General features: G+C 39.9%; 37 protein-coding genes (1 of these 37 running past the window's edge). 16 read left to right on the forward strand and 21 right to left on the reverse strand.

All coding sequences use genetic code 11. From position 1 onward, the window contains the following. The 15 genes from D0T85_RS15295 to D0T85_RS15365 all read right to left on the reverse strand — a co-directional run. Nucleotides 1–2,006, reverse strand: a 2,006-nt coding sequence (locus D0T85_RS15295; RefSeq protein ID WP_370459978.1) for a DUF6562 domain-containing protein, incomplete at its 3' end; no start/stop codon positions are given. A gap of 26 nt (nt 2,007–2,032) precedes the next feature. Beyond that, complete coding sequence (locus D0T85_RS15300; RefSeq protein ID WP_163214397.1) at nt 2,033–3,100, reverse strand: DUF6562 domain-containing protein; 1,068 nt, start codon at nt 3,098–3,100, stop codon at nt 2,033–2,035. Between the two features lie 153 nt (nt 3,101–3,253). Next, nucleotides 3,254–4,246 carry a DUF6562 domain-containing protein gene (locus D0T85_RS15305; RefSeq protein ID WP_163214398.1) on the reverse strand — a complete coding sequence of 331 codons (993 nt, stop codon included), beginning with the start codon at nt 4,244–4,246 and terminating at the stop codon, nt 3,254–3,256. A gap of 104 nt (nt 4,247–4,350) precedes the next feature. Continuing rightward, nucleotides 4,351–7,551 (reverse strand): hypothetical protein, encoded by a 3,201-nt coding sequence (locus D0T85_RS15310; RefSeq protein WP_163214399.1) that lies wholly within the window; start codon nt 7,549–7,551, stop codon nt 4,351–4,353. A gap of 18 nt (nt 7,552–7,569) precedes the next feature. Further along, entirely contained in the window at nt 7,570–9,381 is a 1,812-nt protein-coding gene (locus tag D0T85_RS15315; RefSeq protein WP_163214400.1) for a hypothetical protein, read from the reverse strand. A 13-nt stretch (nt 9,382–9,394) separates the two neighbouring features. After that, complete coding sequence (locus D0T85_RS15320) at nt 9,395–10,936, reverse strand: hypothetical protein (protein ID WP_163214401.1); 1,542 nt, start codon at nt 10,934–10,936, stop codon at nt 9,395–9,397. A gap of 96 nt (nt 10,937–11,032) precedes the next feature. Continuing rightward, nucleotides 11,033–11,971 (reverse strand): FimB/Mfa2 family fimbrial subunit, encoded by a 939-nt coding sequence (locus D0T85_RS15325; RefSeq protein WP_163214402.1) that lies wholly within the window; start codon nt 11,969–11,971, stop codon nt 11,033–11,035. Nucleotides 11,972–12,103: 132 nt separating this feature from the next. Beyond that, nucleotides 12,104–13,873 (reverse strand): Mfa1 family fimbria major subunit, encoded by a 1,770-nt coding sequence (locus D0T85_RS15330; RefSeq protein WP_203558499.1) that lies wholly within the window; start codon nt 13,871–13,873, stop codon nt 12,104–12,106. A 194-nt stretch (nt 13,874–14,067) separates the two neighbouring features. Then, on the reverse strand, nt 14,068–15,756 hold the full coding sequence (locus D0T85_RS15335; RefSeq protein WP_163214404.1) for a hypothetical protein: 1,689 nt from the start codon (nt 15,754–15,756) through the stop codon (nt 14,068–14,070). A 16-nt stretch (nt 15,757–15,772) separates the two neighbouring features. Beyond that, on the reverse strand, nt 15,773–17,269 hold the full coding sequence (locus D0T85_RS15340; protein ID WP_163214405.1) for a DUF3868 domain-containing protein: 1,497 nt from the start codon (nt 17,267–17,269) through the stop codon (nt 15,773–15,775). Nucleotides 17,270–17,324: 55 nt separating this feature from the next. Continuing rightward, nucleotides 17,325–17,936, reverse strand: a complete 612-nt coding sequence (locus tag D0T85_RS15345; RefSeq protein ID WP_163214406.1) for a DUF3575 domain-containing protein — start codon at nt 17,934–17,936, stop codon at nt 17,325–17,327. Nucleotides 17,937–19,129: 1,193 nt separating this feature from the next. Then, nucleotides 19,130–20,377 (reverse strand): ABC transporter permease, encoded by a 1,248-nt coding sequence (locus D0T85_RS15350; protein WP_163214407.1) that lies wholly within the window; start codon nt 20,375–20,377, stop codon nt 19,130–19,132. Between the two features lie 18 nt (nt 20,378–20,395). Beyond that, nucleotides 20,396–21,685, reverse strand: coding sequence for an ABC transporter permease (locus D0T85_RS15355; protein ID WP_163214408.1), 1,290 nt, complete (start codon nt 21,683–21,685; stop codon nt 20,396–20,398). 28 nt (nt 21,686–21,713) lie between these two features. Further along, nucleotides 21,714–22,379: an ABC transporter ATP-binding protein gene (locus D0T85_RS15360; protein ID WP_163214409.1), complete on the reverse strand. Its 666-nt coding sequence runs from the start codon at nt 22,377–22,379 to the stop codon at nt 21,714–21,716. A 195-nt stretch (nt 22,380–22,574) separates the two neighbouring features. After that, nucleotides 22,575–23,822, reverse strand: coding sequence for an efflux RND transporter periplasmic adaptor subunit (locus tag D0T85_RS15365; RefSeq protein ID WP_163214410.1), 1,248 nt, complete (start codon nt 23,820–23,822; stop codon nt 22,575–22,577). Between the two features lie 211 nt (nt 23,823–24,033). Between D0T85_RS15365 and D0T85_RS15370 the strand changes: the two genes are divergently transcribed. Then, nucleotides 24,034–24,693: a hypothetical protein gene (locus tag D0T85_RS15370; protein WP_163214411.1), complete on the forward strand. Its 660-nt coding sequence runs from the start codon at nt 24,034–24,036 to the stop codon at nt 24,691–24,693. On the opposite strand, the gene D0T85_RS15375 is transcribed toward D0T85_RS15370, so the two are convergent. Both D0T85_RS15375 and D0T85_RS15380 read right to left on the reverse strand, forming a co-directional pair. Beyond that, the gene (locus D0T85_RS15375) at nt 24,694–25,620 is read right to left on the reverse strand and encodes a DMT family transporter (protein WP_163214412.1); all 927 of its coding nucleotides are present in this window, start codon (nt 25,618–25,620) and stop codon (nt 24,694–24,696) included. A 252-nt stretch (nt 25,621–25,872) separates the two neighbouring features. Further along, a complete protein-coding gene (locus tag D0T85_RS15380; protein ID WP_163214413.1) occupies nt 25,873–28,212 on the reverse strand; it encodes a beta-galactosidase in 2,340 nt (779 codons plus the stop codon). A 190-nt stretch (nt 28,213–28,402) separates the two neighbouring features. Between D0T85_RS15380 and D0T85_RS15385 the strand changes: the two genes are divergently transcribed. The 12 genes from D0T85_RS15385 to D0T85_RS15440 all read left to right on the forward strand — a co-directional run bounded on the left by D0T85_RS15385 (nt 28,403) and on the right by D0T85_RS15440 (nt 50,128). Next, the gene (locus D0T85_RS15385) at nt 28,403–32,440 is read left to right on the forward strand and encodes a hybrid sensor histidine kinase/response regulator transcription factor (RefSeq protein ID WP_163214414.1); all 4,038 of its coding nucleotides are present in this window, start codon (nt 28,403–28,405) and stop codon (nt 32,438–32,440) included. A 693-nt stretch (nt 32,441–33,133) separates the two neighbouring features. Beyond that, entirely contained in the window at nt 33,134–38,674 is a 5,541-nt protein-coding gene (locus D0T85_RS15390) for a carboxypeptidase-like regulatory domain-containing protein (protein WP_163214415.1), read from the forward strand. A gap of 98 nt (nt 38,675–38,772) precedes the next feature. After that, on the forward strand, nt 38,773–39,654 hold the full coding sequence (gene fic, locus D0T85_RS15395; RefSeq protein WP_163214416.1) for a protein adenylyltransferase Fic: 882 nt from the start codon (nt 38,773–38,775) through the stop codon (nt 39,652–39,654). A 17-nt stretch (nt 39,655–39,671) separates the two neighbouring features. Then, a complete protein-coding gene (locus D0T85_RS15400) occupies nt 39,672–40,943 on the forward strand; it encodes a hypothetical protein (protein WP_163214417.1) in 1,272 nt (423 codons plus the stop codon). Between the two features lie 16 nt (nt 40,944–40,959). After that, nucleotides 40,960–42,102 carry a tetratricopeptide repeat protein gene (locus D0T85_RS15405; RefSeq protein ID WP_163214418.1) on the forward strand — a complete coding sequence of 381 codons (1,143 nt, stop codon included), beginning with the start codon at nt 40,960–40,962 and terminating at the stop codon, nt 42,100–42,102. A 17-nt stretch (nt 42,103–42,119) separates the two neighbouring features. Next, complete coding sequence (gene dxs, locus D0T85_RS15410; RefSeq protein ID WP_163214434.1) at nt 42,120–44,018, forward strand: 1-deoxy-D-xylulose-5-phosphate synthase; 1,899 nt, start codon at nt 42,120–42,122, stop codon at nt 44,016–44,018. A gap of 92 nt (nt 44,019–44,110) precedes the next feature. Next, nucleotides 44,111–45,451, forward strand: a complete 1,341-nt coding sequence (gene trkA / locus D0T85_RS15415) for a Trk system potassium transporter TrkA (RefSeq protein WP_163214419.1) — start codon at nt 44,111–44,113, stop codon at nt 45,449–45,451. A gap of 7 nt (nt 45,452–45,458) precedes the next feature. Continuing rightward, the gene (locus D0T85_RS15420) at nt 45,459–46,910 is read left to right on the forward strand and encodes a TrkH family potassium uptake protein (protein WP_203558500.1); all 1,452 of its coding nucleotides are present in this window, start codon (nt 45,459–45,461) and stop codon (nt 46,908–46,910) included. Between the two features lie 144 nt (nt 46,911–47,054). Beyond that, nucleotides 47,055–47,540: a DUF3990 domain-containing protein gene (locus D0T85_RS15425; protein WP_163214420.1), complete on the forward strand. Its 486-nt coding sequence runs from the start codon at nt 47,055–47,057 to the stop codon at nt 47,538–47,540. Between the two features lie 2 nt (nt 47,541–47,542). Beyond that, nucleotides 47,543–47,791 (forward strand): hypothetical protein, encoded by a 249-nt coding sequence (locus D0T85_RS15430; RefSeq protein ID WP_163214421.1) that lies wholly within the window; start codon nt 47,543–47,545, stop codon nt 47,789–47,791. After that, entirely contained in the window at nt 47,788–47,982 is a 195-nt protein-coding gene (locus tag D0T85_RS15435) for a DUF3791 domain-containing protein (RefSeq protein WP_163214422.1), read from the forward strand. The genes D0T85_RS15430 and D0T85_RS15435 overlap by 4 nt, the downstream gene beginning before the upstream one ends. Before the next feature lie 133 nt (nt 47,983–48,115). Continuing rightward, the gene (locus tag D0T85_RS15440) at nt 48,116–50,128 is read left to right on the forward strand and encodes a GAF domain-containing protein (protein WP_163214423.1); all 2,013 of its coding nucleotides are present in this window, start codon (nt 48,116–48,118) and stop codon (nt 50,126–50,128) included. Here the strand turns inward: D0T85_RS15440 and D0T85_RS15445 are convergent. Then, nucleotides 50,088–51,530 carry a CCA tRNA nucleotidyltransferase gene (locus D0T85_RS15445; protein WP_163214436.1) on the reverse strand — a complete coding sequence of 481 codons (1,443 nt, stop codon included), beginning with the start codon at nt 51,528–51,530 and terminating at the stop codon, nt 50,088–50,090. The two genes, D0T85_RS15440 and D0T85_RS15445, sit on opposite strands and share 41 nt — an antisense overlap. A gap of 332 nt (nt 51,531–51,862) precedes the next feature. Between D0T85_RS15445 and D0T85_RS15450 the strand changes: the two genes are divergently transcribed. Further along, the gene (locus D0T85_RS15450; protein ID WP_163214424.1) at nt 51,863–52,081 is read left to right on the forward strand and encodes a winged helix-turn-helix domain-containing protein; all 219 of its coding nucleotides are present in this window, start codon (nt 51,863–51,865) and stop codon (nt 52,079–52,081) included. A gap of 63 nt (nt 52,082–52,144) precedes the next feature. Here D0T85_RS15450 and D0T85_RS15455 read toward each other — a convergent pair whose 3' ends face one another. After that, nucleotides 52,145–52,558, reverse strand: coding sequence for a DUF6249 domain-containing protein (locus D0T85_RS15455; protein WP_370459981.1), 414 nt, complete (start codon nt 52,556–52,558; stop codon nt 52,145–52,147). A 187-nt stretch (nt 52,559–52,745) separates the two neighbouring features. Between D0T85_RS15455 and D0T85_RS15460 the strand changes: the two genes are divergently transcribed. Then, nucleotides 52,746–53,306: an RNA polymerase sigma factor gene (locus tag D0T85_RS15460; protein WP_163214438.1), complete on the forward strand. Its 561-nt coding sequence runs from the start codon at nt 52,746–52,748 to the stop codon at nt 53,304–53,306. Next, nucleotides 53,290–53,664 carry a hypothetical protein gene (locus D0T85_RS15465; RefSeq protein ID WP_163214425.1) on the forward strand — a complete coding sequence of 125 codons (375 nt, stop codon included), beginning with the start codon at nt 53,290–53,292 and terminating at the stop codon, nt 53,662–53,664. Before D0T85_RS15460 ends, D0T85_RS15465 begins: the two co-directional genes overlap by 17 nt. Here D0T85_RS15465 and D0T85_RS15470 read toward each other — a convergent pair. Together D0T85_RS15470 and D0T85_RS15475 are read right to left on the reverse strand one after the other, a co-directional pair. Beyond that, nucleotides 53,661–54,884, reverse strand: a complete 1,224-nt coding sequence (locus D0T85_RS15470; RefSeq protein WP_163214426.1) for an S-adenosylmethionine:tRNA ribosyltransferase-isomerase — start codon at nt 54,882–54,884, stop codon at nt 53,661–53,663. The two genes, D0T85_RS15465 and D0T85_RS15470, sit on opposite strands and share 4 nt — an antisense overlap. A 377-nt stretch (nt 54,885–55,261) precedes the next feature. Then, nucleotides 55,262–57,671 carry the 3' portion of a BACON domain-containing protein gene (locus D0T85_RS15475; RefSeq protein ID WP_163214427.1) on the reverse strand. The gene runs 512 nt beyond the window's last position, so 2,410 of the gene's 2,922 nt are visible here — the last part of the coding sequence; the start codon falls outside the window, past its right edge; it ends in the stop codon at nt 55,262–55,264.

The raw sequence follows: 57,671 nt of genomic DNA on the forward strand, positions 1-57,671 counted from the left end.
AATTTACAAAATATAGCAGAATTATCGTAACCAATATACGGTGCTAAGTCATCTAATACTTCATTACCATTGTACTTGTTGGTATAAGAATAGTTGTAAGTAATATATGGGGTTTCTTCCTTGGCACCACTAGTGTTTATAATTATAAACTCCAGTTTTAGTGTTCCATCCTGAACCATTCTTGTAAACAATTTAGGAAGAGAGGTACCAGTGCCAAAATTTTCCGGAAACACTTCTATACCCGCATTAAATTGATTTGTTTTCACATCCCATAGCGTTGTTTTTAAAGTTACTTCGGGAAAAAAATCAAATTCATCCTGAACTTTTATTGGAACCTTTGGATCACTTTTTCTTGCAGAGTAAAGTACTTCTTCACCGCCTGTCCAATCAAGATTGGAACGTATCTCAAATGTATATGTTTTATTAGTAAGTGGTACTATTGCCAAATTTTCCGGAGTATAAATCAAAGGACGCCAATGGTAAAGCGTAAGTTCTCTGGGAGCTACACTAGCGTATGCTGGTAAGCTATATGTAATTTTCGATTTCCGTTGCTGGAACTGTTGCGTTGTACTATAGGATGTAATATGAGTGCTGAATTTGCCTGGAAATGCTGTATAGGTTGCATATCCTCCAGTACCACCGGCAATAAGAGTCGGTTCGGTTAAGGTGGAAGAACTTTGTTGCCCTGCATATGTACTAAATTTAAATCCGTTGTTAGCAAAAACAGCTACCGGGCTACCAGCAGACATTACCGCATCTTTAGGTTCCCATACAACAGTATATGTTTTCTCTGCATTGGTGGGTGAGAAACCATCGCGACGGCTAAGGAACTCAAGCAGGTTTATTTCCTGGTCTTGGCTATAATCGTAGTCATCGCCTTTGTAGGCGCCTTCGTAAATACGCACAAAGAACTCATTGTTTTCTATTACTTGTCCGTTTTCAAACTCATCGTCTACAATAATATCTACATTGCCTTGTGCTGTAAAGAAGTCACCCACCAACGTGGTTAGTTTATTTGCTCTAACCGGTACGTTGCTAAGTACGTTTTCGCTTAACAGAGTTTCTGATGTTTTAATGCTTGGATCACTGTAAGTTTTAAGCGTAAATGCTACAGTAGATTCGTCGGTAGCAAACAGATAGTCGAAAGCTGCAATTGTAACTTCATTGTAGGTTTTTCCGGAAATGGTGATATTGTTTTCTACCCATACAGCCGATGGTTTAATTGTTCCTTGAATAAGAGACAATTTAGTATCGGCAGCAACAGTTCCGGCAAGTGCATCGAAACCACCATAGAAATAGCTATCGCCACTTACGGTTCCGGTAGTTGTTCCTTTGGTATAAACCAAATCGGTCGATTGAATTTTCACATCCAAAAAGCCGTCAACCTTGTCGGTAGATACAATACGGAATTTACCAAAAGGACGTTTCAATGTAAAGCTTTGTGGTGTGTTCGATTCTTTCAGATTGATGTTGTGTACACCGTAGAAAGCATCGCGACTGTCAGTTGAGATAGCCGGATATGTTTTGTTTCCGGTTCCCTCGCCTATCATTTCAATGGCACGTAGCCCAATGATGCCGGTAATTTCACTCTCGTCCATGGTGGCACTGATGCCAGTGTTGGTTTTATAGTGCAAATCGGCAGTGGTACCTTCGTTTACAAAGTCGGCCCAGAAAACAAAGTTATAATCCAATGCTTGTAAGCGGGCGTTGAAAGTTACGCTGGCAGTAGCAAAATTATCGGCCACTACCTCTGTAGCCCGATAGGCCAAACGAGGAGTAGATTCCTTGGTCCAAACCTCCATTATAAAACGTAAATCGTAGTTGGCTGCATTTACATTTACAATACCGCCATCTTGCGAAGCACGTGTTTCCAGTACTTTCGGAAGGGTGGTCGAGATTGAAAAATCAACCAAACCTTCGTTTATCTGGGTGTTATCGTCTTGCTGGCATGCTGTTGCCAATAGTGCACAAAAGGCAAACAGTACCCAATTGGTATATTTTTTCATATTTATCACTTTACTGGTTAAATGCATTAATACTCTACTTCTGTTCCTTGCTCAAAGCTATCAGAAATATTGATCGTAATTTGCGTATTTTCTGAGTTCAGGTTTCCAACCACTGTAGTTAGCTTATTAAGCTGAACAGGAATTTCGGACACGTTAGAGAATCCTATTTGTGTAGCATCGGTTTTTTCGCTTGCGTGGTTATATGTTTTCACCGAGAATGCTACTGTAGATGATGCTTTGGAAGCAAACAAATAGTCGAATGCAATAACAGTGGCTTGCGAATAAGTTGTTCCACCAATCACAATGCTTTCATTTGTAGGAGTAGTTGCCATTACAGTATTAGCAGCAACCGGCAGGGTTTTTTCTGTAATTACATCGCCATCCAATACATTGAATCCGCTATAGAATGCAAGTGTACCTGCAGTTCCTTTTTTATAGGTAAAGTCGGCCGATTTGATGGTACTGCTCAAGTGACCATCGGCATCACCTACAGAAACCAAACGGAATTTACCGAAAGGACGTTTCAACTGAAGACCTGTAATTGAGCTTGTTTGTTTAAGGTTTACAGGTTGTACGGCATAGAATGCGTCGCGGGTATCATCGCAGATAGTAGGATAGCTTGTTCCCTTCAATTCAACTGCACGTAAACCAATGTTTCCAACAAATTCGCCTTTAGTACCTTCGGTTACCGATTCTAAACCAGCATTGGTTGTATAATGCAAGTCGGCAGTGGTACCTTCGTCTACAAAGTCGGCCCAGAAAGCAAAATTATACTCGGCAGCTTGTAAGCGTACGTTAAATGCAACCGGTGTAGTTGTAAAATTATCGGCTACAATTTTTGTGTCGCGATAAGCCAACTTAGGGTTGGCATCTTTGGTCCACACTTCCATGGTGTAGCGCAGGTCGTACAGACTTGCGTTCACATTGTTTGCTCCACCTGTACTTGATAGTGCACGTGTTTGTAACTCCTGAGGAATGGTTGTTTTTACTGTGAAATCTACCATACCTTGCTCATTGGCATAGTTCTCATCGTTTTGGCAAGATGCCACGCATAATGCTGCTGCTAGTAGCAGCCAATTAGTTTGTTTTTTCATTTTGTTATTTGTTTTAAAAGGGGAAGCGCATCTTCCCCGTATTAAAGATGTATCAATCGTGGGGTTGTTGCCTGGGGCTGAACTAACCTGCCACTTCGTGGCGAATGAGAACCTTTATCTACTCTATTATCTTTATCTACTTTATAACCTTTATCAAATCGGTACCACTATTTCATCATCAAATCCATCTCCTATCCCTATGCCTCCCGATGAATTTTTATTCAGGAAATCATCGGAGATAATGGTTGGTATTTCCGGTTTCATATTTACCTCCAGGTTGCTGACACTTGCAACAGGCGTTCCTTCAGGAGTGAAAATGGCAAGGCTTATTTGATAGAATGTATTATCCGAAGCAAAAATAAGGTCGGAAGCCAGAAGCGCTTCGTCATCGCTTACAGCAGTTACCGGATGGGTATAATTTACACCTGTAGTCATGTTGTTGGGTGCTTGGAGATACGTATTGTAGCCCATAGGCAGATACAGATCGTACGACACACGAGCGGTAAGTTCTTGTAAAGAGCGGGCTGCCGGTTGTTTTTGTAGATACTCGTTCAGGCCGGTGCTTTGTATACGGTAGGTTACAAAGGGAGGTTTCATGGTAACCGACAGATTTTGCGTTTCTGTTTCTCCACTGATATTGAGTTGGGCTTTACCAGCCAATGCCCACCGGGCAATGTTAAAACCAGTATATGTATTTGAAGTTACGATGCGGATATTTTGCAGATCGGAAGCATTGTAGTATTTATCGGTTTTGGTGCCCCGGGGTACAAAGTCAATCCAGCTCAATACGGTATACCGACCGGGGGATAGTGCGATTTCGTCTACTGCATATGCCCCCTCGTGTGTATAAGAATTTTGGATAGTTACCACCCGTTTAGATTTGCCTGTTAACACCGACGAACTACTTTCGGGGTATACCTCTACAATACAACGCATATCGTATGTGGCATATAGTTGTTCGAACTCGGTTAGCGATATATGTTTTCCCAGTGTTTCGTTTAAACGCAAAGATATATTTACTTTATTTGCTTTCTGTTCACCTGTTCCTGTTCCAGTACCTGGCTCATCTCCGCCTTCGGAACCTGATGAGCATGAGCAAAAAACAAAACATGTAAAGACCAACAGTTGGAATGTGATTTTATTCATAAATCAGTATTAATCAAAGGTTTAAAATTGAAAGGAGTTATCGCTTCACTAGGAGTTAAAGAAGTTTAACTCTTAGAAAAGCGATAACTCCCGAAGGAACAACATTATTTACTTGTAGTTGGCAAACCATTATCATCATACTTAAATGTCAATGCCGGGTATGAACCTTGAAGTCCATAATTAAAAACCCTCCGACAACGTGCATATGCTACCTGTTCTGGACGTACAGCTCCAGTTCCGTTTTGGTAAGGTAATGAAAAGGCTAAAACCGCATACTTATCAGTGGCTTTGGAAGAACCGTGATAGAAAGAGAAACTATAAGATATCCCCCCCCTAGCAACTTCGGTTGTTGGATCTTCGGACGACTGCGTCCAAAGGATTAAGGCATCCACATTTTTATTGGTATATTCTGGGTAATAATAGCCTGCCGGCAAAGTCCAACTATAAATGTCTTCATTACTATACCATACCTTTTTCCAATCAGCGAATTGCTCAGGTTTTGTTGCTTGATCCGGAAGATTACCATACGCTGCTCCCCAATCTACTCCAGGCATTATCCTGTTCATAAGATCGGAACTAGTAAAGTCGATACCGCTACCCGCATACATCAATGTCCATGGTTCGTATTTACAAAATGTAGTATACTTCTCCCTCTGATAGAAGTCAGCAGAATACAGTACACCTTTAGTACCATTTACAGATGCAGATGGTATTCTGTCGTCTGCTTTGATATTTTCGCTCATAAAGCAATAATAATCAGGGGTTACAGTTTTAGTTTCCAGTTTCAGATCATAAGTTTCGAAATTATACTTCTTTCCACCATGTGTTTTAACTTTTGTACGTACTCCACCACCATCAGTAGGTCCGTGTTGGGGCATTACTTCTGTTTCGCTACCACACATAAAGGGTCGCATCACATAAAAATCGTGTATATTGTATATTCCTTCCGTTTTATAGAAATTTTTATCGGCATCTTCTAATTCAAATTTACAAAATATAGCAGAATTATCGTAACCAATATACGGTGCTAAGTCATCTAATACTTCATTACCATTGTACTTGTTGGTATAAGAATAGTTGTAACTAATATATGGGGTTTCTTCCTTGGCACCACTAGTGCTTATAATTATAAACTCCAGTTTAAGTGTTCCATTCTGAACCATTCTTGTAAACAATTTAGGAAGAGAGGTACCAGTGCCAAAATTTTCCGGAAACACTTCTATACCAGCATTAAATTGATTTGTTTTCACATCCCATAGCGTTGTTTTTAAAGTTACTTCGGGAAAAATATCAAATTCATTCTGAACTTTTATTAGAACCTTTGGATCACTTTTTCTTTCAGAGTAAAATACTTCTGCACCGCCTGTCCAATCAAGATTGGAACGTATCTCAAATGTATATGTTTTATTAGTAAGTGGTACTATTGCCAAATTTTCCGGAGTATAAATCAAAGGACGCCAATGGTAAAGCGTAAGTTCTCTGGGAGCTACACTAGCGTATGCTGGTAAGCTATATGTAATTTTCGATTTCCGTTGCCGGAACTGTTGCACTATACTATAGGTTGTAATATGAGTGCTGAATTTGTCTGGAAATGCTGTATAGGTTGAATATCCTCTAGTATTAGTACTACCAGAACTGGCAATAAGAGTCGGTCCGGTTAAGGTGGAAGCACTTTGTTGCCCTGCATATGTACTAAATTTAAATCCGTTGTTAGTAAAAACAGCTACTGGGCTACCAGCAGACATTACCGCATCTTTGGGTTCCCATATAACAGTATATGTTTTCTCTGCATTGGTGGGTGAGAAACCATCACGACGGCTAAGGAACTCAAGCAGGTTTATTTCCTGTTCTTGGCTATAATCGTAGTCATCGCCTTTGTAGGCGCCTTCGTAAATACGCAAATAAGGAGTGAATGCTTTTTGTTCTATGTATATAACAATGGTTAACCTACCTACGGTAAGATGTATTTCGGCTTTACGTATATTATTTGTTGTATTCTCCTCTAACTTAATTTTTAGTGTGGTTGTATTTGAACCAGTAGGAAAGTTTCCTTTTGTTGTTGATGGTGAAATCCGTGTAAGCCAACCAGTACCGCCTACCACCTTGTCGATGGTCCATTCCTTACCACTACCAGTTTCCGGTTCAAAAGAAGAGGTTACTAAAATGTCGTAAGTACCCTCTTTCCAATCGGCTGCTATATCGGTAGCTCCCAGGTAGTATTGCCCGTTATAAACAAAGTTATTAAGTTTACTCAAATCGTACACATGGGCACGAAATCCCAAAAGGTTAGAGGGTACGGTGTAGGCTTTTTTAGCTTCGTTAATATCAACGTAACCTTTGCCTTTTACTTCGGTTATGGTTATTCCATAAAGATGGTTACGTAATATAGGTATATACTCTTTAGCCCCAAGCTTTGTAAAGTCGATAGGGTAATAATAAGGAATGGGATCGTTATTGAAAAAAGCTTTTACTACAACAAATGGGGTGTTTGTACGTTTGGGTTCGCTGTCAAATTTGGAAACAACAGAGTCTGCTTCAAAGAGATATACAGGTTGGTTTTCGCTAAAGGTAATCTTAGGATTATAAGTTTGTGAAGCAGGCAGATTAGGATTTTTAGCCGGCAAAATAGCTTTTTGATCAGCATTGTACTTCGGCTCTATTCTTCCCGACTTAGGCGAATTGTACAGGTATATTTCTTCAATAGTAAATGGATATTTATTTTTTGTTGTAAAATCCTTATCCAAACCTACTGTTAGTTTCGCATTCATGCGGGTCATACTTGCCACTATCTTATTGTCGTTAGCAGTAGGCTCTTCAACAATATCAATGGTACCTGCCGATTCCCAATACATAGGTATGGGCTTAGGGATTGTTGTTGATAAATCATCCTTATGTATTAGTTTTGTATTCGTAGCTGTAAAAATCTCCGTTTTCTTTTTGTTTAGCTCAAAAGAGCTCTTATCGAGAGCATTGGCCAGCAACACAAAATGATAAGAACCTGTTGCTATTTTTTTGGTGAATGTTATTTTACCAGCACCATCAGGGATCATGCCTGAGGTAACTACATTATGATATTCACTCAATACCCAGTCGCTACCCGATTTTTTAAACATCAGGATGTCTATATCGTTAAGCTTTGTATCGGTTGCGCGGGTTAATTCGGGTACCTGCATTTCGGGTACATTGACAGAGAATGTTATCGTTGGTGCTTCTCCGCTTCCATATTTGGGAGCGTAGGTGTCGGTACAACTCATAAAGAGTGCTACCAACAGTATGTATGGGTATAATAAGTATCGTTGTTTCATAACACGGTTATGGTTTGGTTATTTGGCTTTTCTAAACTTAAGGGTGTAGGTAAAATTGGTTTTTGTACCATCTACTATTTTAAACACTAGTTTACCCTCACCAGTACCAGTAAACGTTACAGTGACATCCTGCCCTGCAGCAGCAGTAGCTGAACTTGTAGGACTAACAGCCGTAGCAACTCCTGATGGAGTTATAGAATAGCCAAATGGGGTATCCATTTTAAATGTCAATTGATTGTTAGTCAATCCACCATCTACTTTCAATTCATTATTTGCATTGTAATTTGATGGTTTGTTTATGTAATTGCTATAGATACGGAAGTTGTGTTGGGGATCTATAGGAACGATTATCTTGTCTGGGTCTGGGTAAGGCTCAACACCAATAGTAAATTTGCCATCTGGCTTGGGTAGTTGTTCAACATGTATTGGAAGTGTTAAACGACCAGTAGTAAGATATATTATAGCTGTTCGCTTTTGGGTAGCCTTTTCGTTATTATGGGGTTTTAAAGAAATGCCCAATGTAGTTTTATAGGGTGCCGAAGCTCCTGAATAGATACCAGATATAGGAGATGTTAATGTAAACCAGCCACCATAAGGGATATCATTAGGAGGTGTATCATTTTGCTTAGGACTAGATTCGGTGGTATAAGCTCCACCACCTTCAACCGCAGTTTGATATTCTATTTTATCAATAGTCCACTCTTTCCTATAATCTGGATCAGTAGGGTCAGTGACATCTTCTGGATTAAAAGAAGAACTTACCAGAATATCGTAACTACCAGTATCCCATCCTGCTAAAATGTTAGTTGCACCCAAATAATATTGACCGTTATAAACAAAATTATTTACCCGACCAAGGTCGTACGTCAAAGTTCTGTAACCAATCATATTAAAGTTGTTCTCATCATTAGCAGGAACTGAATATGCTATTTTTGCTTCTTCTGGATTACGATATCCCGCACCCAGAACTTTCGTTATTGTTACCTCGTAAGAATGATTGCGCAAAATGGACATATAATCATTTGTTCCTCTTTTTGTAAAATCAATTGGGTAATAATAATCCACACCTGCATAAGCACATTTTACTATTAGATAAGGACCGTTAGTACGGTCAGGTTCACTTGGTGGTGTACTACCTATGGCATTGGCTTCGAATATATAAACAGGGGTACCTGCAGTTATTGCTACTTCTGTTTTAGTACTTGTGCTAGGTATATTGGTGTTACCAGAAACAGGTATCAAATTTCCCTTAGTTTGAGCATTATAAAGTTTAACTTCCTTTACATTATCAACTTTAACATTCAATTTGGCACTCATTCGGGTTAGCTTAACTGTAAAGACATTCTCCGTTGATGTTGGATTTTTTTTAATCACCTCACTAGTTCCCGATTCCCAATACATGGGTATGTTGCTGGTAAGTATTCCAGTATCACTGGATACTATTGTATTAGTTGCAAAAATAGTGGATTTTGTACTATTAAGAGTAAAATTACCAATTAAGTCTGTCGGTGTGTTAGCCACAATTACCAACTGGCATGCAGTGCTTTCTTTCAGTTTCACTGTTACAGTTACTGTTTTATTATTTGATAAATCTAACGTTTGAGTAACGGGAACATATTGTTTTAGCGTGCCTGATTCAAACACCAGAATATCTAATCTGGTTACCTGGTCGTCGATGGCACGAATCTTCTCGGGTATTTCCATTTCGGGTACCTCAATAATTAATGTAGTTCCTTCATCAACAGGATTAACGTGTTCTATTTCGTTATCACACCCAGTTAATAACAACATGGTCATCAAAATGACATATAAGAACTTTATTTTATTCATATCGGTTAATATTTTATTTTGTTTTTTGGAAATGGAATGTATACTTTAATCTGTCCAGAGAACCATCGTTGACCACAAACTCAAGCGATCCCGTATTTATTGTATTGTTAAATCCTATAGTCACATCTCTTCCTGTACCTGCGGTTACACTAGCTGGACTAACAGAAGTAACAATTCCACTCGTGGTTATACTACAATTAAATTCGGTATCTATTTTAAATTTCAGTTCAGATAAACCATCTACATTTAAGTAAGTATTCGTATTGTCGTAATTTGTAGGATCATTAATATAGTCACTGTAAACTGTGAATTTATGCTGAGGATCTATAGGGACGGTTATTTGGGGTTCATCCACATACTCAACACTTATTGTGAAAGTCACATCATATCCTTTCTTTTCTAACTCCTTAATAAACACCAAATAATGACTGTTGCGAGTAATGTATCCAGTAGGTGGATTCCCAGTCAATACTCCGTCATTAAAGTTATTCTTCAAGAATAAAGAATCGTATGCTAATGCTTCATTAGGAAAGTTACCACCAATCTTTATCTTGGTTGCTTCAGCACCATCCAACGACTCGAATACATAGATTTCCTTTTCTATTTTACGGCTGTAGTTAAAAGTTTGGTTTCCATTGTATTGCAATGTACCGTTTCCTACTTTCCATTTGTATTTATCAAAGAAATAGCCTGTTCCGGTTGGTATCCATGGCTTTTTAATATATCCTCCACGTGGGTTGTTTACAGGCAGAGTAAGATAGTCTGTACACATATTTTCGGTAAGGTACGCTACATACCCTCCTTTATACATATAACTCATCTGAATGTTTTCTTCAAACTTAAAAGTAGGATCTATTTTTGTGGCGTCGTTAAGTACATAGATATCTATTTTAGAAACCATACGGACCAAATGCAAACGATATTTACTACTACTGCTACCCTTCTCTAAATGCCCAAACTTATTATCTGCCTGGTTAGCCAACAAAGTTCCAATTTCGTATTTCTGATTATATTGTATCTTAGACAGGTCGAGTGGATCAGACTCGGCATACATAGGAATGGGTTGATCCACTGTTTGAATTATCCCTCCCGACCACCAGTCGGTAGAAGGAGTTTTTGAATACTTATATTTTTGTAGTGTGGCTGCCATTGTTTCGCCATAAACGGGAGTAGCCTTAATTCCACAAATACCCAAATTGGCAAAAACTACTAGCTTCTGGTTTTTCGCACGACGTTTAATTAAAACAGTAATGTCGGCAACTTCTTCACCAATATGGGGGTTTATGTCATCAATATAGGCAACATAATCAAAATAATATGTATTAGGATCAGCACCTAAACCTTTAGTAAAGGCCAGAACTAAGAAGTCGTTAATATATCCCCCTTCGGTCCAATTGAGACCAGCCCAACGAACAGGAATGTCAACTTCTATATCGTCATCGTCGTCAACTCCGTCGTTACTATGATCATCGTCACAACTACTCACAGCCAAAGCCATGGATAGCAGTGCAGTCCAAAGTAACAAAGAAGATATTTTAAGTAGTTTCTTTAACATAATTCTTGAATTTTGAATCTTGAATCTTGAATTTTGAATTTATGCGCTGTGGCATTTAAATAATTCAAAATTCATAATTCATAATTCATAATTATTTTAGGTTCCTAATGTATAATCGTCATAGTATACTATCCAGCCATTAACAGATACTTGAATCTGCATCAAGCCACACTCGTCGGTACCAAATGCCAACTCAATGTTGAATATATATTCGCGGGTATAATCTATTTTGTAACCGCGCTTTATTTCCAGTTCTTGTAAAAGCATAGCCAAACTATTTGAATAGATGTAGCGACTGGTTGCTTCTTCGTAAATATAGAAACGAGGTTGGCGAGTACTGGTCATACGCATGGTAGTTAGCGATGTACGAAGTTCCAAACGATCGTCGGCTATTGCAAGAGAGCTATATTGTACTTCCGGCGAGGAAGCAAAATCATTATCAAAGTAATAGTTTTTATTATTATCGTGTAGTTGAAAACGATAATGTTGTGCCCGAAAGGGATATCCTTTCATGGTAAAGTTAAAACGGTAATTATCGGGTATTAAAGGTATAACAACCACTTGGTTGCCACCTTCTTTTACTTCAAAGTCGCGGTTAATTCCATAAAACAGAAGAGTGGGTTCATCGTCGTAAATATCTTCATCGCGCGCAAATTGAAGCAACATTTCGTCCATGTGGGTGATGCCAGGTACACAAGCATCGGGATTGTTGGTATAACAATCTTTCAGGTTCATCCAGGCTACAAAAGTGTAGCGACCGGGTGCTAGTTTAGGTTCAAGATAATAATCAGGATTGATTGTACAATTAGGATCGTTAAGCCTGGTTACAAAGAACCCATCCTCATCGAAGATAAACACATCGGCTGTTTCCGAATCTTCGGGAGGGGCAATAGGGCTTGCGTCGGGAGCCAGACCGTTAACAAAACGGATGATCAGGTTTTCAACCGGATCGGGACAGTCTTCTCTATCTTCTTTTAAACAAGAGGAGAAAAGAAACAAGCTTCCCAGAAGTATAAGGCTTATATATGTACGCATTGAATTAGGGTTTTGGGGTCTGTCGTTATTCATCATACCGGAAATAATACAAGAGATTAGAAAACCTGCCGGATGAATTTCCGGAAACACCCGGCAGGTTAATTAGGGTTCTATTAAACCGTTATCAAGGGATTAATATTCAAGTTTGTAATCATCGTAATAAACAGTCCATGGAAGAACTTTGATTTCAAACTGACAATAGCCATCTTCCAAATCTATCGGCCATGGATCTTCTGGTTCTGGTACTTCAGGTGTATTGTGACCTGGACGACCAATGAATGCAGTGATAGTTGCTTTGTAGTATGTATTACGAGCTACATTATATACATTCTTCTTACCAAAGTATAGACGATAGTAACATTCACCTTTGTCATAAGTAAGAACATAAGCATTGAAATACTGATTTGCTTGACACTGTACAAGATCTGTTGCATCAGCAACGGCTTTAGTATCACCAGGTGCATCAGCTTCTGTTAAATAACTAATAGTTCTTAAATTATCTCTGTTAGCTTTAACTGCAACATGATCATAGGCTGCCTTAGATGTTTTATAATAGAAACAGTTACCATCTTTATCCTGAACCATAAAGAAAGTACCAGGAGTAGTATTTTTGTATTCTGCACTCTCTGTAGCAGGAGCTTCCTGAAAGTATCTTGGAATAAACACAGTTTTGATTGAAGCATATGTATTTGTTCCACGCATAGCAAATTCAGAGGTATTTTCCATTACATATTGAATAGTATCTCTACGTTTTGGCGCATCTGTTAGACCTGTACCAAACCCTGGATGTTTATCTTTGTATTCTTCAATGTTATGTATCTTTCTCCAATCAGCATATGTATTTGGAAAATCAAAGAAATGATAGAAATGAGTTTCATCATATGTCCACTGACCGAAAAGGGGATGTCCAGGAGCATCTTTTCTGGTTGTTGTTGCTGCATAGTAATAAGGTTCTGCAGTACTACCTGCTACCCATTCATGAGCTGGAGTATCATACACCCAACCATCTTTGGACCAGTTAGGGTCCATGTTTGAATACAAAGATGCAGGCGAGCTATTGGCCATAGCATACAATTGAGTATTTGCATTACCTACATGCCAAGTCATACCTTCTGCTTTAACTTTACCTATAGCATCAGTATCCGCTTTACTTTTAGCAACAGTTGCCCAACCGCCAGTTTTTGATTTAATGTCTTCTCTTACCTGAACTTTAGCTACCATACGTTCTACATAACAAACCGCATAGTTTTTTCCGTTAGGACCTACATCTTTTGCATCTACCTTAGCTTCAAATGTTTTATAAGTAGGAGACTTGGTGAACATAGAGAAGAAATAATCTTCTGATAGAAGTTCAACTCTTGATTTATGTGCAATGTTTTTAATACCATTTAAACCATGATTAGCAACATCACCAGCTATTTGAGGTATTAAGTTTACACCTACATAAATTTCTTTTTCACCTGACAATACAGGAAGTTTCTTAGTCTGGTAGCACAACTCGTTGTGTTCAGTCAAAAGAGGCTTTGTGGGGTCATTAGGATCCATTCTCTGCCAAGCATCAACTCCATCTACATTCAAATGGTAATAATTACCTTTTGTACTAGGATCGGTTGGGTCTGGTGGAGGTGTTATAGAACCTGTTTGCTTATCAAATACAAAGATAGAGATTGTTTTGATAGTCGATTCTTCAACAGTACCTGGAGTCTCTTTTTCATCATCTGGAGTCTCACCTGTGGCCTTACCACGAGTTGCATCATTATTTCCAAACAAGAAGTCCATCGCGAAGTAGGTCAGTTCTCCTTCTGAGGTAGTTGGTACCTCCACATTGGGATCATCACTACAACTCGCCATTCCTACTGCTAATGCAGCACTAAGAATTGCATACTTAAATTTAATTTTCATCGTTGTTTTCAAAAATTGGTTAATAAATAGTTTCAATTTAGTTGAAAGTTGAAAGTTGAAAATTGAAAGTTACCATGCGGGTTGCTATTCAATCTAAACTCCAATTTCGTTTTTTAGTTATTATTAATTAGTTATATTAATTCATTATCCACATTGGCACATTATCCACATTGGCACATTATCATATTGGCACATTAGTTCTCAATAAACCTAAACTCCTTCATCAGTGCCGCTATTTCCGGATCTTTTGGTGCACGGAAACGCTTATCCGGGTCGAGTGTAAAGGCCTGACTTAAGTGTTCGGCAGCCTGTTGCTTCTGTTTCAATCGGCGGGCAAGGATGGCAGCCAGATATTCTGTGTCGCCTGTTTTTGGCAACTGAACCACCAAGCCATAAGCTTGTTCATTGTATCCCAGGCAGGTTAATGCCAGTACTGTATTATAATCAGTAAACTCATTCAGGATACGCAGGGCAGCAGCATATTCGCGATCTCTCAAGAATTTCAGGGCTTGTGCGTAATTGCTACGTTGATCGGCAGTAAATGCTGCGTTGTTTACTAAGCTACGGTCGGCCAGTTCATCCAACGAAGAAATTACAAAAGTCAATGTGTCTGTTTCATTGAAGTGATAAACACTGCGGTCGGTAGCCAGTATTTGCCCTTTCAACGTTAAACGGAAGTTCTTTTGCCCGGCATTAACTGTGCGTACTGTAGAGTAGCGGTAGTTAAAGTTGTAGGCCGGAACAATTGTTGCACTATGTTGAGCATCTTCGCGGTAAGGATAAGGTACCATTTTCCGGAACACTGCATCCTTACGGGCCTGACGTTGTTCGTTGGCACGGATTTCCTCAGTCATCAAATAATTATCAATCAATCCCAGAGAGTCACGTGTACCAGGCATCTGTGCAGCAACATCCTCAGGTTTAAGGTTTGCCATATAGATCTGACGGTATTTTTGCGGTACGGAAGCCAGTGTAATTTCACGCTTTACCGGGGTAGAGCGACGAATGGATTCACACTTACGTTGGTACTTCTTCCACAAAGGAATGGTGTCTCCACCGGCAGCAAATTTGCGCTGGCGTTCCAATAAATATTCGCGACGGGCAGCGGCTAACTTCTGACGTTCCAGCTGTTGTGCATGGTCGTTGTACAGAGTAAACTCGTCCTCGGTGCGGTTACGCCAATCCCAATATTCGGTTACCAATGCCCATTTGGCTTGATATTCTACAAGGGCAGCAGCACGGCGCTGTTCCAGTTCCATTTCAATGCCGCCGTAATCAACAAAGGCATTGAGGTAATCGGTAGAGTCAACAATAGATGCCAGGTATTCTTCGTAGCGTTTGTAATCTTCTTCCTGCATGCGGATAAAGTTTTTACCACGCAACAGTACATCGGCAAGTTTAACAATAGAGTCACCATAAATGAGTTCGGGGGTTACGGTAATACGGTAATCGTCCGATAAGTACTCTTTTGGAATGCGAATGGCAAAGTCTAACTGAACACTACCCTCGCGGATGGGCGTGAACCGGGCTTTAGAGGTTACCGTTACTTGCGATAAAGTGTACACACGGTTGGTATCTAAAGCGGCATTTGCCAATTCATCGGCTCCAATAATGGGTAGCGGGTCTTCTTTTATTTCCTCGCTGTAGGTTACTTGCTCACCCAGTGTAACGGCGCCCCCCTGAGGTGTTACGGCGCCGTCGTTACTGGTTGCGTGAGACAGAGTAAGATCTTTTCCGGGAATCGCGTACAGTCGTTCTGTCTTAAACTGGCCTTTAGTTAGCTTATTACTGCTACCACCACAGCCAATAAGAGTCAGAAGAAATACAAAAACCGGTAGGGATAATTTTCTTCTATTTAATATATGCTTAAAAATAGTTATCATCGTTTATAATAAGGGTTTATCTGCGCAATTTTTTCTCTCTCTTTTGTGTGTCTTCACGTTTGGCAGTTAACTCTTTCAAATTCTGCTCGGCTTCGGTTACACCAGCAGCAGAAGCGCGTTGCAATAACGGTTCGGCATTGTCATATTCATCCTGAAGTAGGTAAATAACTCCCAGGTTATTCCATGCTGCAGGCACTTCGGGCGCTTTCTCTAACAAGCGGCGAGCGGTGTTAAGCTCGTTGTTACGGATCATTAAAGCAGCAGCGTTGTTGTTAGCAATGGGATCATCCGGATAATAACGGGGGATGAGTTCCATTATAATTTGTTTGTACTCAGGACTATCTTCGCCGTAGCTGGTAGCCACCTGAACCATTTCTAATTGAGAAAGGTGCTCAGGGTTTTTCTTAATTACTTCGCGAGCCTCGGCCAGGTTGTATCCACGTACAGCATAGTCTATACGGTATTCTACACGACGGAGGTCGGGATACACTTCGCGGAGTAACTTGTTGTAAGGCACACTACGGCCAATGGTTTTCAGGCGACGCTCGCGGGCGTCGGGCTCTTCACTGCTGCGAATAATGGCCAGCAGGTCGTCTTTGTAATCAATAGTGCTTTGTTCAACCAACGTAGCAAGGCCTTCCCAGTCTTCGGGAGTATGACCTACACTCATCATATTATCGGCAAAGCCGTAACGGCTACGCAGGTAGTCTTTCAAAGCCAAAGCACGGTTGTAAGCAAGTTTGTCGTTCGATTTATAACTCCCTTCGGGGGAGGCATAGCCATGTACACCCATACCACGGATGGAGATATCAGGATCGTCCATTACTTCATCAACGGCTTGGTGAATTTTGGCTAATTCGGTTGGGTTGCGGCGGAAATCAGAAAGAATAACGGATTTGCCTACTTGGAAATCAAGGAAGGCGCTTCCTTCACGGTTACGTAGCTTAACTTCGGCTACGGGATTGGTTACAGCTACAAGAGCGTTAACTGCATAAGGTTCTTTTGGAGCGGTTTCGAGGTGACTGAACAGGCTGTAAGTGTACATACGGCTTTCAGCACGACAACCGGCAAGTTCTTGTTTCAATGTAAAGCGGGCTTCTTCCATCCAGGGTTCGTAAGGAACATGAACAGAGTAAGTCATTTGCTCGGAGGTATATTTATGGGTGTTAACAATGATGTTGGGTGCTTCGTACAAAGCCAACCAGCTATCGGATACCATATTGAACCAGCGACGCTCAAGGTTGGAACGGGTTTTGCCGTTCACCTGAATGAAGGGAAATACTACAGTATGTTCATCGGTAGCAATTTCGGGTTCGAAGATCATTGTACCACAATTGGGTACTGATTTAGAGTCGATAGTAATATCAAAACTCAAGTAAAGGGTATCGCCGGATTCGCGGAACTCGCGGCCAACAAGGTGAATAGCTCCCTGATAATCCTGGGCAATTAACAGCCCAGGAATTAAGATAAAGAATAGAGAAAACAGAGAACGGTATATTGTAGAAATTTTCATTTCGAATATGTTTTAATGTTAGTAGCCAGAATAATTGTTCATTATCAATTGCTCATTACTTAATGATGTACACAAAGCTGATGCCGGCACGGGTAATGCCTAAGTAATGGCGGTCTTTGCTTTTCTCAAAGAGCCCGCAAACGGGGGCTTGGTAACGATCATAGTCGATATACAGGTAACCTACACCCAGGTTAAACTCAAGGTTCCACCGGGGAGAGAGATAAAGCTGGTATCCCCAGGAAAAGCCGGCACCGTAAAGCTGACCTTCGTAACGCTTGTCTTTCAGGGCACGTGTAGGACCGGTACCACCTATATTGAAGTAGCTATAGGTAGGATGGAAACCAAAGAAGTGACCTATAAAGCTTTCGCAGAGCCAGTAGCGAACTTCGGGTTGTACAAACACATGCTTGAATTTCTTGTTATCAGGAAAAGTCCAAGGGTTATAGCTTCCCCAGATATCGACTGTATAACGACGAGCAACACGGAATTCAAAACCGAGGTTTGGACTAAGCGTGAGATCGACTAAGCCGTTGTTCTTTAGGGCAAAATGAGCAATGGCTGGTTTCTCCATGCGAGGAATGTCGTAACGGGTATAGGTGGTTTGACTTAATATACCGCTGAACGGCAGAAGGGCAAACAAGGTAATCAGAAACAATCTTCCAATCATACATAATAAGTATTAAACTGTAAATTCTAAAACAGTTCGTAAAACAATTAGTTAATTCATATCAAAGTTCAATCACCCCTACTCTCTCTTTTAGTTGCAAAGGGACAATGATTTATTAAAATCGTAGAATAATTTTCGATTAAATGCAGAGCCATGTTCACTCTTGGTAAACCGGAGTGTACAGCACATATCTTCCATATATAAATAACAGAAACAAAGAAGATAAATAGTATAAAAGGGCTTTAGGTTTTGCATCGCATCGAAAAAAATTCAGTCGTTGTAAATACACGCCCATTACATAAAATGAGCATCATTTGTGATACAAAACTATAACTTTTGGAGATATTGTGCAACTATGGACACTTCTTTAACTTTATTAACCATGTAACCATGAGGTACAGTTACATTACAAAGCAGTCAAATAAGCCACATTATTATATATATAAGAAAAACAGGACTAAAATATGATACAAAAATTGTTCACGAAGATTGCAAACATTAACTATCGTTAACTATACATTCTATAATATTCAGTCTTTGATGCGAATTAGGAATCAAACAATATTATCAATTTGAACTATTTAGCAATGAGTAGATATAGAATTTACAACTAATATCACATTAGGCAAGCTTTTTTAGGTTATTATACTTTGCGAAACTCTGCGTACTCCGCGGTTAAAAAAGAGTAACTTAACAGCCCTACCCCTGTACCTTGTGGGCAAAACTGTTAAGCTCTATCAATTGCCGTCTGCTTTAGCTGACGGTTGTTAGAAAGATTTCTTTCTTGGCTTTAGCCAAATTAAATCACTTTGGCTAAAGCCCAAACTGCTATACTTTTTAGACCGTCAGCTAAAGCAGACGGCAATTGATACAACACAGGATACCCACAAGGGGTATCCCTACAGAGATTCGATTGAAAATTTTTTCCAACCAACAGTATATTGTTTACTTATTTCGTGCCTGCTAAAAAGCATCAAATGTAAAGAATTGCCTCATGCAACCCTTGTTATACGCGCTACAGGGGCTATTTTAGTGCCTAATTTCAAAATGCTGCATTTTGCATTGACGAAATGCTGCATTTCGTTTAATCAAAATGCTGCATTTCGAAAGAGTGAAATGCTGCATTTCGAAATGACGATTTGCAGCATAAAGAAAATGTAATTATTTGCGGATGAGTAAAAACTTACATTACGCTATTCATCGCGAAGAGCTTCGGCAGGTTCTATTTGCATGGCTTGCTGTGCCGGATACCATATACCCAGTACAATCATCAGTGCCATTAAAGCCAGAGTGATAAGTGCACCTATTATAAAGCGTGTAACTGTAAAAGCATGTGGCCAAGTATTTACCACCTCCAGAACACTCAGGTTGATGCAAATAATTGCAGCTGGTATAAAAGCCAATAGTAGTAACAGTATCCCTTCGTTCATCAGGCGTTTCCAAAGGCCAGAGCGGGTACTGCCCAAGGCCATGCGCAACCCTATCTCGGAACGACGTTGCTGGGTACGGAACCAAAAAGTACCGATAATACCCAAGAAGATGTTCAACAGCAAGAAGGCCATCATCCACATACGGGTTTTAACGGTGTTTGTCATATCGGCCAAACTGTGCCGACGAACATCTTTAAACGATTCAACTTTGCTGATAAACAGATTGCCAATACTGAATTGTGCATCGCTTATTTCCATCAGGCGGGCAGGAAAATCAGTAGTACCGGGGTGTACACGCAAACTGATTTCGTACCAGCTGGCATCGTTCATCTCGGCAATAGATTCTTCTTTAATTTCCCAAGCCACAAACTGATCGTTGTAGTTGGGCCAAAAATCGTTGTAACGCACCTTCTCACTAACGGCCCCCACACGATAGATAGTGGCTGAATCGTCTACATTAAAAAACACGCTGTTAAGTAAAGACATATCAGCCAAAGGAGTAAATTGCATCAAATTGACACTTGCTACTGCTTCGCCTCTTTTTAAAGCTTCTACCAATGGTTCGTAACCTTTACCGTCGGTGCTTTGATAACGAAACACCCGGAAAAAGTCGGGCGTAACCAACCGGCGAAGTGGGTATACCACTGTGCTATCGATACGCCAGCCGGTACCACTGTTACTGCCGCAGTAGGGAGTGGCGTTATTCGACAATGCCACAGCCTCTACCTCGGGCAGGTGCCGCAAACGTTCAACCATATCAAGCATATCTTGTCCACCAGTTTGGGTAGCATTTTCTGGAGACACATAACCATCGGCCTTATCGGTTTTCCGGTAAACAGTTACTCTATATGTATCGGTTATATCGAACCCTACCGGTTCATAATAGGTTATGCAGGTAGTATAACCCCAATCTACCACATACCACAGTGCAACGAACACGATGAGCAACTCGGCCCACAACCAGCCATTGGCGCGCCGTTCGTTCCATATTTGTTTGAGTTGTTGTTTCATTGTTTAATTTTTGAATGTTTATCTTTCGTTCAATGAGTCGGTAATATCTCTTCGTGAAGTTCGCCAGGCAGGAATACCGGCACTGAGCAGGTTCAAGAGCAAACAAAACAGGAAGGCCAAAGCAAAAACCGATGGCGACAACAGGAAGGTTGCACTAACCGTATTCTCGCCTGATTGAAAAGCTGAGAAGTAATTTGAGAACAGCATATCACTCATCAACAGTGCTGCTATATATGACAAGCCCAAACCTACAATACCTCCTAACAGCGAATAAAGCAGGTTTTCCGAAAGTATCTGTACCACCAACTCGTTTCGGGTAGCACCAAAGGCTTTGCGCAATCCTATTTCGCTCAGCCGGCGACGCATACGCGACAAGGTGAGGCCCGAAAGATTTACCGCCGGCACCAAAAGTAACACTAAAATGGTAATGATGTACATTTTCACCATCTCCGAAGCCACTGAGTAATTATTGGCTGAGGTGTGATGGGCATCAACAAAATACTCGGCGGGCATACCGCGAAAGAGCAGATTGAATCGTTCCAGGTTTTGTTCGTAAGCCAATCGTCGCCGTTCTACTTCTTCTTTAATGGCTGGAAAGTCTGCTTTGGAACGAGCCAATATGGCAACTTGTAAATTACCCATGATACCGGCTTCGTCCCACGAATCTTCGAGCATACCGGTGCTCGACAACGGTATCCATATTTGCGAATAGGCTTTGGCAGCTAGCATCGAAACATCAGCAACCACCCCGCTTACGGTATACTCGGCATGGTTGATCAGAAAGGTACGACCAACGGCATTGGTGGTGCCAAACAACGTACGAGCCACGCCTGCCGAGATTACGGCACGAGTAAGACCCGATTCGAAATCGGCTGTATCATAAGGCTTGCCATCAAGAAATCTAAATTCGAATACCTGCCAAAAGGCATCGTCGGTTTGCAATACATCGGCGCTCACTTTATCGGTTGATGCAGGCATAGAGGCAAGTGCAGTTTGCGGAAACACGGTAAAACCGGTAGTGGTTTCGGCCGACTCCAAATCTTTGAATACCTCGCGAACGGTTTTCCACGAGATAGGACCATTAGACATCCAGTTGAGATTTTCTTTGTATTGAATTCCCATCCAACGCATAGCCAGCATGCGGTCACGGTGGGTTTCGGGCTCCATATTGGCTATATCGGCCCGAATGGTGATAACCATAACCATTATCATGGCTATTGCCAAAGCTGTTCCGGTTATGGAAATAATACTCAGAAGCTTATTTTCTTTCAGCAAATAGATTGCTTGTTTAAAGTATTGTGAGAACATAATATTTACGATTTAGAATGCTATAACTCTACTTCACTTGTCTACCATCGAAGAAGCGTATTGTGCGGCTGGTTTGTTTGGCCTGTTCTTCATTATGGGTTACCATAACAATGGTGCGGCCATCTTCTTTATTCAGTTTATGAAGCAACTCCATAACTTCGCCACCCATTTTTGAATCGAGGTTACCGGTAGGCTCATCGGCAAGGAGTATTTGCGGATTGCCAACAATGGCACGGGCAATGGCTACACGCTGACACTGACCACCACTTAACTGAGTTGGGAAGTGACGCATACGGTGACTTAAGCCTACACGTTCGAGCATTTCTTTTGCCAAACGCTTGCGTTCAGCCGATGGTGTACGACGGTATAGTAAAGGTAACTCTACATTATCGAGTACATTTAATGAGTTTATAAGGTGGAACGACTGAAATACAAAACCCAGCGTTTCGTTACGGAAAGCTGCTAGTTGTTTATCTTTCATGTTGCTCACTTCCGTATTGTTTATTTCTATTGTACCTGTGCTTGGCGAATCGAGCAAACCAATAAGATTAAGCAATGTTGATTTACCGCATCCCGAAGGTCCCATAATTGAAAGAAACTCACCACGGCCTACATGCAGATTTACATTTTCGAGCGCCATAGTTTCGATTTCGCTAGTACGATAGATTTTAGAGAGATTTGTTAAAGTAATCATAGTTTGAATTATTTAATGTGATAATGTGCTAATATGCCAATGTGCCAATGTGAATAATGTGCCAATGTGCCAATGTGCCAATGTGCTAATGTGAATAATGTGCCAATATGCCAATGTGGATAATATGCTAATATATTAATGTAGATGCGCAGCCAATTAGCACATTGGCATATTGGCATATTTGCACATTATCCATTATTTCACCTTCAACTTATTTTTATTTTTATAAGAGGTCATATCCGAGACAATCACCTTATCGCCCGGTTTTAAACCTGCTGTTACTTCTACATATTCAAAGTTTGAGTCGCCCAGTTGTACTTTGCGTTTCACTATTTCATTTTCGCCATTCATTACCCATAGGTCGTATTCGCCACGGCCCACATAGTAAGAAGCATTTTTAATTCTCATTACATCTTCCTTTACAGCATTCATTACATATACATCAGTTTTAAGACCAGAGCGCAAGCGGCGGTTGCTATCATCGTCAAGCTGAATGCTGAAAGAAATTACTCCATTCTTTGAAAGAGGGGTTACACTGGAAATAATTCCATCTAACTTGTCACTACCTATTTTAACTACTGCGCGACCTCCTGCCGATACACGATCACCATAAGCATCGGCTATTTCGCCATCTACCTTAAAGTGGCTCAGGTCCGAAATGATGGCTACCTGTGTTCCCTGTGGCACTTGTGCTCCCACCTGATTGTTTACATAGGTAAGAATAGCTTTGCGAGGCGAACGGATTTGTGCATCATCCAGTGTACGTTTCATCTCGGCCAGTGATTTACGGAAGATGTTGAACTCAAGTTCCTGTACTTTCATTTCGGCCTGGCGTACTTCTTTTTCGTTTTGGTATTGTTGTTTCAACTGTTCGAGTTCAAGCTGTGCTACGTTTACACTAAGCTCCGCCTGACGAACTTTATCGGTAGTTCCTGCTCCCAGACTATCCAGATATTGTTCGTTGCGGAGTTCTACTTTCATGCGGCTTAGCTTCATATCCGAAACTTTAATCTGCATGGCCATGTCGTTTAGCTTAGTCTGGTTGTTAACTTTTAGCTGATCGAGTTTATAACCGCGCATTTGTTCCTCGTCCAGTAGCTTTTTATATTCGGTTTCGGTGCTCTGTAAATCTAGTTTCAGGATTGGGGTTCCCACATTTACAGAGTCTCCTCCTTTACGGTAAACTTCAACAATACGGCTGTTAATGGGTGAGTTTATTATCTCTTCAAAAGCAGGTACTACCCTACCCGATGCACTTACACTTACTTCGATTGTGCCTTTATCAACTTCGGATAGTACGATGTCTTTTTTTTGAACTCCGGCACGCATAAATGATACCAGAAGGCTGATAACTACAATGCAACCTACACCAATTGCCGAATACTTAATAATTTTCTTGTTACGTTCTTTTTGTCGAACTTCTTTGGGAATAACTCTGTCCATTATATTGAATTTTAATTTTATAAGTTTAAGACGTACTCTACTAGTCAAAGGCTGTGCCAAACCCGTAAACTACTAATACACAACATATAATCTCCGATTACAGGTGTTCGATTCTGAACAGTTTGTTCAGAATTGCAAGTACCAGCCACACCTATTTGCATCAATAGGTTATTTTATTTAATTTTGCATTACAAACTAAACTTTATTTTATATGCGACGAATTATTCTACTATCAATTATCTTATTCTCTGCTTTCTCCACTTTTGCGCAAACCCGTGAAAAGAGATTTTCTCTGATACCCGGTATTTTTTGTAATAGCAACTTCCTGAGTGAAGATGTTACTGGATTCGGAGGTGTTTTAGGGTTGGAATACATGAAACACAAAGAGCATTTCTTTAGTATCGAACTCAGAACAAAATATGGATATTATGTTTTCGATGATGGTACAAAGTGGAAGAATGATGGTGAAGGAGGCTTTGATCCTCCAAAGAACCCCGGTGAAGCACGAGTGGAATACGGCTTGTTCAGTCCGCAGGTGGGAGTAGTACCTAAGTTTTATCTGCATTTAGAAGATTTATCCCTGTTTCTGGAAAATGAATTTATTACCGGATTGATAACCGGTAAGGTTAAATATCAGGGATATGAAAAGAAGATTCGTATATCGGAACCTATATTTAGCTACAACATTGGTGTAGGAGCCATATTTAAGATCAGTAAAAACAGTAATAGTTCATTTGCTGCATCTATTGGATACTCTACCTTGAATTTACGAAGCAAGATAAGGAGGAACCAACCACTAAACCATCCGTTCAAGATACCGGATCAGGATGCTATAGTTATGATTAATTTAGTGTTTAAAGTTCCGTTATGATTATTTCCTCTTCCGAATCCTTGGAAACAGTTTTCTGAAATGTACCAGATACACTTTCACATTACTGCCGGCAATAATAAGTGTTACTGCCAGAATAATAAGTACAATACCCGAAACAATACGTACTGTTAATTCTTCGCCAAACACTACCACTCCAAAGAACACAGCCGTTACTGGTTCTAACGCACCAAGTATTGCCGTTGGTGTAGAACCAATATATTGAATAGCGGCTGTGGTACAGAGAAACGATATTGCTGTGGGGAAAACAGCCAGTGCCAGCAAGTTAAACCACAGATACCATTTATCAGGTATTAGTAAACTTGTACAGAAATCTACACGCACAAAAAACAAGGAAAGACCGAATAAAAGTACATAAAAAGTAATTTTTAGTGTAGCAACATCTTTCAGCATCGGACGGTTTACCCCAACAATATATATGGCGTATGATAATGCCGAAGCCATTACCAACAGCGTTCCTGTTACACTTAATGTAGAACCATCGCCTCCCTTGAAAAGCAGGCTGATGCCTCCTAATGCCATCAGAATACATAATACGGTTAATGTGGTTACTTTCTCGCGGAAAAAGGCCGCCATAAGCAATGCTACCATGATGGGGTAAACAAATAATAAGGTGGATGCTATTCCCGCTTCCATAAATTTATAACTCAGGAAAAGGGTTAGCGAAGAAAGGGCAACCAGAATCCCCAAAGCCATTAGTGGAAAAATCTCCTTTTTCTTTAATTTAAAGCTGCGTCCGCGCGCCTTTATCATAATTCCCAAAATGGGAATGGCGAAAAGATAACGGAAAAACAATACCGAATCCGGATTCATCCCTTCCTTATACAAGGGTAGTGCGAACAATGGGTTCATTCCGTAGGTGGCTGCAGCTATGGCTGCCAGTATGTATCCTTTTGCTTTTCCGTTCATATACGTTTAGAGTCTTGATAAATGGATGCAAAAATACAATCTTTTTCGTTAGCTGTTCTTTTTTTAACCGCAGAGTTTCGCGGATTAACGCGGAGTTTTTAATTAAGAATGGAAGGAGTTATCGCTTCGCTAGGAGTTAAAGGAGTTAAAGCTGTAGATGCTCTGAGGTATCTTAGAGCTATAACTCCTAAGGAGCAAAGCTCCTGATAACTCCCTTTAACTCCTTCCATTCTTGATCATGAATATACTTTTTTACAACTTGAATTTACTCATCTTCACATAAACCTGGTAATCCTTAATCATACCTGGCTTATTGGCCTCCATACGGGGCAGATATTCAAATCCGGTAACAACTTTATCTTCACCCAGATCAATCACAAGCTGATGTGGAAATGGGTCTTTGTTTATTGAATAGGATGTATGCCAGATTGTTGATTCCTGCAGATCGAACACATTGCTAGCTATGTTATTAGCCTCTTCGGCCTCTTCACTATCGGCATACACAACTTTCCAGTGCTGACGGGAGAGACGTTCGCCATTTTCGCCCAGCAATTCCAACTCGGCAATAGCAGCAAAATCATCTTTACCGTGTGAGCTCAGTGCTTCCAGACAGAAGTAGCGGGTTTCGTGAGCTTTGCCGAAAGTTACTTTCTGCCAACCGTTACCGGGTTTAAAGCTTCCTTTATGAACAGGAGTTTCGCCGGATAGGTCAAGGTTCTCATGTGCTTTGCGATGTTTGTAGGCTCCATTACCACGTTGTACATCCAGTATGGGTTGCAATAATCCTTCTGTAGTAGCTGTTGTTGGGCCAACCAGATCGAAGATTATAATCTCATTTTCTCCTTTTTTCAACCAGCAACCGGGCATGAATAATGTTTGCTGCGGACCGATTTCCCAGAAACGGCCCAGGTTGTGTCCGTTCACATAAACCATTCCCTTGCGCCAGTTCATCATGTTAATAAAGGTATCGCCGGTTTTGTCTAAGTTGAATGTAGCTTTGTAGTAAGCGGGTGTATTCTCTTTGGCAGGGGTAGCGGCATACTTCTTATCCTTTGCAAATGTATAATCAACCGGTATGTTATAAACCTGCCAGTTTTTCAACTCGGTAGTGCCTTTCTCGTTTTGTACTTCTACCTTTTCGGTAATACCTTTCCAGTCGTAAATTCCTTTACCGAAGTTCATACGGCCCATGGCTTCAACAAGGATATCAAGTACAGCACCTTCGCGTACGGGAGGTATTGGAATAACTCCTTCACCTTTTAAACGGTTCATCACTCCTACCCTTTCGCCATCAATATAAATCTGTGCCCAGTCGTGTGCTTCGGTCACTCTCAGGAATTGCTTCACATCCGATTTCGACAATGTTGTACGATACAGAATGCTTCCCCATCCCTGATCAAAGAACTCCATCGAACGGATATTTTCGCTGACTTTAGGTTCGGGCAGATTATCAAACAAAGGTGCTACCTGCTCAAATTTAATTTCGGGAATGCTAATTACCGGCAAAGAATCGGGTATGGCAGGCAGTGTTTGCCCTTCGGGCAGATAGTTTGCCAACAGGTTTCTTACTTCCATGTATTTGGGCGTTACTTTACCCGATTCGTTAATAGGGGCATCGTAATCGTAAGAGGTACATGTAGGCGAGAAATTAGGGAAGTTGGCTCCGGCCCAGTGTCCGAAACTGGTTCCACCATGTGTCATATATAAGCTGAAAGATATATTCTTATCAAGCATTTCTTTCATACCCTGTACCAAGGCCTGTGCACTGCGGGTTTCGTGTTTGGCACCCCAATGGTCGAACCAACCCGACCAGAACTCACTACACATTAATGGTGTTTCGGGACGCAACTCTTTCAAGCGTTTAAATTGTTCGTCAATGTTTGCTCCGGTTCCGAAGTTGATTGTCCACAACAGATCGTCGAGTGCATTGTTTTCAAAGTTAGAGTTCCAGTCGCACTGAAACAGAGGTACGGAGTTAAAACCGGACTCCCTTACAATATCGCGTATCTCGGCAACATAGGGTTTATCTGTTCCGTAAGCACCGTATTCGTTTTCAACCTGCACCATCAGGATGTTACCGCCTTTATCAAGCTGTAAGTTGCCTAGTTGCTTTCCTACTTCGGCCATAAATATCCGTACACGTTCCATGTAGTATGGGTCCTGAACGCGTAAACCAATATCTTCTTTTTTCAGAAGCCACCAGGGCAGTCCGCCCATTTCCCACTCGGCACACACGTAAGGACCGGGACGTACAATTACATACATGTCGTGCTTTTGTGCCAACTTGCAGAATTCGGCTACATCGTTATTGCCTGTAAAGTTGAACTTGCCTTCTTCGGGTTCGTGAATATTCCAGAAGATGTACAGGCAGATGGTGTTCATACCAAGGGATTTACACATTTGTATACGATGTTCCCAATACTCCCGGGGAATACGGGGATAATGAATTTCGGCAGCTTTAACCACAAAAGGTTCATTGTTTAAAAGAAAAGTGTTTTTTCCTACCGAGAATGTTTCTTGCTTTTTGTTTCCTGTACAAGAAAACAGCAATAACGCAGACAGGATAGTAAGGCAGATAATAAGTTGTTTCATATAAGTTATGAGTTATGAGTTTTGAGACCTTTGCAAAAATAACATTAAATAAGTAATGAGTAGGTTGAGTAATGTATCATAAAGGATGAAAAATAAGTCAAATTACATAGGTAAATCATGCATTGCACCATCTGCTGCTCCTTGAATCCGATTTTTATATTATATTTGAAACACATACTACAAATATTTTATGCGACAGTTACTACTATCAATCTTCATTATAATCTCTATCGGATTATCTGCTCAATCTAATCCTGTTGTTCAGTTAGGTATTGAACAGGGTCTTTCAAACAATTCCATAGTTAGCATTACACAAGACCGGGATGGCTTTCTGTGGTTTGCCACAGAAGAAGGATTAAACAAGTTCGATGGAGCCCGATTCATTAGTTACTATAAACATACACAAAGCATTAGTGGTAACGAACTTAATCGCATTTATGCCGATCCCGAAGAGCCGGTTATCTGGATAGCAACCCAACGTGCCGGATTCAATGCTTATAACTACGAAACCAATTCGCTTAAGGTTTATACCCACAAAGACGATATGCCGAACAGCCTTGTTACCAACGATATTACCGATATTAAACCTTCGGCCGACGGCAACCTGTGGATCAGCACTTATCACCGTGGGGTGGAGTATTTCAATAAGAAGAATGGAGAGTTTACACATTACAATACTTCCCTGCTGCCTAATCTTTGCTCGGATAATGTTTGGACCATTATGGACGATCATAACGGTAAACTATACATTGGCCATGTGATGCATGGGATGAGTATTCTCTCACTGAAAGACAGAAGAATAAAACATTATAAACACAACCCCAATCTTCCGGGTAGCATACCGGGTGATGATGTGCGCTGTATCTATAAGGATACCAATAACAATATATGGGTAGGAACAAACAGAGGGTTGGCACTCTTCAACGAAGAAACAGGTACCTTTGTTATGCCGGAAAAGTCGCCCAATGGCCTGATATCATCAAACATATTTGAGATTCTGCAAACAGATGATAATAAGTTATGGATAGGAACCGAATTGAATGGTATCTACATTATCGACCTGAAACAACATTACTTTATAAATCCGGGACAACTACACATTCAACATTTCACCATTGGGCATAATGTATATAGTTTATCTAATCCTACGGTACGTAGTATATATCAGGATAATTTCCGAAACATGTGGATAGGTACTTACGGTGGAGGTATCAATTTTATTGGCAATACTCCTCCCCTATTCAATGCGCATACTTACTCTCCCCTGATTGACGATCTGAATAGTTTAAACAACCGGGTGGTACTGAGTTTATGTACCGATGAGCAAGACAGGTTGTGGATAGGAACCGACGGCGGTGGTATCAATGTGTTTGAGAAAGGAAAGCGGGTAGCCATATTCAATGAAGAAGGCGGCCAGTTAACACACAACTCGGTACTGTCTGCCAAAAGAGATTCGGAAAACAATATATGGCTGGGTACTTTTTGGGGTGGAGTAAACTTCTATAATAGCAAAACCAAGCAGTTTAAAGCCATTCCGTTAAACGGACGAAACAACCAGGATGTGCGTACTTTTTTTGAAGACGAATACAAAAGAATGTGGATAGGAACCAACCTGGGAGTTTTTGTGGTAGATATAAAAACACAACAGGTTATTGCCCATTACAATAACGAAAAAGATAACCTACCCGAAGACCTGGTGCGTAGCATTAACAAGGATAACAATGAGCAGATATGGATTGGCACTTTTGGACAGGGCTTGGGCATTTACACCGCCGATATGAAACCGGTAGCTACTTTAAACGAGCATAACGGTTTTTGCTCCAATACCATTAACTACATCTATAAAGATTCGGAGGGACGTATGTGGATAGGAACCGGTGAGGGACTGGCTTGTTTTCCTAACCCTAAATCACTGGAATATAAAGTTTATGAACGCAAGGACGGAATGCAGAATACTTTTATCTGCGCCATCACCGAAGACGAGAATAGCAACATCTGGTTTAGTACCAATGCCGGAATAAGCAGTCTGCAAACCGGTAAAGGACTGTTCCTTAATTACAATTACTTTGATAAAATTCCGATGGGTAGCTTTACCATGACTGCCACCAACGATAAAAAAGGTAATATTTATTTCGGTTCCATAAACGGTGTCAGGTACTTTGATCCGCTTATTGTATTGAGCAATCGCGATGTACCACCAGCCACAATTACCGAGATGCATATTTATGCCCAACAATCTGCACCCGAAGATTCTAAAAATATAAATTATTTCAATAACCATAAACAGATAGAACTAAACTTCAAACAAAACACATTCAGCATCAATTTCAATGTTCAGGATTATTCTTTGGCCAACCAGGTTGATTACTCGTACCGCCTAAAAGGATTAGACGATTCCTGGTACACTGTTGACGAAAACAATGTAATGTTCCGCAACATTCTTCCTGGTAAATACGAGTTTCAGGTAAAAACCCGCATACGAAACCAGGAATGGAGCAATGAAATCAGTTCTTTGTTTATTCACATCACTCCGCCCCTGTGGCTTACGTGGTGGGCAAAAACGTTGTATTTTATAATAGCTACCACCATTGTGTTTATGCTATTATATGCTTACAAAAAGAAAGTCGATTTGCAGAGTTCGTACGAACTGGAAAAGAAAAACCACGAGCAAGAGCAAGAGTTGAACAACGAACGTTTACGTTTCTATACCAATATTGCTCACGAACTTCGCACACCTCTTACTTTGATTTTAGGTCCGTTAGAAGATTTGCAAAAAGATACCCAGCTAATGCCCAAGCAAACACAAAAGATATCTGTTGTGCACCAAAGTGCGTTGCGGTTGCTGAATCTTATCAATCAGATTTTGGAATTCCGCAAAACAGAAACCCAAAACAAAAAACTGTGTGTTAGCAAAAATAACATTGCTGCCATAGTTAAGGAGATAGGTTTTAAATATAAAGAGCTGAACCGCAAACCGGAAATTGATCTCTCTGTTGAAGTAGAGAACGATGATATGCCGTTGTTTTTTGATAAAGAGATTGTAAATATTGTACTCGATAACCTGATATCGAATGCTATTAAATATACCGACAGAGGCAAAATAGAAATAAATCTATATACCACTACTAAACAAGAGGTGTCTTATACGGAAATTCGGGTAAAAGATACTGGCCATGGTATTTCCCCGGATGAACTTTCGCAAATATTTAACAGGTACTATCAGGCAAAGAGCGATAAACAGGCATCGGGTACAGGCATTGGACTGGCATTGGTTAAAAACCTGATAGCTATTCACGAAGGCGAAATACGGGTAGAAAGTACCTTGAATGAGGGAAGCTGCTTCTGTTTTTCACTGCTTACTTACAATACATATCCCAATGCTTTACACAGTGAGCCCGAAAAGCCACGACCAGAAGAGGTTTCTGTGGATAATATAGAAAATACCGGCAACGATAAACCTATACTGCTTGTGGTAGAAGACAATCCGGATATCCGGGATTATATAAACGATTCATTCTGCGATACGTTCGAGGTATATACAGCCAACGAAGGCGAGAGTGGTTATCAGGCAGCAATTGCACATATACCCGATATTATTGTTAGCGACATTATGATGCCAGGCATGAATGGTATTGCACTCACTAAAATTATTAAAGAAGATGTACGTACCAGCCATATTCCGGTGATTTTGCTTACAGCAAAAGACTCTTTACAGGATAAAGAAGAGGGATATGAGTCGGGTGCCGATTCGTATTTAACCAAACCATTTAGTGCAACTTTGTTACGTAGCCGGATAAACAACCTGTTAGAAGGCCGGAAGAAACTGGCTAATCAATTCAGTTCAAACATAAAGGCAGAGGATGATAAAAGTATTAAATTCAAAGAGTCGCTTACCCAACTGGATAATGATTTTCTGCAAAGCATAACCAAACTAATTGAAGATAATCTGGAATCCGAAAAGATAGATATTGGTTACCTGTCGGACAAAATGTTTATGAGTAGTTCAACTCTTTATCGAAAAATTAAAGCCCTCACCGGAGTATCTACTAACGAATTTGTACGCAAAATCAAAATGCGAAACGCAGAAAGACTTCTGCTTGAGGGTAAATTTACTATTACAGAAGTATCTTTCAGGGTTGGAATGAACAGCCCGGTTTACTTCAGGCAATGTTTTAAGGAAGAGTTTGGAGTAACTCCTTCCGAGTATCTGAGAAGATTAAAGGAATAGGTAGTCCCAAAGAAAAACTGCAACAAACAAAAGAATACCCAAAGCAACGGTCGTTGAATTTCCGTTGCAACAATAGAAAAGAAGAGAAAAGAAAAGAAAAGAAGAGAACATAACATAACATAACATCAGAAAAAGCAGAATAAAAAGAAACTGCTGCTGTTGATGGTAAAGGCGCAAAGGATGAAGGCGCGAAGGCGCGAAAGGATGAAGGCGCGAAGGCACGAAAGGATGAAGGCGCGAAGGCGCGAAAGGATGAAGGCACGAAAGCTTTTGCACTTTTACCTTTCGCGCCTTCATGCCTTCGCGCTTTCGTGCTATATAGACCGAAAGCTCAATGCTATATAGACCGAAGAGTCGAAGCTATATAGCATTGACCCTCAGAGGTATATAGCATTCAACGGCAAAGCTATATAGAACAAATTAATCCAGGTATTTAAAAATCTGCGCAATGTTTTAGCCACAGATGACACAGGATAATAGCAACAGTTTAATTAACTTCTTTTAAATATTTATTTTAGTATTTCTTTCCATTTCTCGCCATTTCTTTCCATTTCTCGCCATTCACTATTTTCGATGCTATATTTTTGCAGTGTTAAAAAAATGGGCGGGCAATTTGGGGGTATCCATTTTGTGCATTGTCATACAAGTATCAAATTTAATTCCTAATTTTGAATGATAAACAACGACATTAATATGAATTCACTGCAAAAAGCATCTGCTTTAGTACTTTTCATAGTACTATCAATTGCATCTTATGCACAGAGCGACTGGAAGTTAGGGCCCGACGAAACATTTGTTTTTGAAATCAATAACAAAGAAGCACTCAAACTTTTAAAAACCAATACCTACAAAGGGATAGTAAAAACCATGCTTCATTCGCCTAAAGGATCGTTTACCGGCAAATCATGGACAAATACTCCGGAGCAAGGACATTTTATTTATGTAAACATACATAAAAACAAAGTAGATTATAGTTACCACCCCATTATACCGTTTCAGGTTTTCTTGTTCAAGGAGTATGGTGTACTTACTTTACAAGTGGTTGATAACGATGGAAACATAAGGCGCGATGCAAAAGTAAAGCTTGAAAGAGACCGGGTACCTTACGACCCAGCCAGCCAAACGTATACCGTTAACGATGAATCCGACAAAGAAAAGCGTATTCTTACTGTTGAATTGAACAAATTCCAGGCTGTATTTGATTTGCAGAAACATTTTGTTAATCCTTACTGGAACAATGATGATGACGATGAAGATGACCGTCCGGATTTCTACAGCTATCTTATTACTGATAAGAATAAATACAAACCGGGCGAAACTATCCGCTTTAAATCTTATGCACTTACCGGACGGAAAACTCCCATCAAAAAAGACCTCGAAGTATGGATGAGAACCTCGAACCGTAGTTGGTCGTATAAAAAAGTGGGCACTGTAAGTCCGCATCATCCGGGAGGATTTGCAGGAGAAATTCATTTGCACGATTCGTTGGAACTGCTACTCGACCAGCATTACAGTTTCCATCTGAAAGATCAGAAAGGAAGGTTTGTAGCACAAACCAATTTCCTTTACGAAGATTATGAATTGTACGATAATAGTCTGAATATAAATCTATCAGCAAATCGCCACTACTACCCCAACACCAATAAGCTCGAAATAGCAGCAACCGATGTTAACGGGCTTTTCCTGCCCGATATGAAAGCCAGTGTAACCATCTTGCGGCGGAACGTACTAACATCATACACCGATATTTTAATGCTGCCCGATACACTTTATAACCAGGATATAGATCTTGATTCTTCAGGGCCTACAACAATAGATATTCCGGCTTCGCTGTTCAAAGAATCGGATTGCGAATATCTTATTAATGTATTGGCATTTACACCCGATAACCAACGGATGGAAAGAAATACTTATGCCACTTTTTTCCGTTCGAGCTACGATATACTACAAACAATCGAGGGTGATGAAATATGTTTTTCTTTCCACGAACTGGGAGTTGAAAAGAATGTTGAAGCCGAAATATCTTATGGAGACAACGAATTGTACAAACGGGTAACTTTACCATATCGCGAAAAGTTCGATCAGAAGATAGACTACTATTCAGTAAAGGTGCCACAGTACTGTAAATCATTTAGTACCTCTATGATTTATACCGGTTTGGAGTTGAATGGTGGTATTGAAAACGGCAAACTCGACCTCGAACTTATCAACCCACTTGGATTAAACTTTACCTGGTATTTGTACGAGGGAAACATCTTGATACAAAAAGGCGGACAAAAAGGGTTCGACTTTGTTCCACACAAAGCAATTGACGAAAACAAAACATACTACCTGGAGATATTTTATTATATAGGCGAAGAAGAGAGGGCATTCCGCCGTACATTCTCGGCAGACCCTAAACATTTGCGTATGGATGTAAACCTGCCTGAGCGTATTTACCCGGGACAAAAGGTAAATAGCACCATAACAGTGAAAGATTATAATGGAAAACCAATTCCCAATGTAGATATTACTGCTTTTGCCTATAATAGTTTGCTGAGGCATTATGTTCCCGATCTTCCTTACTATGGCAAAACATCCGAAGGCCGTGAACAGCGGGTAAGTTATAGCATGTCGCGCAAAAGCTTTCTTTATTCCGGCGATTTGGACTATAACTACTGGAAAACAAGAGCCGGATTAGACAAGCTGGAGTATTACCAGTTCCTTCACCCCACAGATTCCATGTTCAGATACGAAGTTGCAAGTCCGGATTATGTTACCCAGTTTGCCCCTTTTGTTATAGCAAATGGCGAACAGGTGGAAATCTATGTAATTGAAAGAAACGACACACCGATTTATTTCTCGTGGACAGAGCAACCCAAAGCCTACTCGTTTCCGGTAAATAGTTGGGGAAGACCAGAGAAGATTACCTTGCGCCTGTACGATCGTGCCATTGTATTCGACTCGCTCTACTTTGCGCATGGCAAAAAAACAATTCTGAGTATTGACTTTGATAATCTGCCTAAAGAAGCAAAATCTATTTACCTGGGAGGCTTCAGACATCACGAGCAGACAAGATATGAAAAGCTTATAGCCCGATTCCCGATAGCCAATACCAAAGAAGCAACTTATCTGCGGCGAGGCGTTGATAGTACGCTGGTTTATCACCCTATATTTGGCCACAGAAACCAAACTGTTTTGGTTGGCCCCATCCCCGAAGGTTATTCCAGCTACAATGGTGGTGTTCGCTACCGGCATGCCGGAGGTTACTCCTATCAGTTTGAGGATAATATTGTTTACCGTGAAAAGGAAAACAATCTTTTTCCACGTTCGTTATTTAAGTGTACATACGAAGACTTCCGCAACTTATACGATTTTTACTTTTCGCCAACAGTTTGGAATAATATCCTGATGGCAAACAAACGATCTGGTTTTATATGGCATCCGCAGTCCATACATATATCGCAGCAAAATATGGATATTAATCTCCGTTTGCCTGTAGAGGCCGATGCATCGGGAGTAGCCAATCTGTTGTTTCAACAAATAGATACGGATTCGATTATTTCGCCCGACCGTTTGGAGTATGGAACCCGCAAATTTACACAAATACCTTACGATACTTACCATGTTATTGTTCTGTATAATAATGGCAAGTATCTCCGCAAAGATTCGGTTTCGTTAAAGGCAAACACTTATCTTCAAGTGGATATGACTTCGGCACCGGTACACGAAAAAGATTCTATATCCGAACAATGGTTACTGTTAAATACTCATTCGGCTGCAATTGCCCAACGTTCGCTTATCAATACCTATCAAAACACCGAAACGTATATACGCCATACATTCCATCATCCTGCCACACTTAATGGAACAGGCAATGTAAGCGGATATGTGTACGATAGTTCCGGCGAACCACTTATTGGTGTAAGTGTACTGATAAGCGGTACTTCGCAAGGTACAATAACCGATATCGATGGTTACTTTAGTATCAATGTAACTTCGGAAAATGATGTGCTTGAATTCTTCTATATCGGATATAAGAAAAAAACGATAAAAGCAGACGGGAAATCAAAGCTATCGGTGGTACTGGAAGAAGACGATCTGGCATTAGATGAGGTTGTTGTAGTGGGATATGGTACACAAAGAAAATCAATGAGTAGTGCAGCTGCCGAAAAACCTGCGCCATCCGACACCCCAGCCGAAGAGTTTGAAGAATCGGATGATGATGTAGAAACCCAAGTAGCTGAAAAGAAACTATACAACGAACTACTTATGATGAACGGTTTGCGCCGGAACTTCTCCGATGTAGGTTTCTGGGAACCCAAGCTTTATACCGATAAGCTAGGACAGGCCGAGTTTACTGTAACATTCCCCGATAACATTACCCGTTGGGATGCAGTTATATATGCCATGAACCGCAAATTGCAAACAGCTACGTTCAGGCACTCCATCCGGTCGTACAAACCGTTAATGGGCGAACTCAAAACTCCCCAGTTCCTTACAGTAGGCGATTCGAGCTACTTCTCGGGAACCGTGCGCAATTATACCGGCGATGCTCAGATAGATGGTAAAATAGTATTTACCCATCAAGGCGATACACTTATAAACAAAGAGATTGATTTTAAAAACCTGCATACAGATAAACTATTGGTACATGTTCCTTGCGATACCGACAGCATAACCACACAATACATTTTCACCCGCAACGATGGTTATACTGATGGCGAAGAACGTAGCATTGTAATAGTACCTCAGGGTACAGAAGTTGCCGATGGTACATTGCAATTCCTTCGCAACGGAGAAACACATAACTTCCGGGCACATGATAATGAAGAAGTGCATCTTACCATAACCGGTAAACAACTCGATGTATATGTTAGCGCCATGCAATATCTGGGTGGTTACAAATATGCTTGCAATGAGCAACTTGCTTCTAAACTGATTGGTTTGCTCAACTACAAACTATATGCAGCTTATGCAGGAAAGAAATTCAATTACGATAAAGACATCAATCACATCATTAAAAGATTGGTTGGCAATCAGAATGACGAAAAGCTTTGGTCGTGGTGGGGACGTACTTCGAATACCTCTTATTGGATGTCGGCGCACATATTGCGTGCTTTGAATATGGCAAAGAAGGCCGGATATACGGTTGCACTGAACACACAAACCATTGAAACCAACTACAAGGATATTACATCTTATAGAAAGATCAATGTGTACAGGGATATTGAAACCCTTTATGCCTTGTCGGAAATAGGCGCTTCCGAAGATTATCTGGCTGCGGTTGATACGCTTCAGAAAGAGCTTCGCGTAGAAGAAATACGGTTGGATTCTATTGCAAAGGCACATAAATACACTCCTCATTCGCTACTGAAAGAAAAAATGATGCTTTGGGATATTCAGCAAAGACAAGGTGTTTCTGTAACCGATAGTTTGCGCCAATACCTGAAAGAAGATATCCTTGGTTTGGTTTACTGTGAAGATGATAAAAGCATTCGCAGTTGGTATTCAAACAAGATGCAATCTACCCTGATAGCTTATAACATGATAAAAAGAGATTCGGCACTTGTGCACCTTAAAGAGCCTATGCAAATGTATATTCTGGGTAGCCGGGAGTATGGCTGGAATACCTATCAGGCAGCAACTGTTGTATCTACCGTATTGCCCGATTTGTTGGAAGGAACAGGAACCCAAAATCAGCCTGCCAATATACAACTCAAAGGCAAGTATAACGAGGAGGTAACAACATTCCCATTCCAAACAACTCTTCTGCCGGGCGAAGAACTGGAGGTTAAGAAAATAGATGGGATTCCGTTAATATACAGTGTTCATAGTTATAAACGGGTAACCGAAGCCTCTGATAGCAAAGCATTTGATGTTACCACTACTTTAGAAACGGAAACTCTTACGGCAGGTATTCCTGTTAAAATGAGGGTAGATGTAACTGTAAAACAGGAAGGCGCAGAACATGTTATGATTGAGATTCCTCTTCCTGCCGGATGCAGCTATGCTTCTAAATGGAGTTATAATTATTACTATTACGGTACAGAAACGCATCGTGAATATTTCAAAGAGAAAACTTCCATCTTCTGCGAAAAGCTACCGCAGGGTAAGTATCATTTCATTATTGAATTGTTGCCGCGGTATACAGGTAACTACATATTGAATCCTGCCAAAGTAGAGTTGATGTATCAACCGGTGATTCATGCAAATAATGATATGAGGGAGGTTAGGATTGAGGAAAGAGAGTAATTATGTTTAAAAGAATGCCACATGGGAAATTTGTTCAACGAAGATTGAGTCTAATTGGTTAATGGATATTATCTTTGCAAGTAGACTTTTTATTTGAGATGAATAATAACAAAATATCAATTCGTTTTTTCAATGACCATGAAGTTCGTGCTATTTGGGACGACGAGAACAGTAAATGGTGGTTTTCTGTTTTAGATATTGTTGCTGTTCTTACAGGTCAAGATGATTATTCAAAAACACGAAACTATTGGAAATACCTCAAAAATAAGCTTCGGAAGGAGAAGAATGAGTTGGTTAGTGGCACTAACCAACTCAAATTATTAGCTTCTGATGGAAAGAAATATTTAACAGATACTCTTGATAGTGAAGGCGTTATTCTACTTGCAAAGAATTTCCCCAATAATAAAGCTGCTAAATTTCTTGATTGGTTTACATATAGCGACAATAGTATTGATGGACAAAGCAGAAAAAAAGCTTATACATTTTTCGAAAGTAACCTCATTTGTGAAGAAGAAATAGGAACAACCAAAAGTTTACAGCAAATTCATGCCTACTTATTTGGTGGACTTTATGATTTCGCTGGGCAAATAAGGCAGAAGAATATTTCAAAAGGTGGTTTTCAGTTTGCTGTGTCGCACTTTTTAGGTAATACCTTAAAGCAGATAGAACGAATGCCAGAAAACACCTTTGAGGAAATTGTTGATAAATACGTTGAAATGAATATTGCCCACCCATTCATGGAAGGCAATGGACGAAGCACACGAATTTGGTTGGATTTGATTTTTAAGAAACAACTAAAACGTTGTGTGGATTGGAGTAAGATCAACAAAAAAGATTATTTAAGTTCAATGATGCAAAGTTCTATAGATAGTACAAGGCTAAAAAGCTTATTAAAGAATGCTCTTACTCATGAAATCAACAGTCGTGAAATGTTTATGAAAGGGATTGATTATTCATACTATTATGAAGAAAACGAATAGCAAAAAACACACTACAAATGAATAAAATATTCTTTTTACACTTCTTTTTATTGTTTATCATACTTCAGATAACAGCTTGCACCCCAAAGGGAATAGAAGGTAGATGGGTTGCTAAAGATGGCTCATATATCTTTTTACACGAAGATGGGCGTTTCGATGCATCTTTACACTCTGACGATTCTTACTTCTATGGCGATTGGGCTATTGAAGATGATACAATCTTGGTATTAGAAGGGCAGGCAAGCCGAAGACTGAAAAACGACCTGAATCGATATTTGGGATTAGGTACCAGTTCGTATACTGTATACAAATTGAAAGGATATACAAACGACAGTTTATACCTGGATATGTATAACAACACAACTGGCAATTACTTAAAAGAATATCAATATCACGAAACACCGGATGTATACCCCATTACATTTGCCCGGCAAAAGGTGAAACCGGTAGAACCGGAACTGCAATATTGGACCAAAGAAAGGAATCTGTGGAGAAACCAGTCGGAAGATATGGAACACCCACTGATGAGTCACGAAAGAAAAAACAGGGAAGCCTTACGTTTTGCTATATCGTACCTTACATATTATACACAAGTACAAAAAATAGAAGCACCTTTAAGTGCCATTGTACTCCCCCTGCATCCAACCAAAGGTGCAGGCTATTCATATTTCGACAGTCATCGGTTTGGTGAAGTTTCGGGCAATTGGAATACAATTTATGATAGTCGCGGTGTTGCTGCTGAAGCTGCATGGTATTTCAGATGGATATACGAGCATACCGATGTAGATGTATTAGTAGATAGTGTGGAAGGACTTAACGAAAAACTTTTGTTTACCTTAGAGTATTATCTGGAAAACTTGGGTAAAGCAGAAGCAGAACGTGCCCGCCTGAAACAACTATATGAAGAAGATACAATTCGAGATACAATACCCCTATTACGTTTCGAAGTCAGCCCTGCAAAAAAGCTGAAAACCCGTCAGGATATTATAGATGCATTAAATTATCGGATTGACCTCGAAATAAAGAAAATGAAATTGTATCGGACTATGTTTAGTGATTTCGGATTCTTTGGTTACTTGCCATTTAAAATACCATATAGTAAAGAAATAGAAAAGAAAAATGAAGTATATGACGATTGGTGGCTTACTTTTGAAGATAAACATAGTATCGCAATTACAATGCTTTATGAGGCGTTCGATCAGGTAGTGGCCAAACCAAGGGAGGAGTATATGTATATAGAAGATAGGTATATTGATATAATGGAACAGATAAAGAGGAATTTAAAATAAACTTAAAAACAATTGTATGGGCACAAATAACCTAAAAATACTACTTTATTTCTTTCTATTTATTCTTGGAAGCGCATGCCATTCCTCGGGCCCGGTGAAGAGAGAACTGGCACTGGCCGATTCATTAATGGAAGAAAACCCCGACACAGCTATGTACTTATTGCAAACCATAGTTAATCCCGAAATAATGTCGGAAGAAGAGTACGCTATCTATTGCTTGCTTACCACACAAGCTGCCGATCTGACAAATGTGTCCCATACATCGGATGAATTGATAACAGTAGCAGTTAATCATTTTAAATCAAGCAATAACCTTACCCTGCGTGCAAAGTCTCATTACTATATGGCACGGGTAAAAGAAGATATGCAGGAACCAATTCCGGCAGAAGAACATTACCTGCTGGCTGCCACAGCAATGGAGAAAACAAAAGACTATAAACAAACCGGGGCTATCTATACCCACATCAGTGAGTTTTATCTGCAAGCAGGAAGGTACGAAGACTCACATGCTATGCAGCAGAAAGCCTACAATAACTATTTGCTGGCTGCACGCGAAGAAAGGAATTTATCTCCGTTTATCATCTTTTTACCCATTGTTATTATAAGCATTTTGTTGTTCTTCCTTATACGCTACCAGTTGTTTCTTCGGAAAGAGAAAAAGCATTTAGAGAAACAGGAAAAACAACTCAGTACCGCCCGTGTTACTATAGAAACACAGCGAACAGAGTTAAACCACCTGAAACGTGAATTAAAGGCTGTACAGAAAAACATCTATAACTCGTCGGGAATTGTGCAAAAGGTGCGGATGTTTAATAATATCCCTGTTACATCTAAAGAGAAACCAACACTCACAGAACTCGAATGGAACCAATATCTCAATATTTTAGACGAAACTTTCGGTTTTGTTTCTTCTCTAAGGAAAAGCTATCATAAACTTACAGATATTGATATCCGGATTTGTGCATTGTTGCGCGAAGGTATTTCGACTGCGCATATAAGTACAGTTATGAGTATGACACCCGATACCTTGAGCCGCCGGATGCAACGGATTAAAAGCGAAAAGATGAATAAGGCGAAATCGCCTTATTCATTGGATGTGATTTTACAAGATACTTCACTTTTATTGTCCCTTTCAGTAAATTATTCTAAATTTGCATGAAATTCGCTTTAGAAATAATGGAGAACGAGACATATAACTTACTGAACGGTATTTCCTTTCCGGATGATCTACGTAAATTGAACGTTGACGATCTACCAGAAGTATGCCGAGAGTTAAGACAAGATATAATAAAAGAACTTTCATGCAACCCCGGGCATTTTGCAGCCAGTTTAGGAGTAGTAGAACTAACTGTAGCTTTGCATTATGTATATAACACCCCTTACGACCGTATTGTATGGGATGTAGGCCATCAAGCCTATGGGCATAAAATATTAACCGGACGGCGCGAAACGTTTTCAACCAACCGAAAGTTTAAAGGTATTCGTCCTTTTCCTTCACCCGAAGAGAGCGAATACGATACTTTTACCTGTGGCCATGCTTCCAATTCTATTTCGGTAGCCCTTGGTATGGCTGTAGCGGCCGAATATAAAGGAGAAAAAGACCGGCATGTAGTGGCCGTAATCGGAGATGGCTCTATGAGTGGTGGTCTGGCATTCGAAGGACTCAACAATACCTCGACTACTTCAAACAATCTTTTGATTATTCTGAACGATAACGATATGTCCATCGACCGCAGCGTTGGTGGAATGAAACAGTATCTGTTTAACCTTACAACCTCAAACAAGTACAACCAATTACGTTTCAGGATGTCTAAGATGTTGCACAAAATCGGAATACTGAACGAGAACCGACGCAAAATTCTGATTCGTTTTGGCAACAGCTTAAAGTCTTTACTGGCACAACAACAGAACATTTTCGAAGGAATGAACATCCGTTACTTTGGTCCGGTTGATGGGCATGATGTGAAAAACATTGCCCGCATTCTCAAAGATGTTAAAGACATGAAGGGGCCCAAAATACTCCATTTACATACCGTAAAAGGCAGAGGATTTGAACCGGCCGAGAAAGAAGCAACAATATGGCATGCCCCAGGTAAGTTCGATCCCGAAACCGGTGAACGCTATCAGATTAATACCGAAGGGATGCCTCCACTTTATCAAACCGTATTTGGTAATACATTGCTGGAACTGGCAAAAGCCAACGATAAGATAATGGGGATTACACCTGCCATGCCTAGCGGCAGCTCCATGAATATTATGATGAACGCCATGCCCGAAAGAGCCTTTGATGTTGGTATAGCCGAAGGACATGCAGTAACCTTCTCGGGCGGATTAGCCAAAGATGGGCTGTTACCTTTCTGTGCCATCTATTCATCATTTATGCAACGGGCTTACGACAATATTATACACGATGTGGCTATCCAAAACCTGAATGTAGTATTTTGTATAGACCGTGGCGGACTGGTAGGCGAAGATGGGCCCACACATCATGGTGTGTTCGATCTGGCATATCTGCGTCCTATTCCAAATCTTACAATATCTTCTCCAATGGACGAATGGGAGTTGCGAAACCTTATGTACACAGCCCAATTACCCGATAAAGGCCCATTTGCTATACGCTACCCCCGTGGCAGAGGAAACAAAACCGATTGGCAATCTCCATTCGAAGAAATTCAAATAGGAAAAAGCAGAAAACTTAAAGATGGCAAAGATATAGCAGTTATTACTATCGGACCGATAGGAACACTGGCCGAAAAAGCCATTGCACGTGCTGAAGAAGAAAAAGGAATCAGTATAGCACATTACGATTTGCGTTTTGTTAAACCTATCGACGAAGAAGCATTGCACGAAATAGGACGTAAATTCACAAAGATTGTCACTATTGAAGATGGTGTTGTTAAAGGCGGTATGGGAAGTGCCATACTCGAATTTATGTCGGACCATAATTATTACCCCATAATTAAACGCATTGGTGTGCCCGATAAGTTTATAGAACACGGTTCTGTTCCCGAACTTTATAATTTATGCGGCATGGATGAAGAAGGGATTTATAGAGTTTTGAGTGATGAGTTTTGAGTGATGAGTTAACGATGCCGAATGGAAACTCATCACTCAAAACTCAAAACTCACTACTCATAACTCACTACTCAAAACTCAAAACTCAAAGTATGAAGATAATAATAGCAGGTGCTGGTGAAGTAGGTACTCACCTGGCCAAATTGCTTTCGCGAGAGAAGCAAGATATAATTCTGATGGATGAGGATGAAGATAAACTATCACCTCTGAGTTCGAATTTTGATTTGATGACAGTAACTGCGTCTCCCACTTCCATATCCGGTTTAAAAGATGTAGGTATAAATGATGCAGAACTATTTATTGCCGTAACACCCGACGAAAGCCGTAACATTACCGCTTGTATGCTTGCTTCTAATCTGGGTGCTATTAAAACACTTGCCCGTATTGATAACTACGAATATCTGCTACCCAAAAACAAAGAGTTTTTCAGTAACCTGGGTGTACAATCGCTCATTTACCCCGAAATGCTGGCTGCTAAGGAAATAGTATCGTCCATGCGTATGAGCTGGGTAAGACAGTGGTGGGAGTTCTGTGGTGGTGCATTAATTCTTATTGGTGTAAAGATGCGCAGCAATGCCGAGATACTCAACATACCTTTACATAAACTGGGTGGTGCCAATACTCCTTATCATGTGGTTACCATAAAAAGAGGAAACAATACCATTATTCCCCGCGGTGATGACACATTGAAAGAAAACGACATTGTTTATTTTACCACCATGCGTAAATATGTTCCCTACATCCGCAAAATAGCAGGGAAAGAAAACACAGCCGATGTTCAAAGTGTTATGATTATGGGAGGAAGCCGTATAGCTGTTCGTACAGCTCAATACGCCCCCGACTATATGAAGATTAAAATCATAGAAAAAGATATTGATCGCTGCAATCGCTTAACCGAATTACTGGACGATCGTATTATGATTATTAATGGTGATGGCCGCGATATGGAACTGCTGCTCGAAGAAGGTATAAAGAATACCGATGCTTTTGTTGCTCTTACCGATAATGCCGAAACCAACATACTGGCCTGTTTGGCTGCCAAAAGAATTGGGGTAAGTAAAACCGTGGCCGAAGTAGAAAACATAGATTATATACACATGGCCGAAAGCCTTGATATTGGTAGTGTTATTAACAAAAAACTCATTGCTGCCAGCCATATATATCAGATGATGCTTCGTGCAGATGTATCTAACGTTAAGTGCCTTACCTTTGCCGATGCCGATGTTGCCGAGTTCAGTGTAAAAGAAGGTTCGCGCATAACCCGTCATCCGGTAAAAGACCTTGGACTCCCTAAAGGAACAACCATTGGTGGATTAATACGGAATGGCGAAAGTCAACTGGTAACCGGAGACACACTTATAAAACCGGGCGACCATGTTGTTGTATTCTGTTTGGATATGATGATAAAGAAAATCGAAAAGTTTTTTAGTTAAGCATACAATGATACACGCAAAAATGATATTCCGTATCATGGGGTTTCTTGTTTTGATAGAAACAGTTATGTTGCTATGTTGCATCGCAGTATCATTATTTTATAAAGAAGATGATTTACTGAGTTTTATCATAACAGCAGCAGTAACTCTGATAGCAGGAATTGCATTTTCTTTAGCCGGCAGAAATGCTGATAATCAGTTTGGTAAACGCGATGGTATTATTATCGTCAGCATATCATGGGTGGTGGTTTCTGCCTTCGGCATGCTTCCGTTTTATCTGAGTGGATATGTACCCAACATTACCAATGCCTTTTTCGAAGCCATGTCTGGTTTTACAAGTACAGGCAGTACAATACTTGATAACATTGAGGCCCTACCCCATGGATTATTGTTTTGGCGAAGCATAAGCCAATGGATTGGAGGATTGGGAATTGTGTTTTTTACCATTGCCGTACTCCCCATCTTTGGTGTAGGTAGTGTACAGCTATTTGCTGCCGAAACCAGCGGATTAACATACGATAAAGTTCACCCCCGCATAGGCGTAACAGCCAAATGGATTTGGAGCATCTACATTGGCCTAACAATAACCATTGCCATACTTTTATGGTTAGGAGGGATGGATGTATTTGATAGTATATGCCACTCTTTCACCACAGCCTCAACCGGAGGATATTCAACCAAACAGGCTAGCATAGGGTATTACAATTCACCATACATAGAGTATGTTATCTCTGTTTTTATGGTTGTATCGGGAGTAAATTTCTCTTTGCTCTTAATTCTTACCAAAGGTAAATTCAAAAAGTTTTTCAAAGATACCGAGTTGAAATGGTATTTAATATCAATAGGCTTATTAACCTTGTTTATAGCTGTTGGTCTTTATTATACTACAGGTTCAGGAGTGGAAGAGTCTTTCCGGAAATCATTTTTCCAAATAACCTCGCTCCATACATCAACAGGTTTTGCTACAACCGATTACATGCTTTGGAAACCCTTGTTCTGGGCTTTATTGGTAGTAGTAATGGTGGTTGGCGGCTGTGCAGGAAGCACCTCGGGTGGTATTAAATGTATTCGTATGATTATTCTTACTAAAATAGCAAGAAACGAATTTAAAAGAATAATCCATCCCAATGCCGTTTTGCCGGTAAGAATAAATGGTCAGGTTGCTCCTTCTTCTATTATAACCAGTGTATTAGCCTTTATCTTTGTATACCTGGTAATAATTGTTGTTAGTTGCCTAATAATGCTTGGCCTTGGTGTTGACTTTGTTGAGTCTATTGGTATTGTTGTTTCAAGTGTAGGTAATATGGGACCAGGCCTCGGTCTTACCGGACCAGCATATTCTTGGAACAGCTTGCCTGATGCTGCCAAGTGGATTTCTGCCTTCTTAATGCTTATTGGCAGACTGGAACTGTTTACTGTACTTATTTTGTTTACACGTAGTTTCTGGAAAAAGAGCTAGTTAGTAGATAGTAGATAGTAGATAGTAGATAGTAGCAATGAAGTGCTGTAAGCACGACCCCTAGACTTAAACTATTACTTATATTTTTTGTTGTTTATTAAATATTTAGTATTTTCACTAAGAGAATAACCTACAACATAAAAAATGAAAGTATATCACGGTACAGACATAGTTATTGAAAAGCCGCAAATAACCAACCGCTTCAAAACACTTGATTTTGGAGAGGGATTTTATACAACAGAAAATGAAAATCAAGCTCAGGAGTTTGCTGTAAAAGTTTGCAAACGGAGGAATTCATCTTTTAGCCCTGTTGTTAATTGTTACGAGTTTAATGAAGATCTAACTAGATTTTCAGTGTTGAAGTTTGATGCACCCGATGAAAAATGGCTGGATTTTGTTGTTGAACGAAGAAAAGGCATTCCTATAATTGAAAAATATGATCTGATTATCGGCCCTGTAGCTAACGATGATGTTTTTGGTACTATTATTTTATATGAAGCAGGACAATTGGATAAAGAGAGTGCTATAAAGAGGTTTAAAGTGAAACGATTATATAACCAAGTGCTATTTTGCAACAAATCAGTTTTGAGTCATTTGACTTTTATTAAATCATATAAAGTGGGAGGTTAAAGATGAAAGACAAAAATCAAATATCAGCACTTTTAGGTGTTTGCATTATTCCACAGATTATTGATGAAATAAAAGGGTTCTACAATAATCAGGAAGAAATTGCTATAAAAGAATTTTATAAATCAAACTTGTTCGACAAACTACAAAATCCACTTACAGGACTTTGGCATTTAAGCCCTAAAACACTATCGCAAATATTTTTAGCGGAAGTAAACGAACAAGAAATAGAATATCCGGAGGAACAGTCATGAGCAAAGAAAACGATTTTTTAGTTTTTGTGGTTGAGTATTACCGCAACAAGAAAGAACTATCTGGAAAAGAGGTTATTTCATTATTCAATAAATACAATATATGGGATTTAGCAAAAAAGTCCTACTTCCTTTGGCATATAGAATCACCAGATAATTTTGTGCAAGAAATAGACTATCATGTAAGTAGCTAAATCAAAAGTTCTATATCCTCTACCTGAAACCCCTGAACTTCCACTTATCTACTTTTTTGACTAAAATGTTGTGAAAACAAAAATCGGGTGTTATATTTGTGCATAAGAAACAGTATATATAAATTATTATTTAGTGAATAATAGGATATTTAACACCCCTGAATCCCTCACCTCCCTGTTAACAGCACTCAAAGCCGGTTGGTGGGTAAGAAACAACGAAAGTAGATTATTTATTTTATCAGAATTTATAAAAGAGCAACTAAATATACAATCTGATACACTTACTTTTGATGCTTTTATCAAGATGGTTCGTGAAGATTATCGCGAAAGAATAATGCGAACTTACGATCTTGATGTTGCCGGTAATCAGAAAGAAAAAACATTTCCATTAGAAACTACAAACGGAGTAGTATGGATTAAAACCAAATCGGTAAGCAAAAATGCAGATAACACAATAGTGGGCTATTTACAGGTAATCGAGAATCCCGAAAAAACCAACCCAAAGAAGGTAGCTCCATTAAGAATAAACAACCTCTTATATCAGCTTAACAATATATCAAAGATTCTATTATCGTTTCTTCAGGCAAAAGACCCCGATAAGATTGTTAACGAAATACTGGGAGATATTCTCAAGCAATTTAAGGCAGGCCGTACCTACATTTTTGAGTATGATTGGGACGAAGGAACCCAAACCAATACTTACGAAGTAGTAGATGAAAACGTGAAGCCCGAAATTGATATGCTTTATAAGTTACCTTTCGAGATGACTACCTGGTGGACACAACAAATCAGTCAGGGAAAACAAATCATATTATCTACACTTGATGATTTGCCGCCTGCAGCAAAACCGGAGAAAGATTTTCTTGCTATGCAAGATATAAACTCTTTATTTGTAGCCCCATTAATGTCTAAAGAAGGAGTTTGGGGATACGCCGGAGTAGATATTGTAGATGGATTTCACGATTGGACCGAAGAAGACTGCCAATGGCTATCGGCACTGGTAAACATTGTTAGTTTGTGTATTCAGTTGCAACGTTCGGAAAACCGGGCACATCGGGATAAATCATACCTGGAAAGTTTGTATCGGAATATGCCATTAGGTTATATGCGTTTACAGGTTCTTTGTAAAACCAAACAGGATTATGATTTTATATACCTGGATGTGAACGATGCTGCCGAAAAACTTTTTCAGCAACCATTAGGTAATTGCCTTGGTAAGAAAGCAAGTGCAACAATTAATTGTTTTGGTGATGATGCATATCAATTACAGAAACAATTTGAAAGTGATACACATCTCGATTTGGAATACTACATTAAATGGAGCGATAAATATGCCCGGCTAATAGCTTACTCCATTCATAAAGATGAAGTAATTTGCCTGTTTGCTGATATAACCGAATCGTACCACAACCAACAAAGATTAATAGATGCCAAAGAAAAGGCAGAAATAAGCGACAGATTAAAAACTGCCTTTCTGGCTAATATGAGTCATGAGATACGAACACCATTAAATGCAATTGTAGGATTCTCGGACTTGCTTACCCATTCGGAAGAGATTGAGAAAGAAGACCGCAGCACTTATGCCAGAATTGTACAAGAAAACAACGACCTGCTTCTTCAGGTTATTTCGGATATTCTGGATATCTCGAAAATTGAAGCAGGAACAATTGATCTGGTTTATGAGAACATAGATGCTGCTCAACTCTGTTCGGAGTTGTTACAGTTTTACCATACAAAAACATATAACCGGAAGGTGAAGATTTTAATCTGCGAAACCGTACCTTCCTGCATTATTAAAACAGACAAAGTAAGGTTAACCCAAGTGCTTAGTAACTTTGTTGACAATGCATTGAAATTTACATTCGAAGGAAATGTTTCAATAGGCTGCCAGAAGGTAGATGACAACACTATTAAATTCTATGTAAAGGATACCGGTACCGGAATTCCGAAGGAAAAGCAGGAACAAATTTTTAACCGCTTTACCAAACTGGATAGCTTCTCGGTTGGAACCGGCTTAGGGCTCACCATCAGTAAAAGCCTTGTTGAACTGATGGGAGGCGAAATTGGTGTAGACTCTGAGGTTGGTCAAGGCTCATGCTTCTGGTTTACTTATCCGCTTGAGAAGGTGTTAAGCCCATCTTGGTAGCTTTTTCCATCATATAGGCATAAGCGGCATTGTATTCGTTAGGAATCACCCCATCGAGTATGGCATCTTTAATCGAACTTTTTAAAGCGCCAACCTCCATGCTTGGTTCCAACCCGAATATCCTCATTATCTCTTCACCACTAATGGGTGGTTGGAAGTTTCGGATGCGGTCTTTCTCTTCAATGTCTTTCAACTTTTGCCTAACCAGCTGAAAGTTATTCAGAAAGCGTTGTTTGCGTTCGGAGTTCTTAGAAGTTATATCTGCCTCGCAAAGCACCATCAAATCGTCGATATCATTACTTGCCTCGAACAACAAACGGCGCACGGCCGAGTCGGTTACTTCATCATCGGCAATAGCAATCGGACGCATGTGCAAGCCTACAAGTTTTTGCACATACTTCATTTTCTCGTTCATGGGCAGTTTCATCCGGCGGAAGATATTGGGAATCATCTTCTCGCCTATGAAGTTATGGTTATGGAAAGTCCACCCGATACGTGGTTCCCACCGCTTGGTTGCCGGCTTTGCAATATCGTGTAACAATGCAGCCCAGCGAAGCCACAAATTATCGGTTTCTTTACTTATATTATCGAGCACCTCCAGGGTATGATAGAAATTATCTTTGTGTCCGCGTCCGTTTTTAACTTCTATTCCCTGCAAGGCTGCTAACTCCGGAAAGATAAGTGCAAGCAATCCGCAACGTTCCAGGTCGATAAATCCTTTGGATGGTATGGGCGAGAGCATGATTTTGTTTAATTCGTCGGCAATCCGCTCTTTAGATATAATCTCAATCCGTTCCTTGTTCCGGGTAATCGATTCAAAAGTTTCATCATCAATATAAAAGTTCAATTGGGTGGCAAAACGGATGCAGCGCATCATACGCAAAGGATCATCACTGAATGTTATATCCGGATCTAACGGTGTACGAATGGTTCGTTCTTTCATATCTGCAATGCCGTTGAAAGGATCAACCAGTTCGCCTAACCTGCTTTGGTTAAGGCATACTGCCATGGCATTGATAGTAAAGTCGCGCCGATTTTGATCGTCCTGAAGCGTACCATTCTCAACAATCGGTTTGCGCGAGTTGCGTTGATAAGATTCTCTTCGGGCACCAACAAATTCTACCTCAGTGCCTTTGTATTTAACCTGGGCTGTTCCAAAGTTTTTGAATACAGCTATATGGGCATGTTTACCTAGTCTATTTGCATAAGCCTGTGCCATTTCAATGCCACTACCTACTACTACTACATCAATATCTTTAGATGGACGCTGAAGAAAAAGGTCGCGTACATAGCCGCCCACAGCATAACATTCTAATCCAAGTGCATCGGCAGTTGCGGTTATCGGTTGAAAAATATTCTTGCTAAAATGCGTTTTCAGGTCTTCCTGTGTAAGTTCAATCATCACTGCAAAGATAGTTTATGAGTTTTAAGTTGCAAAGATAATAAGTTTTGAGTTAGTAGCTAGTAGTTAGTAGATAGTAGTTAGTAGATAGTAGTTAGTAGATAGTAGTTAGTAGATAGTAGATAGTAGCGATGCCGCATGGTCCTACTAGCTACTAACTACTAACTACTAGCTACTCTAACTACTAATTCTTCTGTTTTTCGCTAGTGATGGTATATAACTCTGTTTTGGAAAATGTTTAGTAATATATATTTTTTATAAAGTGTAATTGTTAGTATATTTACGATTGCCAATTAGCCTAACCTATATATTAACCTTTTAAAACATTCGCAATGAATAGAACTGAAATTGGTATTTATGCCACCAAAGTTTGGCAATTACTGGTAAACAATGCTCGCTGGAGCTACGGAGACTTGAAAAGGAAGTCAGGACTTCGTGACAAAGATTTAGGGGCTGCATTAGGTTGGCTCGCCCATGAAAACAAGGTTCAATTTGATCAGGAAGAGGATGAACTTTATGTGTATTTGTGCGTAAATGTCTACATAGGCTAAACTCTTCTCTTTAGAAAAAACTCTCCCGGGTTTTGTTTAAAATGTATCCCGGGAGATTCGGTTCTATTTGTTCTTTTGCTTCTTTTCCATTTTCAGTTCAATAACAAATGCTGTGAGAAGTCCTATTCCCCCGAATATTAACACACACGATCCGTAAATCATTCCTGCTATTTCTCTGTATTCCCAGTTTCGGAAGTTTTCTACGTAATCTGGTATGCTATTTATTGTAATAATAAATCCGGTTAATAAGCCAATACCTAATCCAATCAACAAACATCCTACTTTAAGTGCGCCATACGAAAAACGCAGTTGCGAAAAGTCGGGCAAGGTGAGATTTATTTTATCACCCGAGAAGTTTTCGGTTAACTTATCAATTAATGCTAATCTCTCGCGACGGCGGGCAAACAATTCAAACAGTTTATAAACGCCAAATACACAAATACCTACTACAAGGGGGGCTGTAATAAAATCCATCATAATTATAGGTTTTAAATGAATAATTTATTTTTAGACATAAGAACAAAAGAACATATTTTCTTTGTTGCTTTGTTTAGTTAGATGTAGCAAGATTATATAAGGTTACACTTTATCGAAGTTTTTTTGCTATAAAAAATATCAGCTATATTTGTAACCTTTACTTGCGATGCCACATCTAACAAGTATCATGAACAGTAAAGAAGAGAAATTGTATATAAAAAGAATACTGGATGGCGAAACAGAACTGTATGCTTGTTTCCTTGAAAGCTATAGCCGTTCTATTTATTCTCTTGTTATACAAATAGTATCTTCGGCCGAGGATGCTGAGGAAATAGTACAGGATGTGTTTCTGAAAGCATTTAAGAGTTTATATACATATCGTGGAGATTCTTCTTTTTCGACCTGGCTTTACCGTATAGCCTACAATATGGCAATAGGATTTACCAGAAAGAAGAAGCATGATTTTTTGGCTATAGAAGAAAGTATAATAAATAATGTACCGGATGATAAAGCCGATTCTGTTTTGTTTCCGAGTGAAGACGAAGAGAAAATAATGGAGCTAACCGCTGCCATTGAAAAGTTAACACCCGAAGAGAAAGCTATCATTACATTATTCTATTATGAAGAAAAATCGATTGACGAAACTGCCGAAATCACAAAGTTATCTGTTGCAAATGTGAAGGTTAGATTGCACAGGATACGCAAGAAATTATATGTTTTACTAAAAGGTGATGATGATGGAAAATAAGGATAGTATACTAAAGAAAGCTTTAGCTAAAAGAGAAGAAGGAGGATTAGCCTTTAATTTTTCGTACCGGATGATGGAAAAGGTTCGTTTAGAAGCCGAAAAGAAACGTAAGAGACAGAAACTTATTTTAGTTTCCGCTCTTACTGCCGCTTCGTTGTTTATACTGGCACTATTGGTTTATTTTATATTCTTCTACCTGAAAATAAATACAGCCAATTATTTACCGGAGTTTAAATGGGAAAGCTTGCAAGCATCAAAACCCATATTCGACTTTTATTGGTATATAGGTGGTATTGCTATAGTACTGTTGGGCCTGGATTATTGGCTAAGAAAAAAACAAAAGAAGAATAGCTACTAACCATTCATTAACAACGACGAATCGCCATAACTTAAAAAACGGAAATCGTGCTCAAGGGCATACTTATATACTTTGTGCCAATCATCGCCTATAAAGGCAGATACTAGTAGCAACAGTGTGCTTTGTGGTTGATGAAAGTTGGTAACTATGCCTTTTACTATTTTATATTGATAACCCGGAGCAATAATTATTTGAGTGCTGCTGTGCAGGGTTTCCATGCCATGGGCATCCAGATAGGCAACAATGCTTTGCAAAGCTTCTACCACCGATATGTTTACCAACTGCTCGTATGGCTGCCATTGTTTTACATGCAGTTCTTCCTCGCCGGCTTCCTGATTTTGATACAGCGTGCTACCTATGTAGTAAAGACTTTCCAGGGTACGTACCGAGGTTGTTCCTACTGCTATTGCCTCGCCATTATATGCAATCAGCTTTTTAATAGTATCTTTTGATACGGAAATGTATTCGGTATGCATTTCGTGGCCCTCAATCTCTTCGCTCTTAACAGGCTTAAATGTTCCGGCTCCTACATGTAGTGTAAGTTCTTCGCATTCAATATGCCTTGCTTTCAAAGAGTTAAACACCTCCGGGGTAAAATGTAAACCGGCTGTGGGTGCAGCTACCGATCCTTTTATTTTAGAATACACAGTTTGATAGGTTTCTTTGTCGCTATCTTGTGTTTCGCGGTTAAGATAGGGCGGAATGGGCAGTTCGCCAAAAACTTCCAGGATATCGGCAAAGGTAACTGCTGTATTATCCCAGCTAAAATCTACCCAATGACTGGTTCCCCGGCTCTCGCCACGTGTGGCAGTAAGTGTTATTTCGTATCCTTTTACTGTTATTTGTTTGTACAACTTGCCTTCTTTCCATTTCTTTAGATTACCTATCATACACAGCCAGGCTGCACGATGCGTTTGCTGAAAGTTCAACACATAATCGTTAGGGCTGATGGGTTCTAAGCAAAATACTTCGATCAAGGCACCTGTTTCTTTGCGAAAATGGAGCCGGGCCTGTATTACTTTGGTGTTGTTAAATATCATCAGACTACCCTCGGGCAGGTATTGGGGCAAGGAGGAAAATACTTCTTCTTGTATATCTCCCCCACGATATATGAGTAATTTAGACCGATCGCGTTGAGGCAATGGGTACTTGGCTATCCGTTCATCGGGTAAACAATAATTATAGTCGCTTATTTTGATATGTTTTGGGGCTTGTTTCATCTATTCATTACTTTAACCGAAGCAAAGATATAGAGAATATCGTATATTTGCGGTAAACTTTATTATCTATTACCGTTAGCGTTATTATTTATTTCTGCATCTTTGAGTGCTGATTATTCGGGTCGATGTATTATTAATATTCGTTTGGTTCAGCTAAGGCTCATTTTTGAAACGCTGAGTTACGCTAAGTTACGCGGAGTTATAATAAAACTGGTAATCAAGAACTTACAGTACCAGCATTTTTTTACCTGTGAGAAAAAAGTATCTTGCCTGTGGTACAAAAGTGCCACAGGCAAGATACAAAAGTGCCACAGGCAAGATACAAAAGTGCCACAGGCAAGATACAAAAGTATCTTAGGGAACTCAGCGTTTAATATCTAATTCTTCACACAACGGATGGATCCCGCATAGCGTTCGCGGGAATAGTCAGTTTTAGGAGCCATACTGGCAGTACCATCGATAGAACCAGTGTTACCGTGCAATGCCCAGGTACTACTATAATTCCCATCTTCTTTATAGATAGAAGCTGTAAAATAAAGCATTTTTCTACCTGCCTCGTTTAACAACTGAGGGTTTTTAACATTTAAATACCCTGCTGCCGGAAAAAAAAGAGATTTATGATTCGATGGGTTATAGAATAATCTTCCTGCATAAGCAATGTGAGCTGTGTTTTTGGCTACTGCACTATTTTCCCAGGGATCTGCACCGGGGGGAGTTTCTATTTTTCTACGATCGAAAAAGCCATCAGCATAATAGCCATATACAGAATTGTCTATTAGAGAAAGTTGATCAATCGTGAGAGAATGAAAGAGAGAATGACGCATCTCGGAAGCAGTATGGTCGGTACCAAAACCAATTCCTCTATCAACAGATTTATCTGTGGCTCCGTCGTTCGGACGACGATAATCTTTCGGGCATATCTCCGGATTTAAAGATAATTTATACCCCGATAGTGTAGTAGATTGATGTTGATCCCAATAGTAATAGTTCGTAATCCCATAATTTGACCAGGCTGCATTTTTGTCGTTGTTGGTGGGATGAAAAACATATCTTTGAAAGGTACCTTGTTTTTTTCCAGTAGTAGTTCCTATTATTACATCGTCATCCGGTATTGGATCGCCATCTTCTTGTACACCAATGGATGCCAAAGAAATGGAAAATACGCCAGCTTGCGAAGGATACTCGGTAAATACGCCACCATTCACTGCAAGTCGTTGGCGCATCACAGCAGAAGTTGGATAAGCCGAATACTCAGCAGAGGTTAAGTTGTAAGGAGAAAACGGTACGTACGGTCTATCCTGAGTGCTGCTTGCTTTCGATCCTACCAGATAATCGGCATCTTCGCCCTGCCGAACCCATATATACTGCTGTCTTGTAAAATTACGTCCGTTACTACCTTTAATTGTGTAAGTGAACAATATCACTCCGTAGCGATGGTCGGATTCAGGAATTCTATCTTTCAAACCAATACGAAAATAAACATATTTATCCTCATCTTTCATAGTTGCGGTGGAGCTACCACGCACAGAGGTGGTAGTGGCAGTTACATAATAGTTCCCCCCCCTATTTTCCGGATTAGCTATTTTAGCTGAATCAGTATCCTTTTCTGTAGAGCCATTAGGATGGTCGGGACCGCGCTTTGTATCCATTCGTATCCACTCTTGCCCAACAAGTACACTTGCTTCCCAATCACAATCATACTCTTTAGGCAAAGGCGAACGAATCAACCGCTCCGCATTTTCATTATGTCTCCAGAAAGCACCCACATAGGTAGCCGTTCGAGGCACCTGAGTTACCTTTATGACTATGGACATGCGACCTATAGACACCTTCAAATAACCAGTTCTAGTTTCTCCGGAATTATTATCGCTTGTCGTCTTAATTATAAAGAATCCATTATTGTCAGATTTTGATCCACTGAGCCAACTAGCTCCACTCATTGTGCATTCTTCATCTTCATAACTGGTGAAGATTGGATCTGTATCATAATTCGTTTTATAAGTATATTCTAATTCCTCTTTTTCTCCTGACCTCAATATATCTACATCCTCCACACTCATAAAATAAGGACCATCTACAGCTACTTCTTCTTTTTCAGAAGCATTGGCAACGTAGGTGGTGACATCCATATTCTGAGGGGCGTGATTGTAAGCCTCCATCCAGCTACTATACCCTTTCCCTCTTACATCTTTAATAACAACATGGTAGCGATGATTTCGTAGTAAGTCTAGCCAATTCCCTTCATTGTCTATAAAATCAATCCGATAATAACCCTGCTCCCCCTTATACGTTCCACGAATTATAATACAAGGATTTTGTTTCCATTTCTGATGTTCCGGATCAGTGTACCATGTCTCTTCTGCATCCTTAGGAGGAAAGATACCCGAGTGATTGACTTCAAAAGTATAAATTCGATCCAAACACTGTGAGCCTGTCCAATTTGCAGACCCTGTATAAGCAAGGTATTCACGTTCAGGATTCGTCGTTGCTTGCGATAAATCTGTATTACTACCGGTAGGTTTAGTTACTGCCATATTATCTGCATCATAATTATCCGGAATAATATATCCGCAAGTTGTTTGATTGTAGAAGCGGAGACCACCTAAAGGAGTGGGTATATTAAATTCTTTCAACGCATTTTCAGTAAACTCAATATCTATTTTGACCAACATCCGTATCATATTGAACTGATTGGTTTTTCCGTAGCTATAATCGGTTAGCTCTCCCCACATAGGGATATGGTACTTGTCGTCAGAGAATGGATTTATGAACCATTTATTTGCGCCT

The organism is Bacteroides sp. 519 (assembly GCF_010500955.1).
In the GTDB taxonomy this organism is placed as follows: Bacteria; Bacteroidota; Bacteroidia; order Bacteroidales; family Bacteroidaceae; genus Bacteroides.

What these genes read in the sequence shown, in the direction of transcription:
- D0T85_RS15300 (WP_163214397.1), bottom strand. Translation starts at nt 3,100, where the DNA reads ATGAAAAAACAAACTAATTGGCTGCTACTAGCAGCAGCATTATGCGTG.
- D0T85_RS15305 (WP_163214398.1), bottom strand. Translation starts at nt 4,246, where the DNA reads ATGAATAAAATCACATTCCAACTGTTGGTCTTTACATGTTTTGTTTTT.
- D0T85_RS15310 (WP_163214399.1), bottom strand. Translation starts at nt 7,551, where the DNA reads ATGAAACAACGATACTTATTATACCCATACATACTGTTGGTAGCACTC.
- D0T85_RS15315 (WP_163214400.1), bottom strand. Translation starts at nt 9,381, where the DNA reads ATGAATAAAATAAAGTTCTTATATGTCATTTTGATGACCATGTTGTTA.
- D0T85_RS15320 (WP_163214401.1), bottom strand. Translation starts at nt 10,936, where the DNA reads ATGTTAAAGAAACTACTTAAAATATCTTCTTTGTTACTTTGGACTGCA.
- D0T85_RS15325 (WP_163214402.1), bottom strand. Translation starts at nt 11,971, where the DNA reads ATGCGTACATATATAAGCCTTATACTTCTGGGAAGCTTGTTTCTTTTC.
- D0T85_RS15330 (WP_203558499.1), bottom strand. Translation starts at nt 13,873, where the DNA reads ATGAAAATTAAATTTAAGTATGCAATTCTTAGTGCTGCATTAGCAGTA.
- D0T85_RS15335 (WP_163214404.1), bottom strand. Translation starts at nt 15,756, where the DNA reads ATGATAACTATTTTTAAGCATATATTAAATAGAAGAAAATTATCCCTA.
- D0T85_RS15340 (WP_163214405.1), bottom strand. Translation starts at nt 17,269, where the DNA reads ATGAAAATTTCTACAATATACCGTTCTCTGTTTTCTCTATTCTTTATC.
- D0T85_RS15345 (WP_163214406.1), bottom strand. Translation starts at nt 17,936, where the DNA reads ATGATTGGAAGATTGTTTCTGATTACCTTGTTTGCCCTTCTGCCGTTC.
- D0T85_RS15350 (WP_163214407.1), bottom strand. Translation starts at nt 20,377, where the DNA reads ATGAAACAACAACTCAAACAAATATGGAACGAACGGCGCGCCAATGGC.
- D0T85_RS15355 (WP_163214408.1), bottom strand. Translation starts at nt 21,685, where the DNA reads ATGTTCTCACAATACTTTAAACAAGCAATCTATTTGCTGAAAGAAAAT.
- D0T85_RS15360 (WP_163214409.1), bottom strand. Translation starts at nt 22,379, where the DNA reads ATGATTACTTTAACAAATCTCTCTAAAATCTATCGTACTAGCGAAATC.
- D0T85_RS15365 (WP_163214410.1), bottom strand. Translation starts at nt 23,822, where the DNA reads ATGGACAGAGTTATTCCCAAAGAAGTTCGACAAAAAGAACGTAACAAG.
- D0T85_RS15370 (WP_163214411.1), top strand. Translation starts at nt 24,034, where the DNA reads ATGCGACGAATTATTCTACTATCAATTATCTTATTCTCTGCTTTCTCC.
- D0T85_RS15375 (WP_163214412.1), bottom strand. Translation starts at nt 25,620, where the DNA reads ATGAACGGAAAAGCAAAAGGATACATACTGGCAGCCATAGCTGCAGCC.
- D0T85_RS15380 (WP_163214413.1), bottom strand. Translation starts at nt 28,212, where the DNA reads ATGAAACAACTTATTATCTGCCTTACTATCCTGTCTGCGTTATTGCTG.
- D0T85_RS15385 (WP_163214414.1), top strand. Translation starts at nt 28,403, where the DNA reads ATGCGACAGTTACTACTATCAATCTTCATTATAATCTCTATCGGATTA.
- D0T85_RS15390 (WP_163214415.1), top strand. Translation starts at nt 33,134, where the DNA reads ATGAATTCACTGCAAAAAGCATCTGCTTTAGTACTTTTCATAGTACTA.
- fic (WP_163214416.1), top strand. Translation starts at nt 38,773, where the DNA reads ATGAATAATAACAAAATATCAATTCGTTTTTTCAATGACCATGAAGTT.
- D0T85_RS15400 (WP_163214417.1), top strand. Translation starts at nt 39,672, where the DNA reads ATGAATAAAATATTCTTTTTACACTTCTTTTTATTGTTTATCATACTT.
- D0T85_RS15405 (WP_163214418.1), top strand. Translation starts at nt 40,960, where the DNA reads ATGGGCACAAATAACCTAAAAATACTACTTTATTTCTTTCTATTTATT.
- dxs (WP_163214434.1), top strand. Translation starts at nt 42,120, where the DNA reads ATGGAGAACGAGACATATAACTTACTGAACGGTATTTCCTTTCCGGAT.
- trkA (WP_163214419.1), top strand. Translation starts at nt 44,111, where the DNA reads ATGAAGATAATAATAGCAGGTGCTGGTGAAGTAGGTACTCACCTGGCC.
- D0T85_RS15420 (WP_203558500.1), top strand. Translation starts at nt 45,459, where the DNA reads ATGATACACGCAAAAATGATATTCCGTATCATGGGGTTTCTTGTTTTG.
- D0T85_RS15425 (WP_163214420.1), top strand. Translation starts at nt 47,055, where the DNA reads ATGAAAGTATATCACGGTACAGACATAGTTATTGAAAAGCCGCAAATA.
- D0T85_RS15430 (WP_163214421.1), top strand. Translation starts at nt 47,543, where the DNA reads ATGAAAGACAAAAATCAAATATCAGCACTTTTAGGTGTTTGCATTATT.
- D0T85_RS15435 (WP_163214422.1), top strand. Translation starts at nt 47,788, where the DNA reads ATGAGCAAAGAAAACGATTTTTTAGTTTTTGTGGTTGAGTATTACCGC.
- D0T85_RS15445 (WP_163214436.1), bottom strand. Translation starts at nt 51,530, where the DNA reads ATGATTGAACTTACACAGGAAGACCTGAAAACGCATTTTAGCAAGAAT.
- D0T85_RS15450 (WP_163214424.1), top strand. Translation starts at nt 51,863, where the DNA reads ATGAATAGAACTGAAATTGGTATTTATGCCACCAAAGTTTGGCAATTA.
- D0T85_RS15455 (WP_370459981.1), bottom strand. Translation starts at nt 52,558, where the DNA reads ATGATGGATTTTATTACAGCCCCCCTTGTAGTAGGTATTTGTGTATTT.
- D0T85_RS15460 (WP_163214438.1), top strand. Translation starts at nt 52,746, where the DNA reads ATGAACAGTAAAGAAGAGAAATTGTATATAAAAAGAATACTGGATGGC.
- D0T85_RS15465 (WP_163214425.1), top strand. Translation starts at nt 53,290, where the DNA reads ATGATGATGGAAAATAAGGATAGTATACTAAAGAAAGCTTTAGCTAAA.
- D0T85_RS15470 (WP_163214426.1), bottom strand. Translation starts at nt 54,884, where the DNA reads ATGAAACAAGCCCCAAAACATATCAAAATAAGCGACTATAATTATTGT.